The organism is Streptomyces sp. YGL11-2 (assembly GCF_050054615.1).
In the GTDB taxonomy this organism is placed as follows: domain Bacteria; phylum Actinomycetota; class Actinomycetes; order Streptomycetales; family Streptomycetaceae; genus Streptomyces.
The window spans coordinates 1-56914 of sequence record NZ_JBNHIN010000038.1; the positions used below are offsets into that span (position 1 = coordinate 1).

The 56914-nt window shown below is 73.6% G+C and carries 47 protein-coding genes and 1 pseudogene (1 of these 48 cut by a window edge); 17 read left to right on the plus strand and 31 right to left on the minus strand.

What is annotated here, in order from left to right; all coding sequences use genetic code 11:
• On the minus strand, positions 1 to 1343 hold a 1343-nt coding region (locus tag ACO1BR_RS31670), incomplete at its 3' end, for an AMP-binding protein (protein WP_426798532.1).
• A 41-nt stretch (positions 1344 to 1384) separates the two neighbouring features.
• Here ACO1BR_RS31670 and ACO1BR_RS31675 point away from each other — a divergent pair.
• Together ACO1BR_RS31675 and ACO1BR_RS31680 are read left to right on the plus strand one after the other, a co-directional pair.
• Positions 1385 to 2095: a TetR/AcrR family transcriptional regulator gene (locus tag ACO1BR_RS31675; RefSeq protein ID WP_426798533.1), complete on the plus strand. Its 711-nt coding sequence runs from the start codon at positions 1385 to 1387 to the stop codon at positions 2093 to 2095.
• 260 nt (positions 2096 to 2355) lie between these two features.
• A pseudogene (locus tag ACO1BR_RS31680) lies at positions 2356 to 3060 on the plus strand (PucR family transcriptional regulator); the annotation flags it as partial.
• Between the two features lie 142 nt (positions 3061 to 3202).
• On the opposite strand, the gene ACO1BR_RS31685 reads toward ACO1BR_RS31680, so the two are convergent.
• Positions 3203 to 3979 (minus strand): GIDE domain-containing protein, encoded by a 777-nt coding sequence (locus ACO1BR_RS31685; RefSeq protein WP_426798534.1) that lies wholly within the window; start codon positions 3977 to 3979, stop codon positions 3203 to 3205.
• 126 nt (positions 3980 to 4105) lie between these two features.
• On the opposite strand from ACO1BR_RS31685, the gene ACO1BR_RS31690 reads away from it, so the two are divergent.
• Positions 4106 to 4798: a LysE family translocator gene (locus tag ACO1BR_RS31690; protein ID WP_426798535.1), complete on the plus strand. Its 693-nt coding sequence runs from the start codon at positions 4106 to 4108 to the stop codon at positions 4796 to 4798.
• 129 nt (positions 4799 to 4927) lie between these two features.
• Here ACO1BR_RS31690 and ACO1BR_RS31695 read toward each other — a convergent pair whose 3' ends face one another.
• The 3 genes from ACO1BR_RS31695 to ACO1BR_RS31705 all read right to left on the minus strand — a co-directional run bounded on the left by ACO1BR_RS31695 (position 4928) and on the right by ACO1BR_RS31705 (position 9519).
• Positions 4928 to 6769: a phospholipase C gene (locus ACO1BR_RS31695; RefSeq protein ID WP_426798536.1), complete on the minus strand. Its 1842-nt coding sequence runs from the start codon at positions 6767 to 6769 to the stop codon at positions 4928 to 4930.
• Positions 6770 to 7002: 233 nt separating this feature from the next.
• Positions 7003 to 8250, minus strand: a complete 1248-nt coding sequence (gene efeB, locus ACO1BR_RS31700) for an iron uptake transporter deferrochelatase/peroxidase subunit (protein WP_426798537.1) — start codon at positions 8248 to 8250, stop codon at positions 7003 to 7005.
• A 54-nt stretch (positions 8251 to 8304) separates the two neighbouring features.
• The gene (locus ACO1BR_RS31705; protein WP_426798538.1) at positions 8305 to 9519 is read right to left on the minus strand and encodes an EfeM/EfeO family lipoprotein; all 1215 of its coding nucleotides are present in this window, start codon (positions 9517 to 9519) and stop codon (positions 8305 to 8307) included.
• A gap of 277 nt (positions 9520 to 9796) precedes the next feature.
• Between ACO1BR_RS31705 and ACO1BR_RS31710 the strand changes: the two genes are divergently transcribed.
• The gene (locus ACO1BR_RS31710; RefSeq protein WP_426798539.1) at positions 9797 to 10633 is read left to right on the plus strand and encodes a hypothetical protein; all 837 of its coding nucleotides are present in this window, start codon (positions 9797 to 9799) and stop codon (positions 10631 to 10633) included.
• A 45-nt stretch (positions 10634 to 10678) separates the two neighbouring features.
• Here ACO1BR_RS31710 and ACO1BR_RS31715 read toward each other — a convergent pair whose 3' ends face one another.
• From ACO1BR_RS31715 to ACO1BR_RS31735, 5 genes are all read right to left on the minus strand, one after another.
• Positions 10679 to 11464 (minus strand): class I SAM-dependent methyltransferase, encoded by a 786-nt coding sequence (locus ACO1BR_RS31715; protein ID WP_426798540.1) that lies wholly within the window; start codon positions 11462 to 11464, stop codon positions 10679 to 10681.
• Positions 11465 to 11596: 132 nt separating this feature from the next.
• Positions 11597 to 12814, minus strand: a complete 1218-nt coding sequence (locus ACO1BR_RS31720) for an aminotransferase class V-fold PLP-dependent enzyme (protein WP_426798541.1) — start codon at positions 12812 to 12814, stop codon at positions 11597 to 11599.
• A gap of 5 nt (positions 12815 to 12819) precedes the next feature.
• Entirely contained in the window at positions 12820 to 14169 is a 1350-nt protein-coding gene (locus ACO1BR_RS31725; RefSeq protein ID WP_426798542.1) for a pyridoxal-phosphate dependent enzyme, read from the minus strand.
• A complete protein-coding gene (locus ACO1BR_RS31730; protein WP_426798543.1) occupies positions 14166 to 15683 on the minus strand; it encodes a Y4yA family PLP-dependent enzyme in 1518 nt (505 codons plus the stop codon). Before ACO1BR_RS31730 ends, ACO1BR_RS31725 begins: the two co-directional genes overlap by 4 nt.
• 137 nt (positions 15684 to 15820) lie before the next feature.
• Positions 15821 to 16996, minus strand: a complete 1176-nt coding sequence (locus tag ACO1BR_RS31735) for an alpha-hydroxy-acid oxidizing protein (RefSeq protein WP_426798544.1) — start codon at positions 16994 to 16996, stop codon at positions 15821 to 15823.
• A gap of 366 nt (positions 16997 to 17362) precedes the next feature.
• Between ACO1BR_RS31735 and ACO1BR_RS31740 the strand changes: the two genes are divergently transcribed.
• The 4 genes from ACO1BR_RS31740 (at position 17363) to ACO1BR_RS31755 (ending at position 21426) form a co-directional block, all read left to right on the plus strand.
• Complete coding sequence (locus tag ACO1BR_RS31740) at positions 17363 to 18661, plus strand: VWA domain-containing protein (RefSeq protein WP_426798545.1); 1299 nt, start codon at positions 17363 to 17365, stop codon at positions 18659 to 18661.
• Positions 18661 to 19500, plus strand: coding sequence for a hypothetical protein (locus ACO1BR_RS31745; RefSeq protein WP_426798546.1), 840 nt, complete (start codon positions 18661 to 18663; stop codon positions 19498 to 19500). Before ACO1BR_RS31740 ends, ACO1BR_RS31745 begins: the two co-directional genes overlap by 1 nt.
• A gap of 188 nt (positions 19501 to 19688) precedes the next feature.
• On the plus strand, positions 19689 to 20129 hold the full coding sequence (locus ACO1BR_RS31750) for a hypothetical protein (RefSeq protein ID WP_426798547.1): 441 nt from the start codon (positions 19689 to 19691) through the stop codon (positions 20127 to 20129).
• A 127-nt stretch (positions 20130 to 20256) separates the two neighbouring features.
• The gene (locus ACO1BR_RS31755) at positions 20257 to 21426 is read left to right on the plus strand and encodes a PP2C family protein-serine/threonine phosphatase (protein ID WP_426798548.1); all 1170 of its coding nucleotides are present in this window, start codon (positions 20257 to 20259) and stop codon (positions 21424 to 21426) included.
• A 225-nt stretch (positions 21427 to 21651) separates the two neighbouring features.
• On the opposite strand, the gene ACO1BR_RS31760 is transcribed toward ACO1BR_RS31755, so the two are convergent.
• The 3 genes from ACO1BR_RS31760 to ACO1BR_RS31770 all read right to left on the minus strand — a co-directional run bounded on the left by ACO1BR_RS31760 (position 21652) and on the right by ACO1BR_RS31770 (position 24876).
• Positions 21652 to 22902 (minus strand): PP2C family protein-serine/threonine phosphatase, encoded by a 1251-nt coding sequence (locus ACO1BR_RS31760; protein WP_426798549.1) that lies wholly within the window; start codon positions 22900 to 22902, stop codon positions 21652 to 21654.
• A 6-nt stretch (positions 22903 to 22908) separates the two neighbouring features.
• The gene (locus ACO1BR_RS31765; protein WP_426798550.1) at positions 22909 to 23094 is read right to left on the minus strand and encodes a hypothetical protein; all 186 of its coding nucleotides are present in this window, start codon (positions 23092 to 23094) and stop codon (positions 22909 to 22911) included.
• Positions 23095 to 23259: 165 nt separating this feature from the next.
• On the minus strand, positions 23260 to 24876 hold the full coding sequence (locus ACO1BR_RS31770) for a hypothetical protein (protein WP_426798551.1): 1617 nt from the start codon (positions 24874 to 24876) through the stop codon (positions 23260 to 23262).
• A gap of 287 nt (positions 24877 to 25163) precedes the next feature.
• Here ACO1BR_RS31770 and ACO1BR_RS31775 point away from each other — a divergent pair, with 287 nt between their 5' ends.
• Positions 25164 to 25457, plus strand: a complete 294-nt coding sequence (locus tag ACO1BR_RS31775; protein WP_236574017.1) for an ArsR/SmtB family transcription factor — start codon at positions 25164 to 25166, stop codon at positions 25455 to 25457.
• Positions 25441 to 28143, plus strand: coding sequence for a magnesium-translocating P-type ATPase (gene mgtA, locus ACO1BR_RS31780; RefSeq protein ID WP_426798552.1), 2703 nt, complete (start codon positions 25441 to 25443; stop codon positions 28141 to 28143). Before ACO1BR_RS31775 ends, mgtA begins: the two co-directional genes overlap by 17 nt.
• 112 nt (positions 28144 to 28255) lie before the next feature.
• Here the strand turns inward: mgtA and ACO1BR_RS31785 are convergent, their stop codons facing one another.
• On the minus strand, positions 28256 to 29626 hold the full coding sequence (locus ACO1BR_RS31785; protein WP_426798553.1) for a hypothetical protein: 1371 nt from the start codon (positions 29624 to 29626) through the stop codon (positions 28256 to 28258).
• Between the two features lie 97 nt (positions 29627 to 29723).
• Positions 29724 to 31244, minus strand: coding sequence for an LCP family protein (locus tag ACO1BR_RS31790; protein ID WP_426798554.1), 1521 nt, complete (start codon positions 31242 to 31244; stop codon positions 29724 to 29726).
• 143 nt (positions 31245 to 31387) lie between these two features.
• Between ACO1BR_RS31790 and tatA the strand changes: the two genes are divergently transcribed.
• Complete coding sequence (gene tatA / locus ACO1BR_RS31795) at positions 31388 to 31729, plus strand: Sec-independent protein translocase subunit TatA (protein ID WP_426798555.1); 342 nt, start codon at positions 31388 to 31390, stop codon at positions 31727 to 31729.
• Between the two features lie 36 nt (positions 31730 to 31765).
• On the opposite strand, the gene ACO1BR_RS31800 is transcribed toward tatA, so the two are convergent.
• Positions 31766 to 31996, minus strand: a complete 231-nt coding sequence (locus ACO1BR_RS31800; protein ID WP_189301750.1) for a hypothetical protein — start codon at positions 31994 to 31996, stop codon at positions 31766 to 31768.
• A 157-nt stretch (positions 31997 to 32153) separates the two neighbouring features.
• Between ACO1BR_RS31800 and ACO1BR_RS31805 the strand changes: the two genes are divergently transcribed.
• Positions 32154 to 32957, plus strand: coding sequence for a hypothetical protein (locus tag ACO1BR_RS31805; protein ID WP_426798556.1), 804 nt, complete (start codon positions 32154 to 32156; stop codon positions 32955 to 32957).
• A gap of 197 nt (positions 32958 to 33154) precedes the next feature.
• Here ACO1BR_RS31805 and ACO1BR_RS31810 read toward each other — a convergent pair whose 3' ends face one another.
• On the minus strand, positions 33155 to 33736 hold the full coding sequence (locus tag ACO1BR_RS31810; RefSeq protein ID WP_426798557.1) for a TerD family protein: 582 nt from the start codon (positions 33734 to 33736) through the stop codon (positions 33155 to 33157).
• Between the two features lie 103 nt (positions 33737 to 33839).
• Positions 33840 to 34106, minus strand: coding sequence for a GlsB/YeaQ/YmgE family stress response membrane protein (locus ACO1BR_RS31815; protein WP_426798558.1), 267 nt, complete (start codon positions 34104 to 34106; stop codon positions 33840 to 33842).
• A gap of 150 nt (positions 34107 to 34256) precedes the next feature.
• Between ACO1BR_RS31815 and ACO1BR_RS31820 the strand changes: the two genes are divergently transcribed.
• A complete protein-coding gene (locus ACO1BR_RS31820) occupies positions 34257 to 35303 on the plus strand; it encodes a zinc-dependent alcohol dehydrogenase family protein (protein ID WP_426798559.1) in 1047 nt (348 codons plus the stop codon).
• A gap of 74 nt (positions 35304 to 35377) precedes the next feature.
• Here the strand turns inward: ACO1BR_RS31820 and ACO1BR_RS31825 are convergent, their stop codons facing one another.
• Both ACO1BR_RS31825 and ACO1BR_RS31830 read right to left on the minus strand, forming a co-directional pair.
• The gene (locus ACO1BR_RS31825; protein WP_426798560.1) at positions 35378 to 35734 is read right to left on the minus strand and encodes an MmcQ/YjbR family DNA-binding protein; all 357 of its coding nucleotides are present in this window, start codon (positions 35732 to 35734) and stop codon (positions 35378 to 35380) included.
• A 97-nt stretch (positions 35735 to 35831) separates the two neighbouring features.
• A complete protein-coding gene (locus ACO1BR_RS31830) occupies positions 35832 to 37292 on the minus strand; it encodes an SDR family NAD(P)-dependent oxidoreductase (protein ID WP_426798561.1) in 1461 nt (486 codons plus the stop codon).
• A 332-nt stretch (positions 37293 to 37624) separates the two neighbouring features.
• Between ACO1BR_RS31830 and ACO1BR_RS31835 the strand changes: the two genes are divergently transcribed.
• From ACO1BR_RS31835 to ACO1BR_RS31850, 4 genes are read left to right on the plus strand one after another with little or no spacing between them, the layout of a single operon-like run.
• On the plus strand, positions 37625 to 38029 hold the full coding sequence (locus ACO1BR_RS31835) for a CU044_2847 family protein (RefSeq protein ID WP_426798562.1): 405 nt from the start codon (positions 37625 to 37627) through the stop codon (positions 38027 to 38029).
• The gene (locus tag ACO1BR_RS31840; protein ID WP_426798563.1) at positions 38005 to 40278 is read left to right on the plus strand and encodes a trypsin-like peptidase domain-containing protein; all 2274 of its coding nucleotides are present in this window, start codon (positions 38005 to 38007) and stop codon (positions 40276 to 40278) included. The genes ACO1BR_RS31835 and ACO1BR_RS31840 overlap by 25 nt, the downstream gene beginning before the upstream one ends.
• Complete coding sequence (locus ACO1BR_RS31845; protein ID WP_426798564.1) at positions 40275 to 41243, plus strand: AAA family ATPase; 969 nt, start codon at positions 40275 to 40277, stop codon at positions 41241 to 41243. Before ACO1BR_RS31840 ends, ACO1BR_RS31845 begins: the two co-directional genes overlap by 4 nt.
• Positions 41244 to 41246: 3 nt before the next feature.
• Complete coding sequence (locus tag ACO1BR_RS31850) at positions 41247 to 44783, plus strand: SAV_2336 N-terminal domain-related protein (RefSeq protein WP_426798565.1); 3537 nt, start codon at positions 41247 to 41249, stop codon at positions 44781 to 44783.
• Here the strand turns inward: ACO1BR_RS31850 and ACO1BR_RS31855 are convergent.
• The 11 genes in view from ACO1BR_RS31855 to ACO1BR_RS31905 are tightly spaced (at most 54 nt apart) and all read right to left on the minus strand, a layout consistent with a single transcriptional unit that may run on beyond the window.
• Positions 44698 to 46317, minus strand: a complete 1620-nt coding sequence (locus ACO1BR_RS31855; protein ID WP_426798566.1) for an AMP-binding protein — start codon at positions 46315 to 46317, stop codon at positions 44698 to 44700. The two genes, ACO1BR_RS31850 and ACO1BR_RS31855, sit on opposite strands and share 86 nt — an antisense overlap.
• Positions 46314 to 46952: a 4'-phosphopantetheinyl transferase family protein gene (locus ACO1BR_RS31860; RefSeq protein ID WP_426798567.1), complete on the minus strand. Its 639-nt coding sequence runs from the start codon at positions 46950 to 46952 to the stop codon at positions 46314 to 46316. The genes ACO1BR_RS31855 and ACO1BR_RS31860 overlap by 4 nt, the downstream gene beginning before the upstream one ends.
• The gene (locus ACO1BR_RS31865; protein WP_426798568.1) at positions 46949 to 48091 is read right to left on the minus strand and encodes an acyl-CoA dehydrogenase family protein; all 1143 of its coding nucleotides are present in this window, start codon (positions 48089 to 48091) and stop codon (positions 46949 to 46951) included. Before ACO1BR_RS31865 ends, ACO1BR_RS31860 begins: the two co-directional genes overlap by 4 nt.
• Positions 48084 to 49247 (minus strand): acyl-CoA dehydrogenase family protein, encoded by a 1164-nt coding sequence (locus ACO1BR_RS31870; RefSeq protein WP_426798569.1) that lies wholly within the window; start codon positions 49245 to 49247, stop codon positions 48084 to 48086. Before ACO1BR_RS31870 ends, ACO1BR_RS31865 begins: the two co-directional genes overlap by 8 nt.
• Complete coding sequence (locus ACO1BR_RS31875; RefSeq protein ID WP_426798570.1) at positions 49244 to 49498, minus strand: acyl carrier protein; 255 nt, start codon at positions 49496 to 49498, stop codon at positions 49244 to 49246. Before ACO1BR_RS31875 ends, ACO1BR_RS31870 begins: the two co-directional genes overlap by 4 nt.
• A gap of 26 nt (positions 49499 to 49524) precedes the next feature.
• Complete coding sequence (locus ACO1BR_RS31880) at positions 49525 to 50658, minus strand: hypothetical protein (protein ID WP_426798571.1); 1134 nt, start codon at positions 50656 to 50658, stop codon at positions 49525 to 49527.
• A 54-nt stretch (positions 50659 to 50712) separates the two neighbouring features.
• Positions 50713 to 51429, minus strand: a complete 717-nt coding sequence (locus tag ACO1BR_RS31885) for a maleylpyruvate isomerase family mycothiol-dependent enzyme (protein WP_426798572.1) — start codon at positions 51427 to 51429, stop codon at positions 50713 to 50715.
• Positions 51426 to 52724 carry a pyridoxal phosphate-dependent aminotransferase gene (locus ACO1BR_RS31890; RefSeq protein ID WP_426798573.1) on the minus strand — a complete coding sequence of 433 codons (1299 nt, stop codon included), beginning with the start codon at positions 52722 to 52724 and terminating at the stop codon, positions 51426 to 51428. Before ACO1BR_RS31890 ends, ACO1BR_RS31885 begins: the two co-directional genes overlap by 4 nt.
• The gene (locus tag ACO1BR_RS31895) at positions 52721 to 54067 is read right to left on the minus strand and encodes a KamA family radical SAM protein (RefSeq protein WP_426798574.1); all 1347 of its coding nucleotides are present in this window, start codon (positions 54065 to 54067) and stop codon (positions 52721 to 52723) included. Before ACO1BR_RS31895 ends, ACO1BR_RS31890 begins: the two co-directional genes overlap by 4 nt.
• Positions 54064 to 55743 (minus strand): carbamoyltransferase C-terminal domain-containing protein, encoded by a 1680-nt coding sequence (locus ACO1BR_RS31900; protein WP_426798575.1) that lies wholly within the window; start codon positions 55741 to 55743, stop codon positions 54064 to 54066. The genes ACO1BR_RS31895 and ACO1BR_RS31900 overlap by 4 nt, the downstream gene beginning before the upstream one ends.
• A gap of 47 nt (positions 55744 to 55790) precedes the next feature.
• On the minus strand, positions 55791 to 56914 hold the end of the coding sequence (locus ACO1BR_RS31905) for an ATP-grasp domain-containing protein (RefSeq protein ID WP_426798576.1). 1309 nt of this gene lie beyond the right edge of the window; 1124 of the gene's 2433 nt are visible here — the last part of the coding sequence; its start codon lies beyond the right edge, outside the window; the stop codon is at positions 55791 to 55793.

Here is a 56914-nt window from a genome sequence, read left to right on the forward strand (position 1 = left end):
CGCACCACGAAGGCGTGTACGGCCTCCCCGGTGCGCTCGCTCGGTGCGCCGACGACGGCCGCCTGCCGCACACCGGGGTGGCCGGTCAGGACGTGTTCGACGGGGGCGGCGTAGCAGTTGTGCCCGTCCACGATGATCATGTCCTTGGCGCGTCCCACCAGGTGCAGATAGCCGTCCTCGTCGAGGCGGCCGAGGTCCCCGGTGCGCAGCCAGCCGTCCCGCAGGACCTCGACCGTCTCCTCGGGCCGTCGCCAGTAGCCGGTCATCACCGAGGGCGACCGGACGCACACCTCGCCGATCCGGCCCGCCGGAAGCGGGCGGCCGTCGGCGGAGCGGATGTCCACGCGCACACCGGGCAGCGGCCGGCCCACCGAGGTCAGCAGTTCGTCGCGGTGCTCGTGCGGGTGGAGCAGGGCGATGCCGGGCGCCTCGGTGGAGGCGTAGGTCTGCTGGAGGACCGGGCCGAGGCGGTCGAGGGCCTGGCGCAGTCTGGCCGGTGCGGTCGGGGCGCTGCCGTAGCTGAGGAGGGCCAGGCGGGACAGGTCCGCGGTGGCGGTGGCGGGGTGGTCCAGCAGCCGGTAGAGCAGCGACGGGTACAGATACGTGGCCACCCGCCCTGGCTTCGCCAGCGAGGCGAGCACCGTGTCGGGGTGGAACTCGTCGTGCAGCTCGACGGTGACGCCGGCCATCAGCATGCCGGCCGCCATGTCGCCGGTGGCGTGGGCGGTGGGCGTGACCGCGAGCAGCCGCAGGTCTTCCGGGAGTTGGCGGTCCTCGAACCCCCAGGACCGGTACGACGCGAGCAGCCCGCCGTACGTGGTGGGGACGCCCTTGGGCAGACCGGTCGTGCCGCCGGTGTAGGTCAGCTTGGCGATGTCGCCGTCCCGCGCCCGCGCCGGCATCGGATCGGCGGGCTGCCCGGCGGCCGACGCCGCGAGCTCGTCGAGCGGCAGCACCTGCCGGATGCCCGCCGCGAGTTCGGGCACCGGGCCGCCCGCCGCGGGCCGGGCCGGGTCGAACACCACCGCTGCCGGCTCGGCGTCGCGCAGGATGTGCGCCAGGCCCTGGGTGGCCGGGCCGAGATGCACGGCGGTGAAGCGGAGGCCGAGCAGGAACGCGGCGAACCGTAGGGTCAGCGCCTCCGGTGGGTTTGCCGCCAGCAGCGCCAGCCCGTCGCCGCGCCGCAGGCCGAGCGCCTCCAGCGCGCGGGCGCGTTGGTGGACTTCCGCCACCAGATCCCGGAAACGCACCGTGCGGTCGCCGTGCACCAGCGCCGGACGGTCGCCGTGCGACCTCATCGCCGCCATCGCGCCGTCGAGGAACCCCAAAATCGCCTCGGCCATGCCCGCCGCCCTCATAAAACTACGTACGTTAGATTAATGTCATGGACAGTGTACGACCGCCGAAACGACGCAGGGGCAGGCCGCCCGCGAACACCTCGGTGATCAGCCGGGAGGCGGTGCTCGCCGCCGGCCTGCAGGTGCTGGAACGGGACGGACTCGACGCGCTCACCATGCGCAAGGTCGCCGACGAGCTGGGGGTGCAGGCGGCTTCGCTGTACTGGCACGTCCGGGACAAGGACGAGTTGCTCGACCTGCTCGCCGACGAGCTGCTGGCCGGTGCGGACCTGCGGTCGCTGGTCGACCCGACGGACTGGCGGGCCGGTGCCGCCGCGATCCTTCGCGAGATGCGCCGCCACCTGCTGGCCCGCCGGGACTCCGCCCGGCTGCTGGCCGGCCGCTTCTCCGCCGGGCCGAACCGGCTGCGCTCCATGGAGGCCGTCCTCGGCGTACTGCGGTCGGCCGGGCTGGGCCCGCACGACACCGCGTACGCCTGCTACTTCCTCATGGTCACCGTGATCGGATTCGTGGCCAACGAGCAGGCACCGCTGTCCGCCCAGGTCAGGAACGGCATGCCGCCCCGGGAGTTCCTGGACGGCCTCCGCGACCGGCTGGCCGGGCTGCCGGCGGAGGAGTACCCGCACACGGTCGCGCTGGCGGCCGAGGTCACCGGCCCCGACCTGGCCCGCCGCTTCGACTTCGCCGTGGACCGGATGCTGGACGGAATCGAGGCGCTCAGGGGAGAGCGCGACTGATCCGGGTCGACGCCGAGCCCGTACGGTGCGCCGGCGCCGACGAGCCGACGCCTCGGGATTCGGTGGAGGTGAAATGGCCGCGGAACGGGGCGGGTTGGCGATACCGCTGCCATCCGGCCCCTGCCCGGTGGGGGCCGGAGTCGAGGACCCGGCCGAACCGCTCGCCTGGACTCCCCACACCCCCCGTATGTTAAGAAAGCGTCAGGAAAACACACGAAGGGGTGAGAGACGGCGTGACGGGGTGAGAGCTGCCCGAGGAGTTGCTGGACGGGTATGCGGGAGTTCTCGCCGATGTCGCACAGACCGGGCGGCGGTTGAACCGCGACGAACTCCGGTCGCGGCGCACCGCGGGGGAACGGGCCGCCGAGGCGGGGCACAGCCTGCGGGTCCTGGTCAACGCGCACCTCGCGGTGACCCGGACCGCCTGGCCGCGGACCGCCTCCGCGTCAGCGGACAGCGTGCTGGCCGTGGTCGCCCAGGCCGTGGACGCACTGGCCGGCGGGTACGAGCGGGCGCAGCACCTCGCGGTACGCCGGGAGGAGGCCGCGCGGCGCGAGTTCGTCGACGATCTGCTCCACGGTGGCAGCGATCTGGGCCGGCTGGCCGAGCGGGCGGAGCGTTTCGGGCTGCGGCTCTCGCACGCCCATGCCGTGGCGGTGGCCGAGGGCCCCGAGGCGTACGCGGAGGCCGACCCGGTGGCGCGCCGGGTGCAGCTGGCGCTGGTGGGGCGCTTCGGGGACCGGCAGCTGCTGCTCACCACGAAGGACGGCCGGCTGATCTGCATCGCGCCCGGTGATCCGGCCGATGTGCTGGCGTACTTCGCCAGGGAGGCGCGTGCGGCGACGGACGGGGGCCGGGTGGCGGTGGGCCGAACGCACCGCGGTGCCGGCGGCATCGTCCAGTCGTACGAGGAGGCACGGAACGCTCTCCAACTAGCCGCGCGGATGGGCCTCGACGATCCGGTTACACCCTGCACACGGCGGTGATCGGCGCCCGGCTGCTGGACTGGCCGGCCAAGGAGTTGTGAGGAGTTCCGCGGCACGGGGAAGCAGGGGCGGCGGAGCGGAGGGGACACCGCCCCGACGTGCGGCGGTGTGTGTGCCGGTGTCAGCGGAGCGCGGCGAGGACGAAGAAGGCGACCGCGGTGATCGCGGCGAGTCCGGCGCCGATGCCGTAGGCGAGGACCCTGTGGTTCTCGCCGCGGAGGAGTTCCTCCTCGGTCTTGACGGACATGACGAAGACGCCGCCCTCGGCGGGGGCGGCCATCGCGAGCAGGCCGCCGGCGTCGCCTGCCTCGCCGTGCACGTAGAAGCGGCTGCCGGGGCGGACGATCCACTCCTCGCGCTGGAAGCCGATGGTCCTGTCGCCGCCGCCGAACTTGAGGCGCAGCGGGCCGAGTTCGAGGCGGTTGCCGTTGTCGGTGTGCGGGTCGAAGCGGTCGAGGACCTTCTCCGCGCCGATGACGCTCTCGTTGCCGGGGCGGACGGCTATCGCGCCGGTGGCGTCGGCCACGAAGAACGCGGTGGAGCTGGTGTGTTCGGAGACGACCTCGGTGCGGGTCCGGCGCCTGCGGCCGCCATTGCCGTCGCGGTAGGTCTCCTCGTACTTGCGGGTGATCCGGTGCCGGTGCCAGACGCACTCCAGGTTCTCCAGTGGGGAGCGGAGTACGCCGTCGTCGTACGGCAGTGACTGGCCGACCACCTCGCAGCGGTAGCGGAAGTGCCCCTCCCCCGCTGCCTGGGCCGCCGCCTCGTGCAGGTCCCGGAGGTCCTGGACCGGCAGCGTCTCGGTGCTCTCCATCGCGCGGGCCCGGGTGTTCGCGAAGCGCGCCAGGTACGCGCAGCACGCCGCCACCACCAGGCAGGCCAAACCGATCCAGATCACGACAACACCATTCCGTCCGGTTGCTCCCCGACCGCGCGACCATACCCGGGCCGGTCCGCGGTAGGACAGCCACGGGCCGAGGTTCTCCTAGGGTCTGTCCGATGGGTCAGACCCTAGGCTCTTGGCATGCTCACTTCTCTCTTGTGGTTCGCCGGTGTCGCGGCGCTCATCAATGTCACACCCGGGTTGGACACCATGCTCGTCCTGCGGACCTCCGTGGCCCACGGCCGGACCGGCGGCCGGGCCGCGGCGTTCGGCATCCTCACCGGGTGCCTTGCCTGGGGCGCGGCGACCGCCGTCGGGCTGACGGCGCTGCTGACCGCCTCCCGGCTCGCCTTCGACACCCTGCGCGTGGGCGGCGCCGTCTACCTGGCGTGGCTGGGGGTTTCGGCCCTGTGGAGGTCCCGGCGGCGGTTCACCGGCCGGGCGGCGGTGGACGGCACGGAGCCTGCGGCCGACGGGGCGGTCGTGGCCGCGGAGGCGGAGGGCGGATCGGCCGACGGTGCGTCAGGGCGCGGACGGCGGGCCGCCTTCCGCGCCGGGGTCGCCACCAATCTGCTCAACCCGAAGGCGGGCATCTTCTACATGAGCCTGATCCCGCAGTTCATTCCGCACGGCGCGCCGGTCTTCGGCTCCACGCTGCTGCTCACCGCGGTCGACGTGGCCGAGCTGGCGCTGTGGTACTGGGTGGTGTCCACCGCCGCGTCGGCCCTCGGCGAGCGGGTCCGCCGGCCGTCCTTCCGGCGCCGGATGGAGCAGCTGAGCGGTGTGGCGTTCCTGGGGTTCGCCGCGAACCTGCTGCTGACGGAGCGGGCGTGAGGCACGGCCTCCCGAGGGGCCCGCGCGGCTCGGCCGACGGAGGGGGCACCGCGGCGTGAACGAACGAGCCCGGCCGGGCCACCGCGCGGGGCGGTGGTCCGGCCGGGCTGCGGGCCGGTGGGCCGGGCGTCAGGACGCGCCCTGCTCCTTGCGGCGCCGGAGGGCGAAGACCGTTCCGGTCGCGCCCGCCGCGAGCACCGCCGCCGCGATGCCGACGGGCACGACGGGGAAGCCGGACGCGTCACTGGCCGAAGCGGTGTCCTGCATCGCGGGGCCCGGGTCGATGGAGGTGTTCACGGGCGCCACGGGGCGGATCGGGCCGACCGACCTGACCGAGCCGTCGGCGTTGAGCAGCACCTGCTTGTTGTTGGGGTGCCGGAAGTCGAACATGCCGTTCAGCGAGCCGGCGCGGGCGTCGAACGAGGCGTCGCCGATGCGGCCGGTGTGCCAGTTGTCCTCGATGAACCTGATGATCGAGGTCTGCTCGGTGGCGGTGTGGTCGATCTTGTTGGTCTTGCTGTACGGCGAGATCACCAGCAGCGGCTGGCGGGTGCCGGGGCCGCAGCGGTCCGCGTAGCCGCCCGCGGCGGCGGGGCCGGACTGGCAGGCCGGGCTGTCGGTGGCCTTGCCGTTGGAGCCGGTGGAGGTGTCCTTGGAGCCGTTGCGGGGCTTGGCGTAGACGTGGTCGTACCAGCCGTCGGAGTCGTCGTAGGCGACGACCACGGCGGTGTCCTTCCACTGCGGCGACTGCTCGATGCGGTTGATCTGGTTGACGAGGAAGTGCTGCTCGTCGATCGGGTCGGAGTAGCCCGCGTGGCCGTCCTGGTAGGCGCCGGCCTTGAGGAAGCTGACGGCCGGCAGCTTGCCCGCGCGCAGCGCCGCGTCGAAGTCGCTCAGGTCGTAGTTGTGGTTGGCCTGACCGGCGTGGCCGATCTCGTCGACGCTCTTCGGCGGCAGGTGGTGCGGGTTCGCCGTCGACTTGTAGTACTGGAACGGCGAGTGGTGCGGGCTGTAGTCGACGACCGGCGCGCCCCCGACGTTGGCGTGGTGGGTGTCGCACTTGGCGTAGTGGCCCTGCTGACCGTCCCACGCGGTGCTCGGCCGGAAGCCGCCCTGGAACCAACCCCAGCTGACCTTACGGGAGTTGAGGATGTCGCCGATGTTGCGGCCCTGCATCGCGGCGAGCGCGTTCTTGCCGGTGTGGTCCTTGCCGGAGCAGTCGTCGTAGGCCGGGTCCGGGTCGTTGACCATCGTGCCGACGCCCTTGGCGTCGGGCGACTGGACCGCTTCCTTGTCGGGCTTGGCGGTCTGCTTGGGGTTCTCGGTGCCGGAGGCCGGGTCCGTGGAGATGATCCCATGGGTCTGGCCGGAGACGAGGTTGATGGCACCGGGGCTTGACGGACCGTAGACCGACCCGAAGGAGCGGTCGTTGAGGGAGTAGTGCTGGGCGTAGTTCCACAGCCCCGTGACGGTGTTGCCGTCGTAGTAGTCCATCACCAGTCCGGGCTCGCCGAAGAGGCCGCCGGAGCACTTGCCCGAGTCGGTGTTCTGGACGAACTGGTCGGCCTTGCCGCCGTTGTACGCGTACTGCTCGGGCCCGTAGTCGTGGTTCTGGTCGCAGGTCATGGCCTGCTTCGGGGCGAGCCGCTTGGGGGCGTACTGGTTGGGGTTGTGCTTGAGCAACCCGGCGGTGCGCAGGTTGTCGATGTCCCGGGGGGTCGTGGGGGACGGGGTGAACTTGGTCCCGTCGGTGTTCGCGGACTGCGGGTAGGTCGCGAAGTAGTGGTCGAACGAGATGTTCTCGTCGAAGAGGACCACCACGTGCTTGATCGGGGTGGCGGTTCCGGTGGAGCCGCCGTGCGGCTGACCGGCGGCCAGGACAGGGGCTCCCCCGCCCGCGGCGGCGAGGGCCACGGCGCCCGTGAGGGCTCCCAGGGTCCGTATCGCTGCTCTTCTTCCCCTACTGGTCATGCTGGTTCTTCCTCCGGGCGGATCGAGGTGGTCCGTACGTCCGGATGCTCTGCCGGACGGACGGCGCCGGGGCAGAGCCATGATGGCGCGAGAGTGAACACCGGGTCAGGTATCCCAGGCCAAACCTTGACCCTCTGTTGACCTTTGGCGTCATCGAGCGGCTCGTATCCCAGTAGTACGCGAGCGGGCCCCGGTCTGCCACGTGGAGTACGCCACGGTCCACCGGACAGGCCCTACGCCCCGAGGAGCGCCCGGCCGTACCAGTCGGCGGTGTCGCGGACGCCCGGCAGCGCGAAGAAGTAGCCGCCGCCGAACGGCTTTATGTAGTCCGTCAGCGGCTCGCCGGCCAGCCGGTGCTGGATCGTCTCGAACTGGCGGGCCAGGTCCTGCTGGTAGCAGCAGAAGAGCAGGCCCATGTCGAGGTTGCCGTTGCCGTCCATCCCTCGGTCGTAGTTGTGGGCGCGGCGCAGGATGCGCTGGTCGGCGGTGGCGGCGGTGCGCGGGTTGGCCACCCGGATGTGGCTGTCCAGGGGGATGACGTCGCCCTTGGGATCGCCGGGGTAGTTCGGCGTGTCGTGCTCGTGGTCGCCATCGAGCGGGGCGCCCGTCTCGCGGGCGCGGCCGAACATCCGCTCCTGTTCGGTCAGCGAGACCCGGTCCCAGAACTCGACCAGCATCCGGATCAGCCGGACGACCTGGTAGCTGCCGCCGGCCGTCCAGTCGGGCTCGCCCTGGCCCTTGCCGACCCACACCAGGCGGTCCATCTCGCGGGCCGATCCGGTGTCCGGGTTGGCGGTGCCGTCCTTGAAGCCGAGGAGGTTGCGGGGTGTGCCGGTGGGGCGGGGCGGGTTGGCGAAGCCGTCCAGGCGCCAGCGGACCTGCATGCCGCCGCGGGTGTGCCGGGCGATGTCGCGCAGCGCGTGCAGCACGGTGTCGGTGTCGTCCGCGCAGAGTTGGAGGCTGAGGTCGCCGTGGCACCAGTCGGCCTGGAGGTCGTCGTCGGGGAAGGCGGGCATCGCGGCCAGATGGCGGGGCGCGTGGCCGTGCAGCCCGAAGCGGTCGTCGAAGAGCGAGGCGCCGACGCCGACGGTGACGCAGAGCGCGCCGGAGGGCAGCCGGGGGCCGAGGATGCCGGAGTCGGCGGGCGGGCCGGTGATGCCGACGGGCGCCGGGATACCGCCGCCGGTCAGGAAGCGGGCCCGTTCGGTGACGGTCCGCAGCAGGTCGGCGAGCCCCTGGCGGTCGGCGGCGGTGACGTCGAAGGCGAGGAACGTGGTGACCCGGCGCGGCGGGGTGAGAATGGCGGCCTGGTACGCGCCGTGGAAGGGGGTGGCCGAGCCGGTCGCCAACTCCGGCCCCGGAACCGGGAGTTGCCCGCCGGTCTGCTGCAAGCCGGGGGCGGCGGCCGCGAGTCCGGCGCCGGCGAGCGCCGCGCCGCGCAGGAACCCCCGTCGGCCGAACCCGCTCAGGTCACCACTCACCGGTACCCACCGTTCATCTCTCCTCCTGCCCCGTTCTCCACCTGTGCCACTGCCTCAGACGGTCCTGCGCGGATCGCACAGGGTGGCCACCGACGCCAGCCGCTCCACCAGGTCCCCCAGCACCGCGTTGGCCTGCTCCCGGCGGCTGCGGTCCAGCTCGCCGAGCGGCGTCCACCGGCCGTCCGTGCGGAAGCCGTCCAGCAGCCGCTGGGTACGGTCCAACTCCCGGTCCAGTTGCGGGAGTTCGGGGAACCGTGTGGCGAGCAGCGGGCGCAGCCGGGCGAGTACCGCGCGGGTGCCGTCGAGGTTGGCGCGGGCGGTGGCGAGGTTGCTGCCGCTGCCGTAGTCGGTGCGGCCGGTCAGCTCGAACTGCACCGTGTTCTCCAGGATCTCGTGCGCCCGCAGGCCGAGCGCCGCCGGATCCATCCGGGCCTGGGCCCAGTCGTCCCGCAGGGCGGTGACCGCGTCGGCGAGCGCGCCGGCCGGGCCGCGCAGGGCGTCTGCGGACTCGCCGTGCCACAGGCCGTACTCGACGCGGTGGAAGCCGGTGAACTCCGGGTCGTGCACACCGCCCGCCAGGCCCGCGGTGGTCCCGTTGATCTTCTTGTCCGCGTCGCCGAACGCCCCGTAGGCCGCGCCCAGTCGCTCGTAGGTGAGGTGGGCGGGCAGCCAGGCGTCGCGGGCCGCGGCCAGATCGCCGCGGGTGACGGCGTCGCGGAGGGCGCCGGTCTGCCGGACGAGGTCGTCGAGCCCGCCGCCGACCCACTTCTGGTAGTCGATCGACGGCTCGATCAGGTCGTGTTGGGTGATCGGCGCCGCGGCCGGTCCGCCGCGGCCGCCGCCGGCGATCCGCACAGTGGGCCCGGTGACCGCGTCGGCGTCGTCCGGCAGGCACATGAAGGCGTACGAGCCCTGGCCGAGCCGGACCCGCAGCTGGCGGGTGGTCCCGGGGCCGATGCCCTCCACCTCGCCGTAGACGGCCCCGGTGCCGACGGCTTTCAGGTAGACCTCGGCCGCGTTGCTGGAGGTGTTGTGGAGGTCGAAGACCTGGGTTCCGGGGCGGGGGTGCCGCCAGCCGTGGCCGCAGCCGCTCGGGGAGACCTCGATGCTGGTGTGCACCAGCCCGTCGGCGGCGGTCTCCGCGCCCTCCTCGGCGCCGTCCGGGCCGCTGGTCAGCACCAGCGTGGCCACCACGCCACCCGCGAGCAGTACGCTTCCGGCACCCCAGATACGAGGCGACCGCAGCCGGGCAGGGCTGGGTCGTGGCACTCCGGTCCTCCTGGGTCGCGCAAGGGAAGGGATCTTGTCTCGCCGCACATGCTAGGCAGGCGCAACACTTCCGAACATCCTTCCGCCCCCTTAGATGCGAAGAATTTCCCCGGGGTTCATCGGTCGGTTGATCGATCATTCAGCCGGCCCGGCCTCGCTCTCCGGAGCGCATGCGCCTTCGCTCCCCAGGGGGTGCGCAGACCCCGCGCGCGATCGTCTACAGTCCTGTAGACGATCGCGGATCGCGAAACGGCGCACCGCGCCGGAAGGGCGGAACATGACGATGGGGCAGCCGAGCGGCACGACGGTGGCGGCGCCGGCCGGACACGAACGGCACCACGGAGCCGCGGGGCACGGGGCGGGCTGGAGCAAGGTACCCGAAGTCACGGCGCTGTTCTGGGTGGTGAAGATCCTCACCACCGGTATGGGTGAGACCGCCTCGGACTACCTGGGCCGGACGCTCGGTCCGATACCTGCCGGTGCACTCGGATTCACCGCTTTCGCCCTGATGCTGGCCGTGCAGTTCCGGACCCGGCGCTACCGGGCCGGGATCTACTGGTCCGCGATCGTCATGGTCAGCGTCTTCGGCACCATGGCCGCCGACGTCGTCCATGTCATCGCCGGCGTCCCCTACGCGGTCTCCACCGTCGCCTTCTCGGTCACGCTGGCCGTCATCCTGTTCGCCTGGTACCGCTCCGAGGGCACGCTGTCCATCCACAGCATCCGCACCCGCCGCCGCGAGACGTTCTACTGGGCGACCGTCCTCGCCACGTTCGCGCTGGGCACCGCGGTCGGCGACCTGCTGGCCGGCACCCTGAACCTGGGGTACCTCCCCGCCGGCATCGTCTTCGGCGTGCTCATCCTCGTGCCCGCACTGTCCGGCCGCTTCCTCGGGCTGAACGCGGTCGCCGCCTTCTGGGGCGCGTACATCCTGACCCGCCCGCTCGGCGCCTCCTTCGCCGACTGGATGGGCGTCTCGGCCCAGCGCGGCGGCCTCGACTGGGGCACCGGTCCGGTCACGCTGGCGCTCACGGTGCCCATCGTGGCGCTCGTCGGCTACCTGGCGGTCAGCCGCAAGGACACGCCGAAGGACGCACTCCCGGACGCCGGCTGACCAGCGCCCGTCCGGAAAGCCGGGGCCTGCCCGGAAAGACACCGCCTAGCGGATCGCCACCAGTACGTAGCTGTCGCCGAACTGCCAGACCGGCAGGACGTGCGCGAAGCCGGCCTGGAGGAGCAGGGCGGTGTGGTCGGAGACGGACAGGCCGTTGCCGGCACCGTGACCGTCCCCGGCACCGTGGCCGACGCCGGGGGCGCACTGCCGGCGGCGGCGTTCGGCGAGCGGTTCGGCCAGCTCCGGCTCGTCCGACACCGCCGTCCACCAGGCATCCCAGTCCTCGTTGGCGTACGCCTGCTGCCGCTCGGCGCGGCGGTGCCCGACCTGGGCGGTGAGCGCGGCGGCGACGGGGTCGCGCTGCGGCAGGTGGTCGCCGTTGATCAGCGCGCCGCCGGGCCGCAGCAGGGCGGCGAGCTGGGTGTACGTGCGCCGGAGGGTGGCTTCGGGGAGGTAGTGCAACGCGGTGGTGGACACCGCGGCGTCCAGCGCGCGGCCCAGCGCCAGGGCCTCGGTCCAGCCGTCCTCGCCGATGACGGTGTCCACGTAGCGCGCCGCGGCGGAGTGGTGGGTGCGGGCCAGTTCCAGCAGCAGCGGGTCCATGTCGACCGCCACCACCTCGGCGCGGGGCAGCCGTTCGGCGAGCCGGGCGGCGAGCGATCCGGGTCCGCAGCCCAAGTCGACGACCAACGGGCGATTCTGGCTATGCGTCACATGCTCGACCACATCGACGACGACCGTGAACCGCTCCTCGCGGTCGATGGCATAGCGCCGCTGCTGGCGCTCCCAGCGCTCCACCCACAGTTCCGCCGCCGCCATGCTCAGCCCCATCTGGTCGCGCCACCTCTGCCGTTCACGCCTGCGTTAACCGGTCCACCACGAGGCTACAGGTGGAAACGGTTTCCATTAGCCATAAGGGCCGCCATTCACCCCTGAGAGGCAGCCACCCCCGAGGGGCAGCCCTCACACCAGGGAGGTGAGGACGGTGAGCAACCGGTCGATTTCCTCCGGGGTGTTGTAGACATGCAGGCTCACCCGCACCGAACTCGACCGCTCCCCCGCCCTCCCCTGGCAGTGCCCGTCCGTCCGCACCATGAAGCCGTGACTGAAGAGGATGAAGCCCAGGTCGCGGGCGCCGATGTCGCGGTGCCGGAAGGTGACGATGCCACAGCGCTGCTGGACCGGCGAGTCGAGCGCCAGACTGCGCTGGCAGCCGAGGATCTCGTACGCGTCCAGCCGCCGCAGCCCGTCGGACAGCCGGGCCGCGAGGGCGACCGTCCAGCGCGCGATCCGGTCGGTGCCCGCGGCGCCCAACCAGTCGAGCGCCGCCGAAAGGCTGGCCACGCCCGTCGTGTTGGGGCTGCCGCGCCAACCGCCGGGGACGAACTCCGGACCGCGGGCCTGCCGGGCCCACAGGGCGCCGGAGCCGGGCAGCGCCAGGGCCTTGTGCCCGGAGAACACCACGAAGTCCACGTCGAGTTCGGCGACCGAGACCGGCAGATGGCCGATGCTCTGCGCGGCGTCGAGACAGATCGGCACGTCCGGCCCCACCACCCGCCGGATCAGGTGCACGTTCATGTTCCCGCCGTAGACGTGGTGCACATGCGTGGCGGCGACGAACCGGGTACGCGGCCCGGTCGACTCGGCCAGCGCCGCCGGGTCGTAGTCGCCCGACGACGTCTGGTACGGCATCTCCCGCACCCGAATCCGTACGCCCTGCCGGGCCAGCCGGTCCCGGGCCTCCAGCCACGGCGAGAGATTGGCCTCGTGGTCGGCGAACGGAACGACGATCTCGTCCCCGTCACGGAGCAGTTCGGGCAGCCAGTCCTGGGCGAGGACCCGCAGCCCTTCGGTCGTCCCGCCGGTGAAGTGGACCGCGGAGCGGGCCGGGTCCGGGTCGCCGAGAAAGGTCTTGATCCGGTCGCGGGTGCCGGCCACCAGGGTCGTGGCGGCATTGGCCCACGGGTAGGAACCGCGGCCCGCGTTGGCGTTGGCGTTGGTCAACTGATCCTGGACCGCGTCCAGTACGGCCTGCGGCTTCTGGGACGTGGCCGCGCTGTCCAGGTACGCCAGCTCCGGATTGCCGGTGATGATCGGGAACTGGGCACGCAGCGCGCGCTGCCACGGGCCTAGCTCCGCGAACAGCGCCGCACTGCGGTCACGCGCCGCGATGGGGGCCATACCGGTCACTCCCGCACCAGCGGAGCGCCGGCGTCCCGCCAGGCGATGACCCCGCCGCTGAGGCTGCGGACGTCGGGATGCCCCATGCGGGTCAGCAGCGCGGCATAACGGGCCGACTGCTCACCGACCGGGCAGACCAGCAGCACCGGCTGCTGCTTGCCGAACGGCAGCCCGCCCCGGACCAGTTCCTCGAAGAGCTCGTCCACGATGTTGATCGCCCCCTCGATGTGCAGCGCGGCGTACGCGAACGGGCTGCGCAGGTCCACCACCAGCGGGCGCTCCTGCACGATCCACTTCTGGGCGTCCTGGGTGTCGATGGCGCCCGCCGAGGCGATCTCGGCGGCGGTCAGATCGGCCACCGCGTTCCTGCGCGGCGGCTGGTGGAACAGGTCGGGGCGGCGCTGCCTGGTGTAACCGAGATAGCTCTCGATGCGGTCGCAGACGATGAAGACCGCCGACCTGCGCGCACCGCTCGCCGGCGCACTTTCCTGACCTACCGTCAACTCATCATCCCAAGCCTGGAGATGACGCACCGTTCCGTAGTAGGCCGCCCCGCCGGTGGGTCCCGCCAGGATGCCGCAGCGGCGGGCCAGCGTCAGCATCCCCTCGATGGCCTCGTCGGAACTGACCGACTCCATCGTGTCGTAGGTGTCCGGGTCGAACAGGCCGACCTCGTGGACCTCGTCGAGGGTGCGGATGCCGGGGATGAAGTCCGCCTTGCCGGCGACCAGGCCGACGACCCTGACGTGCGGATCGTGCTCCCGCAGCACCCTCGCCACCCCGGTCGACGAACCCGCGGTGCCGACACAGGCGACGAACCAGTCCGGTGCCCGCCCGTCCAGGTCCTTGACGATCTCCGGGCCGGTACCGGTCGTGTGCGCCTCGGTGTTGCGGGCGTTGAAGTACTGGTCGGTGTGCAGATAGCTGTGGCCGGGCCCGGACAGCTCCCGGTGGAAGAGGGTGAGGGGGTCCTCGGTGTTGGTCGGGTCCAGGCATTCGCTCTGCCCGGGAAGCTCCTCGATCTCGGCGCCCAGCAGCAGGAGCAGATCCTTGATCTCCGGTATCCGCATCCGGTTCGTCACGCTCTTGAAGGAGAGCCCGTGCATGCCCGCGATCACGGCCAGCGCCTTCGCGGTGTTGCCGCTGGAGAGCTCCACTACCTGGCTGCCGTGCGCGACGGCGTCGGCCAGCCCGGCGCGGGCCATGTGCCACGCGGCGCGGTCCTTGACCGAGCCGAAGGGGTTGAGCAGTTCCAGCTTGGCGTACAGGTCGATATGGCGCAGCCCGTGTACGGCCGGATCGATACGCACCAGCGGGGTGTTCCCGATGGCCTCGGTGATGCTGTCGTACCTCATCGCTCTCCCCCTGGACGTGTGATCGGCCAGTACTGCTCGTCGAGGCACCAGTGCCAGGAGCCCTCCTCCTGCCAGGCGGCGACCTTGCGCGCGACGGGCTGGTGCTGCGCGCCGCTGGTCTGGAAATCCATGCAGTAGCCCGCGGTGTTGGCGAAGCCCAGCAGTTCGCCGGGCCGGGGCAGCCGCGGCAGGAAGACCATCCGGCGGGTGATCAGATCGGCCTCCAGGCAGAGGCTGCCCGCCAGATAGACGCCCACCGGCTCACCGCCGCAGGTGGCTTGGGCCCCGTCCCGGGCGAGGAGGACGGGGTCCATCAGCACCCCGTGCTCCTCCAGCCCCGCGTCATCGGCCTTCATCCCCAGCCGGACCAGGTGCTCGCCGCCGTCCGTACGGCGCACCTCCAGCACCCGGGCCAGCACCAGCCCGCACTGGTCCACCAGGGCGCGCCCCGGCTCCGTGTACAGGTCGTAGAGGTTCTCCAGCAGCAGGGTGGCCAGCGGCCGGCCGCCGAAGGAGGGCGCGGGCAGCGACAGCAGCTCGTCGAGGTAGCGGTCGCCGGCGACCCGGCGGTGGGCCGGGTAGAGGGCGAGCGAGCCGCGCAGGGTGCCCGCGTCGTTGCGCAGCCCGTAGCCGTGTCCGCGCCAGGTGAGGGCGGGCCGCCGGCCCAGTACGGCGGCGGTCAGCGCGGAGGTGTAGCGCTCCCACTGCGCGCCGTGGGCAAGGTAGTTGACGCCGAAGCCGCCGCCGATGTCCACCACCCAGGGCCGCAGTCCGCGGCCGCGGCAGGCGTCCATGGCCCGGATGCAGCCTTCCAGGGCGCGGGCCTTCTCGTCCAGGCTGGTGGTGTCCAGGTGGTAGCCGACACCGATCAGCTCGATCGCGTCGGCGTGCCGCTCGACCGCCTTCAGCAGATGCTCCAGCTCCCCCGCCGGGGAGCCGAAGCGGCTGGGCCGGCTGAGCACCCGGACGCCGGGGCCGTCGAAGGCGGAGAGCCGTAACAGCACGCGTATTCGAGCGAGTTCACGCTCCCTCACCAGGGTGGCGAGCGCCTCCAGTTCACCGTACGAGTCGACGTTGACGGTGACGCCGGTGCAGGCGGCGAGCCACAGGAACTCCGGGTTCTTGGGGCCGGTCGCCATGATGCGGTCCGGGGTGAAACCGGCCCCCAGCACATGCTGCAACTCGCCCAGCGAGGCGACGTCGACGGCCGCGTCCGCAGCCGCGAGCCGCCGTACCAGTGCGCTGGAGCGGTTCGCCTTGTGCGCGAAGAACACCTGGCCGCCGAGATGACGGGTGCCGTACGCGGCGCGGAACCGCCGGGCGTTCTCGGCGATCTGGTCCGGCAGTACCACGTTGAGCGGCGAGCCCAGCGCATCGACGAGGGTGTGCAGCAGCTGCCCCGATCTCAGCAGCGACGCCAGACGCTCCTCCAGACGAGGCTCCAGAGACAGCGGCTCCGGTGACGATGGCACAGCAGCCGCCAAGTGACCCCCCTGGAAACGGACATGACGCATCCCGCTCGGTTCGCGTTAACCACTTCCCGCTCCCGGCGGCCTTTACGCCCGAGTGCACCCGCCCGCCGGGGCCTGGTGCCCGGGGCCGGTCCGGCGGGTCGGGTTCGGACCGGCCCCGGCCCGGCGGGCGGTGCGGGTCAGATGCGTACCAGAGTGTCCGGGCGGAGGTCGGCGAGCGTCGGGTAGCCGTCCACCGCCATCAGGAGATCGGCCTCGGCCAGCAGCGAGCGCAGGACGTGGACGATGCCGTCCGTGCCGCCGAGGGCCGCACCGTAGGCGTACGGGCGGCCTACGGCGACCGCGGTCGCGCCGAGGGCGAGCGCCTTGACGACGTCGGTGCCGGTGCGGACACCGGAGTCGAACAGCACCGGCAGGCCGTCGGCGGCGGCCACCACACCGGGCAGCGCGTCGAGGGCGGGCAGGCCGCCGTTGGCCTGGCGGCCGCCGTGGTTGGAGCAGTAGATGCCGTCCACCCCGCCGTCCCTGGCGCGGCGTACGTCCTCGGGGTGGCAGATGCCCTTGAGGAGCAGCGGCAGGTCCGTCAGGGAGCGCAGCCAGGGGAGGTCGTCCCACGTCAGCGGGTTGCTGAAGACGCCGGAGTAGAGGGCGACGGCGGCGCCGGGGTCCTCCTCGGGCGGCTTGGGCAGCCGGGCGCGGAAGACCGGGTCCGAGGTGTAGTTGGCCAGGCAGTGGCCGCGCAGCTGGGGGAAGTTGGCGGTGGCCAGATCGCGCGGGCGCCAGCCGAGGGTCCAGGTGTCCAGGGTGACGACGATGCCCTTGAACCCGGCGGCCTCGGCGCGCCGGACCAGGTTCTCGGCCAGCTCCCGGTCGCTGGGGGTGTAGAGCTGGAAGAAGCCGGGGGTGCCGCCGTACTCGGCTGCGACCTGCTCCATGGGGTCGGCGGACATGGTCGAGGCGATCATCGGTACGCCGGTACGGGCCGCGGCCCGCGCGGTGGCCAGATCGCCGTGCCCGTCCTGGGTGCACAGCCCGATCACCCCGATGGGAGCCATCAGCAGCGGCGACGGCAGGGTCATCCCGAACAGCTCGACGCTCAGGTCGCGTTGGGCGGCGCCGACCATCATCCGCGGCATCAGCCCCCAGCGCCCGAAGGCGCTGACGTTGGCGCGCTGGGTGCTTTCGTCCCCGGCGCCGCCGTACACGTACGACCAGACGGACGGTGGCAGGGCGGACTCGGCGCGCGCCTCCAGCTCGGCGAAGGTCATCGGCAGCCGCGGCAGTTCACCGTGCAGCAGGCCGTTGGCGTGGATCTCGTTCTGGTAGTCGCCGAAATGCGGGTTCGTGGGCGCCATCTTCTCCGTCTCCCTGGTGTCGCGGGGCTGCTGTTCTGTTCTCTTCTGTTCTTTTCGGGATGCGTCGGTCGCTTCTTCGGCTCTCTTCGGTGTTCCGGCGGCTTCCCGCGCGTTCCGGTGCGCTCTTGCCGCTTCCTGCGACGTTCCTATCGCCTTCCGCGGCGGCATGCCGCCGAAGGCACGCAAGCGGCCCGGTCCCCGTCGAGGTGGGGCCGCGGATGAGCCACGTACGTGTCCGGGATCCGAGGGGACAGCAGTTCGTCGCCGGGGCCGGGAAGTTGCGTACGCCGGCCCCTCCTATGGGAGGTTCGCGACCTCCGTCAGGGTCGTTTTGGACTCGGGGCGTTTTCTCCATACGATCCGGCGATGATCACCAGAACGATCACCAAACGGATCACCAGGCGAAGGCTGGCGGCCGGGGTGTGCGGGCTGCTGGCCGCCCTGACGGTCGGGCTGTCGCCCACCCCGGCCGCCGCCGGCGAACCCGCGCAGCAGTCCGCCCCCAAGGTCGAGCTGACCCTCGACGTCAGCGGCTCGATGCGGACCCGGGACATCGACGGGCAGAGCCGGATGTCCGCGGCGAAGCAGGCGTTCAACGACGTGCTGGACGCCGTCCCCGAGGGCGTCCAGCTCGGCATACGCACCCTGGGCGCCAACTACCCGGGCGAGGACCGGCAGGTCGGCTGCAAGGACACCCGCCAGCTCTACCCGGTCGGCCCGATCAACCGCACCGAGGCCAAGACCGCGGTCGCCACGCTCGTCCCCACCGGCTGGACGCCGATCGGCCCCGCCCTCCAGGCCGCGGCCAAGGACCTCCAGGGCGGTGACGGGCAGCGCAGGATCGTCCTCATCACCGACGGCGAGGACACCTGCGCCCCGTTGGACCCGTGCCAGGTGGCGCGCGACATCGCCGCCCAGGGCATCCACCTCACCGTCGACACGCTCGGGCTGCTGCCGGACGCCAAGACCCGCAGCCAGCTGAGCTGTATCGCCGAGGCCACCGGCGGCACCTACACCTCGGTGCAGCACCGCGGCCAACTCCGCGACCGGGTGCACCAGTTGGTCAACCGTACGGCGCATCCCGTGCGGACACCGGTCGCCACCCAGGGCGCCCAGCAGTGCACCGGCGCCCCGCAGCTCAAGCCCGGTCTCTACGGCGACCGCGAGAAGTTCGCCGAGCACCGCTGGTACCGGGTCGACGTCAAGCCCGGCCAGGAGCTGCGCGCGTCGGTGAGCGTCGCGGCGGACCGCGCTGTCAACAACGACTACGGGGTGCTGCTGCGGGCCTCCACGGTGCACGGACGCGAGATCGTCCGCGGCTCCGAGGCCGGTGACGGCCGTACCGACGCCATCTCGACCGGGCTGCGCTACGCCAAGCCCCCGGCCGGCTCCTCGGACGACGCCGCCAAGAACGCGGCGGAGACCGTCTGCCTCCAGGTCAGCAACTCCTTCTCGGCGCCCGCCTCGGTCAAGACCGACCCGGGTATGCCGGTCGAGCTGGCCGTGGATGTGGTGGACGGGCCGCACAACGCCTCCGACGCGGCCTCCTTCGGCCTCGGCCGGGGCTGGTGGCTGCTGGGCGCACTGGTCCTCACCGGACTGGTGGGCGGCCTGCTGTGGGGCTGGATCTCCCGTTGGCGCGTCACCGTGTGGAGGACCAACTGATGCGTAGCGTACGTCGATTGACGACGACCGTCGCCGCGGTGCTGATGGCGTGCGCCGGGCTCGCCGGTGCGGCGGGCACCGCCGCCGCCGACAGCCCGAGCCCGAGCGCCAGTGCCTCCGCCGGGGAGGACAGCGCCCCCACCGAGGCCGGTACCTCCTTCCGTACCGCGACCCCGATCAGGATGGACCAGCGGGCCACCGCCGGCGCCTCCACCGGCGACTACCTCTACTGGGTGCTGCCGATCGACGCCGGAGCGCGCGCCACGGTCAAGGCGAAGGTGACGCTGCCGCCGTCGTCCGCCCGGCACGGCGCGGCGACCTGGCAGCTGGACGTGTACGACGGGCTGCGCCGCCGGCAGGCGTGCCGGTACGGGGCGCAGACCAAGGCGGCGGCCAAGGACGCCGCGTCGGTCGAGCTGTCCTGCTCGCTGCGGACCGTGCGCGGCTGGGCGGAGCAGTGGGCGAACGACCCGCTGCCGGGGAGCTACTACATCCGGCTGACCGTCGTCGACCTCCCCCAGGAGGACCTGGGGCAGCCGGTGCACGCCGAGGTCGAGGCGTCCGCCTCCGACGCGGGCGGCGCGCAGGCGGTGGACGGCAAGCTGTCCGCTCCCCTGGTGCCGGGCGCGGTCGCGCCGACCCCGAAGCCCAGTGGGAGCGCGGCGGCTCAGCAGCCTGCGGCGTCCGATGCGCCGGACGGCGGCTGGTCGTCGGGCTGGTGGTCGGACCGCTGGGTGTGGACCGCCGTCGGCGGCGTCCTCGCGGCGCTCGCGGGCATCGGCGGCTACCGGCTGACCCGGGGCTCCGGCCGGCCGTCGTACCTGCCGCCGGGGGCCTGACCGGGCCCGCGGATCCGACGGGGCGGTCGCGGCATTGGTCCGCGGCCGCCCCGATCAGGAAACCGGCTCATCTCGCAACCGGGCGGCGGCAATTGCCATCAGGACAAGCGAGGGGCGCACGAGCCGGACACCGCACGACGTACGCCCAGGTACCCGACCGAACACGACACCAGCAGAGGACGTCACCCGTGAAGCCAGCCGTTCTGAACCGCCGGGCCGCCGGTACCGCCGTCGCCACCCTGATGCTCGCCGCGGGCACCGTCGGCGCCCTGGCGTCCCCGGCCGCCGCCAAGGCCAATTCCATGACCGTCGGCAAGGTCGCCCTGGACACCCGGCACGCGGTGATCACAGCCGCCCTCGCCTACTCCTGCGACCCCGGCTCCGACGTGCACCTGGCGACCACCGCGACGCGCCTGCACCCGGCCAAGGGGCACCGGCCGGCCGTGGCCACCGCGACCCTGGCCAACAAGAAGCTGGTCTGCGACGCGCGGCAGCACCGGGTGCGGCTGACCCTGCACCCCAAGCCCGGCTCCTCGTTCCACAAGGGAAACAAGGTCCAGGTCGTGGCGAGCGTCGTCACCCCGCACGGTGCCCACTACGCCGACGCGAAGAAGACCGTCACCCTCTGACCCGGGAAGCCGCGTCGCGCCCCGGCCCGGGGTGCGACGCGGCAGCCCGGGCCTGTCCGGCCGGCCTCTCCGGGCGGTCGGCCAGGCCCTGCGGGCGCCGCAGCCGCGCCGGGTGTAAAGAGGAGATATGCGCGTCCGGCAGGGTCGTCCCCGTCCCGGCAGGTCCTGGCAGCTGAGCCACGGGTTGGTCGTCATCCCGCTCGCGCTGATCGTCGCGGTCACCGTGCTGGACATCAGCACCCCCACGAGCATCCACCTGGGCCCGTTCCTGGTGGCCGCGCCCGCGATCACCGCGTCCTTCGCGGGGGCCCGCCTGACCGGCGTCATCGGAGCCCTGGCGGTGGCCGCCCAGATCCTCATCGGCCAGCTGCACGGCGGGTTGACGACCGCGAACCACCAGGCGCAGGTCGCCGCCCTCCTCATCCTGTCGGTACTGGTGACGATCTTCCGCTATGTGCGCGACCGGCATGCGCGACAGCTCGTCCAGGTACGGTCGGTGGCCGCGGCGGCACAGCAGGTGCTGCTGTGGCCGCTGCCGCGCCGGATCGGCCGGCTGCGGATCGAGTGCGCGTACATCTCGGCGGAGGAGGAGGCCGAGATCGGCGGTGATCTGTACGCGGCGGCGCCGGTGCCGGGTGGGGTCCGGCTGGTCATCGGGGACGTGCGCGGCAAGGGCCTGGCGGCCATCGGCGAGGCGTCCGTGCTGGTCGGCGCCTTCCGCGGGTCGGCCTACCGGCACCTCCCCCTCGCGGGCATGATGGCGCACCTGGGCAACTCGGTGTACTGGAACCTGGCCCACGCCCCCGAGGAGGACCCGGAGTCGTTCGTCACCGCGCTGATGCTGGACGTGCCCGACAGCGGCCCGTTCCTGCGGATGGTGAACTGCGGACACCCTCCGCCGCTGCTGCTGCGCGACGACAAGGTCCTGCCGCTGGAGGTCGCCGATCCGGCGATCCCACTGGGCCTGAACACCCCCTCGCCGAGCGAGTACGAGGTCGAGACCTTCCCCTTCGAGTCGGACGATGTGCTGCTGCTCTACACGGACGGGGTGATGGAGACCCGCAACCGCGACGGCGTCTTCTACCCGCTGACCGACCGGCTGGCCTCCTGGAACGACCGCGACCCGGCCTCACTCGTGCGGCGTCTCCACGACGATCTGCTCCGGTACGCGGACGGGAACCTGGGCGATGACGCGGCGATGATCGCCATCACCCGGCCCCCGGACACCGAGGAACCGGACGCGGGGCAACCGGCCCCGGGGCAACCGGACTCGGAACAGCCCGCGGCGGGGACGTAGCGGTACGGCGGTACCGGAGGATGGGGACCCGGCCACGCCGCGCACCGACCTTCACGAGGAGACCGGCGGTCGGCAGGCGCATCGTCCGGGTCCATCCGCCCGACGACGCCACCGGCACCCCGCGCATCCACCGGCTCTTCCCGCTCGAACGGGGCGCCGGCTGCCCCCGCCCTCGCCCCGTACCGGCAACTCGCCACCGTCGCCCTTGAGTTGGGCCGATCCGCATCACCCCGCTGCGGACTCACCGTTGCGCGGCGACACGACGTCCGCCCGGGCGGGCTGCCGGGAGCCGCCGCCGGGGCCCGGGTGGGGGCGGATGCGGGCGGCGAGGACCGCGACATCGTCCTCGGCGTGCCGCCCGTCGAGGCGGAGCAGCACCTCGTCGAGCACGTCCTCCACCCCGGCGCCGGCGGGCAGGCGCATCCCGGCGATCCGGGCCAGGGAGGCGTCGATGTCCTCGCCCCGCCGTTCGACGAGGCCGTCGGTGAACATCACCAGGGTGTCGGCGGGGGTGAGGGCGCGGGTGACCAGCTCGTAGCCGCCGACGCCGGTGCCCAGCGGCGGGCCGACCGGGACGCGGAGCAGTTCGGCGGTGCCGGCGCCGGTGAACACGACCGGCGGGAGATGGCCCGCGGCGGCGAACGCGGCGATACCGCGGGCCGGGTCCACCCGGGCCAGCAGACAGGTCGCCGGGCGTCGGCCGTCGTCCTCGGCCACCGCGAGGTCGAGCTGGCGCAGGACCCGGTGCGGCGGCAAATCGGCCGAGGCGACGTAGCGGAGGGCGGAGCGGTAGGCGTTCATGTCGACGGCCGCGTCGAGCCCGTGCCCCATGACGTCGCCGACGGCCAGCAGGGTGCGCCCGAAGTGGAGCCGTACGGACTCGAACCAGTCGCCGCCGACCAGGGCGCTGGTGCCGGACGGCAGATAGCGGGTGGCCAGCTCCAAGTTGGGGTGCGGGCGGCCGGGTTCGGCGAGCAGCGCGCGTTGCAGGTCCATCGAGGTGCGCCGGGTGGCGGCGTGACGCCGGGCGTGCGCGAGATGGGCGGCTGCCAGGTGGGCCGCGTGGCGGAGGGTGGCGCTCTCGTCCTCGGTGAAGCCGCCGTCGGCGCGGGCGGCGAGCAGCACGCCGTAGAGGTGGCCGTGGGCGAGGAGCGGCACCGACAGGGGCACCGGTGCGGCGGCGAACCCGGGTTCCAGCAGCGGGGCGGAGCCCGCCTCGGCCGCCCGGTGCAGCACTGCCGGGGAGGGTGGCCCGCCGGGGGTTCCGGGTGCGCCGGTGGCCGCGTCCTCGGGGAGGAGGTCCACCGCGGCGGCGTCGCACAGCCGCCGGCAGACGAACCGGGCGAGTTCGGCGCAGGTGGTCTGCTCGTCCAGGGTGGTGCCGATCCGCTCGGCGGCCTCCTCGACCGCGTGCCACCGCGCCCGCAGCCCCGCACCGGGCTCCGTCGGCGGGCGGTAGTTGTCAGCCAAGAGCACCCGCGCTCAGCGGTTCGCCGCGTGGGCGGCGGCCACCACGGCTCGGTCGTCGCCGGATATTCCCCTCGCCCCTCCGGCGCTCTCGCGCCGGTCGGTGATGTCAGGGCGGCCGGCGGGAGAGACCGGGAGGCATTCCGTCACGGCCTCGGTGATTCCGAGGAGGACGGCCTCGCCGATGCTGATCGTGCTCATGGTCCACTTCCGGAACGGTGCGATGACGGCGCTGAAGACTGTGAAGAGGGGGTGTGGCGATGCACCCCCGATCAAACACGGTGCGGAAGTTTCCGGTCCGCACATCCGAACGGAGATCCGGTGAATTCTGCGCTCGCCGGAATTCCCCCGGGATATCCGCGGGATTTACCGGACGGCCGTTTTCCGAGCCTTCGGGACCGGCGCGAGATAGGCACGGTATCCCCGGAATCGGGTGGAGTCGGGCAGCGGCGCGGGGTGCCAGGAACGGGCGTAGGCCGGGGGCGCGGTGCGCGGCGGGACGAGCAGGGCCACCGGGCGGCGGTTGGCCTCGGCGCGCAGTCCGTCAGGGGTGATGCTGGCGTCGGGGCCGCCGATCTGCCGGGAGGCACAGCCCGTGTAGTACGCGATCTGTACGGCGTTCTCGCCGGAGAGCGTGCAGGGCGGGCGCAACCCGAGGCCGTGCAGGGCGGTGGCGACGGCCGTGAAGTCCTGGTGCATATGGCGGTTGCGGGCGGTGTTGCCGGTCAGCACGGCGCCCTGGACGGCCAGATGCCCCAGAAGGGCCACGGCGAAGAGGACCGTGGCGAACGGGCGGAGCCGGTCCCCACCCGCGATCAGCCGCCACACGCAGTCGGCCACGGGGAGGGCCAGCAGGGCGTAGCCCGGCAGCAGGAAGCGGGGCGCGGCGTAGTCGATGAGGAAGAGATACGGCGCGGCCATCACCAGCGCGACCGCGCCGGGCAGCAGGGCGGTGGCCGGGCGCCTGGCCCGTACGGCGGCCAGGATGCCCCCGAGGACCAGGACGGGCAGGGCGAACCACCACACCGCCGTGACGGGGTGGCTCCAGGGCACGTCGCAGGGACGGCACAGCCCGACCCCGTCCAGACTGCGGATCTGGTCCTCCACGGCGACGTTCCAGCCGATGCCGCCCTGGATCTCGGCGGCCCGGTGCAGCCGGGCGATCAGGCCGCCGTAGCTGGTGTACGCCTCGACGACCCAGTCCGCGCCGCCCAGCACCAGCCCGCCCACCAGCAGCAGGACGAGCCCCGGGCGCCGCCACCGGGGCACCGCCAGCGCCGCGGCGGCCAGTGCGAGCACCAGCCAGACGGCGTCCGGCGGGCGCATCAGCGCCACCACCGCGACGGCGAGCGGAAGCATGACTCGCGCCCACCGGTCCGTGCGGTCCCGTACGGCGCGCAGGAAGCAGCCGACGGCGGCCAGCGTGGCGTACGCGCTCCAGGGGTTGGGCATGGCCTGGGGCGCGTAGTAGAGGGTGATCCAGAGAGTGGCGAAGAGGGCGCCACCGAGGGCCAGGACGCGAGTGGGCAGCAGCCGGCGCCAGATCCACAGCGCGCCCAGGAGGCCGGCGCCGGAGAGCAGCGCGAGGACGATCCGCAGGACGGTGGTGGAGGAGGTCAGCTCGGTCACCGGCGCGATCAGGTAGGTGATGCCGCGGGCCCGCGGTGCGCTGAAGAAGGCGGGTGGCGCGTGCCGGCTGACCTGGCTCGCGTAGACCGTCTCGTCCCAGCCCAGCCCGGATCCGGGTGCCACCAGGGCCACCTGGAGGAGGACGAACAGCGCGCTGACCGCGACGAGCCAGGGCAGCGTGCGCGGGGCGGAGACGTCGGCGGGCAGCGGGCGGAGCCCGTGGACCTGGACCGGAGCCCGGCGCAGCGCCCGACCGTCCCTGAGGGCCCGGCTCCATTCCGTGGTCCGGCCCCCGTAGGTGGCCCGGCCCCCGGCAAGGGGCCGGGGCGCTTCCATGGTCCCGTTCTCTTCCATCGTGAGACCTCGCGAGATCGAGTGGCTGATGCGACCGTGATGCACCCGTGGTGAAGCATTCGCCATCATGGGGGCAGCCGCGGCGCCCGGCACTCCGCACTCGCCTGTTCGGCACTGGAAGCTTCGGCCTGTCAGGGCATACGGCCCGCCGCCTACACTGGGCGTTCCGGGGACAAGGGGACGCCCTGGAAGGACGGAGAGCGGCAGTGGTGACCAGCTTCGACGGCAAGGCCGCCAAGGCCGCCAAGCCCGACCCGTCCGCCGAGGTACTGGCCGCGGCGGCGGCGATGTTCGGACTGCTGGCCTCTCCCCCGCGCCTGCACATCGTCTGGGCACTGGCCCAGGGCGAGAGCGACGTCAGCGGACTCGCCGAGCGGGTGGGCGGCGCCCTGCCGGCGGTGAGCCAGCACCTGTCCAAGCTGAAACTGGCCGGACTGGTGCGCTCACGCCGCGAGGGCCGGCGGGTGGTCTACCTCGTCGACGACCCCGACGTGGTGGCGGTGATGCGGACGCTGGTCGTCCAACTGGCCGCCCGTTCCGAGGTCGAGGCGCCGTTCCGCCTGCGTGAGCTCGGTGCCTGAGATCACCGCGGCACCCGGGACCGGCCCGACGCCCCCGGACACGGAAGACACCCGCGCGGGCGGGGAGCCCCACAGCGCCCCGGCGGGGGCAGGGGCGCTGGCGGCGTTGACGTCGTTGACGTCGTTGCAGCTGATGCGGCGGCTGGGCAGCGGGCCGCGCGGGCTGACCGACGCCCAAGCCGAGGAGCGGCTGGCCCGGCTCGGCGAGAACACCATGCCGTCCTGGAAGCCGGTGTCCTGGCCGCGGCGTTTCCTGGGCAGTCTGCGGGATCCGTTCACCACGGTGCTGCTGTGCCTGGGGCTGGTGTCGGCGGCCGTCGCCTCCTGGGGCACCGCCTGCGTGATCCTGACGCTGGTGGCCGTCAGCTGCGCGCTGCGGTCCGGCGGCGAGCACCATGCCAGCCGGTCGATGGCGGCGCTGCGGGAGCTGGTCGCCACCACGGCGACGGTGCAGCGCCGGGCGGACGACGACGCTCCGCCGCGGGTGCGGGAGATCCCCGTCGACCAGTTGGTCATCGGCGATGTGGTGCGGCTGGGCCCGGGAGACCTGGTACCGGCGGATGTGCGGCTGCTGCGGGCCAGCGGGCTGACCGTTCATCAGGCGGCGCTGACCGGTGAGTCCGCGCCGGTGCCGAAGCGGGCGGTGGACGCGCCGCTCGACGGGGACGGCGGGCCGGCCGAACCGCCGCACATGTGCTTCCAGGGCAGCAGCGTGGCGTCCGGGAGCGGGACGGCGCTGGTGGTGGCCACGGGTGCGGACACCCGGTTCGCCGCGGCGTACGGCGGGCGGGCCCGGCGGCGCGGGGAGACCGCGTTCGACCGCTCGGTGCACGGCATCGCGTGGACGCTGATCCGCTTCATGCTGCTGACGCCGCCGCTGGTGCTGATGGCGAACGCCGCGCTGCGCGGACGCGGCCTGGAGACGCTGCCGTTCGCGGTGGCCGTCGCGGTCGGTCTGACGCCGGAGATGCTGCCGGTGATCGTCACCACCGCGCTGGCCCGGGGGGCCGCCGCGCTGGCCCGGACGAGCGGGGTGATCGTCAAACGGCTGCCGGCGCTGCACGACCTCGGGGCGATCGACGTGCTGTGCCTGGACAAGACGGGCACCCTGACCCAGGACCGGCCGGTCGTCGTACGGGCCGTCGACGCACGCGGCGTCGGCGATCCCGAGGTGCTGCGCTGGGCGGCGGTGAACAGCTTCTGGACGATCGAGCTGGCCGAGCTGCCGGTGCCGGACGCGCTGGACGAGGCGGTCCTGGAGGCGTCCGACGCGAGCGGGGCGGATCCGCTGGAGTACGACGGGATCGCGGCGCTGCCGTTCGATCCGGTCGGGCGGCTGGCCGCGGCGGTGGTCCGCAGCCCCGGGCGGCACGGCAGCCACACTCTCGTCGCCAAGGGCGCGGTGGAGGATGTGGTCGCCCGCTGCGGGCGACTGAACCTCGACGGGCAGGACGCCGAGATGGACGAGGCGGCTCGCGAGCGGCTGCTGCGGTTCGCCGCGGCGGAGGCGGAGGGCGGTCTGCGGCTGCTGGCCGTGGCGCGCTGCGAGCGCCGTCCCCGGCTCGGCGCGTACACGGACGCCGACGTCCGGGGGCTGACCTTCCTCGGCTTCGTCGAGCTGAGCGATGCGCTCGCGCCGTCCGCGGCCGACGCGCTGGAGGTGCTCGCCGAGCGCGGGGTGGCGGTGAAGGTGCTCACCGGCGACCACCCGGGCACCGCGGCGCGGGCCTGCCGGGATCTGGGGCTGGAGCCGGGCGAGGTGCTCACCGCGGACCGGCTCGCCGGGTGCAGCGGGCCGGCGCTGGCCGCGGCGGTCGAGCGGGCGACGGTCGTGGCGCGGTGCACGGCCCAGGACAAGGCCCGGATCGTCACCGTGCTGCGGGAGAGCGGGCACACCACGGGGTTCCTCGGGGACGGGGTCAACGACCTGCCCGCACTGCACGCCGCGGATGTCGGGATCTGTCCGCGCGGGGCGGTGCCGGTCGCGCGCGAGGGCGCGGATGTGGTGCTGGGCGAGAAGGATCTGACCGCCATCGAGCGGGCGATCACCACCGGCCGGCACGCGAGCAGCAATATCGCCGCCTATCTGCGGATAACGCTGTCGTCCAACCTCGGCAACGTGATCGCGATGCTGGCGGCGGGTCTGCTGCTGCCCTTTCTGCCGATGCTCCCGGCCCAGGTCCTGGTGCAGAACCTCTGCTTCGACGCGGCGCAGCTCTCGCTCGCCTTCGACCGGCCGGGCCCCGGCTCGGCGCGCCGGCCCGCCGTGCTGCGCCCGAGGGTATTCCTCCGCTTCATCACCGCCTTCGGCCTGATCAACGCCGCCGCCGACCTGGCGACCTTCGCGGTGCTGGCGTTCTCGGCCCGCGCGACGTCGGGGACCGACACCCCCACGATGTTCCACGCAGGGTGGTTCACCGAGAACCTGCTGACCCAGGGGATGGTGATGCTGCTGCTGCGGACGGGCCGCCGGGCCGCCGAGGGCCGGGCCACCGGGCCGGTCCATCTCGCCGTCACGGCCCTCGCGGTCGTCGGTCTGCTGCTGCCGGTCTCCCCGCTGGCTCCGCTGCTGGCCATGTCGGCCCCGCCGCCGCTGTACTACCTGCTGCTCTCGATCGTCCTCGCGCTCTACGGGGCGGCGCTGACGATCGCGCGGATGCGGTACGCGCGCCGGGAGAACGGTTGACGGACCGCGGAAACGGCCGACGGACCGCGAGAACGGCCGAGGGCCTGCCCGGAACGGAATCCGGGCAGGCCCTGGTGCGTCGGCGGGTCAGCCGTGGTTCACCGCGGCCGGCTCACCAGTCGCCGCCGCCACCGTCGAAGCCACCTCCGTCGAAGCCGCCGCCGTCGCCCCAACCGCCGCCGAAGTCCGCCGGGTTGAAGTTGGCTCCGGAGTCGGTCCCGCCCTCCGTGCCGCCGAAGAACGACGGGGAGTCGGCATAGGCGGACGGGGCGCTGATGAGGGAGCCGAGCACGGTTCCGGCGACCAGGGCGGGGAGCACGCCGCTGCCGAAGTAGCCGCCGGCCCACGGCGAGTAGGCGGGTCCGGCGTTCCAGTACGGCTGCTGCCCGTCGGCGGTCTGCACCGTACGGGACATCGGCTCCTGGCCGTCGGCCAGCCGCGTGGCATCGGCCGCGCAGGCCGGGACCGGGCGCGGCGCGCCGCCCGGCGGGGCCCACTGCACGTCGACGGTCGAGGGACCGTGCCGCGGGTCGAAGAAGCAGGGCTTGCGGTGTTCCGGCAGCGGGGCGCCGGTGCGCCGCGCGGCGAGCGTGGCCAGTGCGAACCGGCCGCGCTCCAGGGCATCGGTCACCGCCCGTACGTCCCCGGGGACGCGGGCCCCGGCCATCTTGGTCTTGGCGAGGTCGTAGGCGTCCAGGGCCGTGGTGTAGTCGGCGCGCATGTCGTCGGTGGCGCCGGGCTCGGAGGGGTTGAAGTCGAGGTGCTCCAGGGCCTCGCCGAAGGCGGTGATGTCCTCGTCGACCACCACGCGCAGTTGCTCCAGCTCGGCCTGCTCGCGCCGCTTCCGGTTCCGGCGGTACAGGGCGTAGCCGCCTCCGGCGCCCGCGACGACCGCACCGGCGGCGATCAGCCCGGTGGTGGAACCGCCGGATCCGCCGCTCGCGTCGTCGCCCCATGAGGAGGGTGCGGTCCCGTGCGCCTGGGCGATGGCCTGGTTGGCGAAGTCGGTGACCGCGCCCTTGGCGTCGTCGCGGCTGTGGGAATCCCTGACGGCCTGCCGGAGGTTCTGCACCGCGTTGGCGGGCAGCACCGTCCGGTCGGCCCCGGCGTTGAAGCCGACGCCGGCGAGGTGGACGGCGTAGACGCCGGTCACGCCGACCCTGGTCCGCAGGTCCTTCAGCAGCGTCTTCTTGGGAAATTCGGCGGTGTCGGGCAGCACGGCGACGAATACCGGCTTGTCGGCGTCGCGTATTTTCTTCGCGAGGGCGTCCCGGTCCGCGTCCGGCAGCTGGTCCTTCACCCGCGGGTCGACATATACCGGGCTCTTTCTGAGTGCCTCGGCCACGGTGTCCAGGCCACTGCCCGCGGCGTACGCCGGCCGCGGCAGCACGGCCACCGTGGCGAGCAGCACGAGGGCCGCCAGCAGGACGCCGGACAGGACTCCGGTCAGAGGGCCGGACGAGGGCCGGCGGAGGGCTGACATAGGGCTGATCTCCTCAGGATGCTCGGGATGTGTACGGGATACGTAGGGGCGAAACAGGGTGAACGGGACTCCTGCGACTGTCCATTATGGGTGGTCGTCAGCCGTAGGAGAGATCGGAGCAGGGGTTGTCGTCGGCGGACCGGGCCCTGCCGCCCACCTGCGAGGGCTCTCCTCCGGAGGGGGACGCAGCGGGGGCGGGTCGGGTTGCGTAGGACCGGCCGAGGGTGACGTTGACGCCCGGGGCGGCGGCCTGCCGGAGCACCGCGTCGGGGAAGAGCCGGGCGACGGCGACGGCGTGGTCCTGCCGGCCGGGGCCGTAGCTGATCACCGTGGTGGTGTGCCGCTGGGCGCCGGCGGTGGCGGTGCCGGTGACGGTGAAGCCGGCGGCCTTGAGCTCGTCGGCGGCGCGGGCGGCCAGCCCGGGGACGGTGGTGCCGTTGTAGACGGTGACGCGGATACCGGCCCCGGACACCGTGACGCCCGGCCCCGCGGTGGTGGCGTAGGCGGCCTTGCCGTCGTCGTCCTTGTGCGCGGACGTGCCGCTGGCGTCCTGGCCGTCCACGGTGCGGTCGGCGCGCATCGCCGACCAGAGGTTGTCCGCGTCCGGATGCACGATCGCCACCCGGGCGCCCTGATAGCGCCACGGCAGGGTGACGAACTTGGTGTTGTGCAGATCGACGTTCTTCATCGACATCGCGAAGGCGAGGAGCTTGTCCGCCGAGCCCAGCCCCGGGTCGACGGTCATCGACTCGGTGGCCGCGTTCGCCAGCGGCAGCAGCGCGGAGGGGTTCATGCCCTGCGACCTGACCTTCTTGATCAGGCCGGAGACGAACGCCTGCTGCCGCTTGATCCGCCCGATGTCCGAGCCGTCCCCGATGCCGTGCCGCAGGCGTACGTAGTCCAGCGCCTTCTGGCCGGAGACGGTCTGCGAGCCCTTGGCGAAGATGCGCTGCCCGCGCGATCCCCGGTTGGGGTTGAGGTCGCCCTCGTAGACGTCCTTGGGCAGGCACACGGGGACGCCGCCGACCGCGGTGGTCATCTTCGAGAAGCCCGCGAAGTCCACGACCACGGTGTGGTCGACACGCAGCCCGGTCAGCTTCTCCACGGTGTTCTGGGTGCAGGCCGGATTGCCCTTGGCGGTCTGGCCCACGGTGAACGCGGAGTTGAACATCGCCCCGGACTGCGGGGCGGTCCAGCTTCCGTCGGGCAGCCGGCACGGCGGGATCTCGACGAGGGTGTCGCGGGGGAACGACACGGCGCCCGCGTGCCGGCCGTCGCCGTAGACGTGCAGCAGGAAGGCGGTGTCCGAGCGCCCCACGTCGCCCGTCCCGCCGCCCAGCCTGGCGTTGCTGCCGGCGCGCGAGTCGGAGCCGATGACCAGGACGTTGCTGCCGCCGGCGCCCGCGGCGGGCCGGTCCCGGCTGAGGCCGTCCGCGCCGAAGGTGGTGATGTTCCCGTTGAGCTGGAGGTAGAGCCAGCCGGAACCCGCGACCGCGAGGAGTAGAACGGAGACCGTGAGCGCCGCCGCTGTCCGGACCCCGCTGGGCCGACGCCGCCGTCCCCCGACAAGCCCGTCCTCGCTTCCGCGTACGGCTTGTGCCTTGTGGCTGCGTGTCACGTGTGCACCCTCGTCCGTGCGATTTCGTGCAGGCAGAGGGGGAGCCCCTGCACAGGGTTATACAGTTGCGCAATGTAGCAAGTGAAATCCGGGGCCGGTCCCCGTCGGCCGCGACTGTGACAACGAGAGAAAGGCGGGCAGCGATGCTGCGCAACGGACTGGAACCCTGGCATCTGCTCGTGGTGGCAATCGTCGTGATTGTTCTCTTCGGCTCCAAGAAGCTGCCCGACACCGCCCGCGCACTGGGGAAGTCGCTGCGGATCCTCAAGAGCGAGGCGAAGGCGATGCGGGAGGACGACGGGACGCCGCCGACCGCCACCTACGAGGCGGGGCCCCAGGAGCGGACCGAGCCGCCGCGCACGATCCACGCGGCACCCGGCGCGCCCGGCAGCGTCAGCTCCGCGACCGCCCCCGGCAGCGCCGGCGCCGAGCGCCCCGCCGCCGCCCGCGCGGACCAGGAGGCCGGCCCCCGCCCCGCTTCCTGAGGCAGGGGCACGGAACTCCTCAGCGCGGACGGACCGTCAGGGGCTGACCCCGTCGAACCCGTACCGCAGCGGCTCGCTCTTCACCTTCAGGTCACGGCGGTAGATGTGCAGCGCCGCGATCTGCATGCCGTCCGGTGCGTTCTCCGCCTGGCAGGGGTGGTTGACCTGCAGCACGCTCGGCCGGCCGCTCAGTCGGAGCCGGACCCCGTCCGCGGGCCCACCGGAGAGTACGGCCGTTTCCCACCCTGCTGCGTCCATCTCATCCATGAGCAACACTTTAGGGATTGCGCAATCAGGGAACCATCAAGAAGTGCACCACGTTGGTCCGCACAGTGACCGGAATGCATCGCCGTCCGGTCGGCCCCGGCAGCGCACCGGGCCGAACCGCGCAACCTTGGCTCCCTCAACCCACCGGGGAATACACGTGCACGAGAACGACCGCTTACAGGCACAGGACGCACCCGAATTCGAGCGCACCCTGGACCGGGCCCTGAACTCCCCGGAGATCAGGGAGGCGTTGCAGCGGACGTCCAGGACACTCAACTCCGAGCAGCTGCGCAGCGAGGCGCTCGGGGCGCGCGCCGCGATCACCGCCGGGGCGGCCGCCGAGTACCGCGAGTTCGTCCGGCTGCGGGCCGCCACGACCCCGATCCGCCCCGTGGAGCCCAAGCCCGGCACCGGCGCGCAGGCCCGGAGCGGCGGACTGCTGCCCGCGCTCGGGGTGTTGGTGCCCGGCCTGGCCGCCACCGCGGCGGCGGTCTTCCTGCTGTTCGGCTTCGGTCTGCGGGCCGTCGCCTCGCCGTCCCCGCTCGCGGACGAGCTGATCGGGGCCGGCTGGACGTCCGCGGGTGTGGCGGGTGTGGCGACGTTGACCGGGCTCGGCTGGATGCTCGTGGCGGCGGCGCGCAACCGCGCGGCGGCCGATGCCCGGACGCCGGAGGACGCCGATCCGGAGACCGCGCAAGCGCACGCCACCTGGCAACTGGCCTTGCTGGAGCGGGGAATCATGCCGTTCCTGCTCGGCCGGCTGGACACCACCCTGAGCGGCGGCGGGAGCCGCACGGGACGCCCGGCCCTCCCGCGCCCCGCCGCAGCCGGTGTCTCCGGCGGCTCGGGCGAGGGGCGCCCCGTCCAGACCGACGGCCCCGGCTTCAGCTCCCCGGACTTCTCCGGCCCCGACTTCGGCAGCCCGGACTTCTCGGGGCCGAAGGCGCCCGGGGCGCAGTAACGAGCGCCGTCGAGGACCGCACCTCGACGGCGCCCCGCGCTCTCACGGCCACCCGCCGCAGCCACCGGGGCCACCGGGCTCCGGCCCGCAGCGTCACGAATGCGTCATGGCCCCCGTCGTCACGGATACGCCGTAGCGCGCGTCGTCACGAATGCGCCGTAGAGCCCATCGTCACGCATACCCGGTGGCTCGCCTCGTCACAAATGCGCGGCGATGGTGGGCATCAGATCCTGGAACGTCCGGCCATGCGCGGGCGTGCCCAGCGCCGCCATCTGCCAACCCCCGTCCGCCCGGAAGACCTTGGCCATGATCTGGGCGGTGTGCGCGCCGCCTCCGGAGAGGGTGTACCGCGCCAGCTCCTGGCCGTTGGTCTCGTCGACCAGGCGGCAGAAGGCGTTCTCCACTTCCTGGAAGGTCTGCCCCGTGAAGGAGTTGACGGTGAACACGATCTGGTCGACGTGCACCGGCACCCGCTGGAGATCGACCAGCACCGACTCGTCGTCATCCCCCTGGCCGCTGCCACCGACCAGATTGTCGCCGGTGTGCCGCACCGAGCCGTCGTCGCTGACCAGATGCTGGAAGAAGACCACGTCCATGGGCTGCTTGCCCGCGAAGAGCACCGCCGACGCGTCGAGGTCGATCTCCCGGGCCGTCAGGCGGGCGAGAAATCCCTTGCGGCGTGCGGCCTGCCAGCCCAGTCCCATCCGTACGACACTCAGCGCCCCGCCGTCGGACTTGCTGAGGCTGACTTTCTGGCCCTTGCTCATGTTCACGGTCATCTGATTCCCCAATTCCGGTCTGCTGGGGAAACGGACGCGCCGGCACGGCGGTTCCCGCAGCCGCGAAGAAAGATGCGCCTCTCCCGGTGCGGGGGGAATCGACTCAGTCCCGTGAATTCCCGAACAGCAGCCGGTAGATGATCAGCAGCACGAGCGCACCGGCGACGGCGGCGATCCAGGTGGCGGCGTCGAAGAAATGGTGGGCGATCGGCCGGTGCAGGAACTTCGCCGACAGCCAGCCGCCGACGAACGACCCGGCGATACCGATGAGCGTGGTCCCCACCAGCCCGCCCGGATCGCGCCCGGGGAGAAGGAACTTGGCTATCGCACCGGCCAGGAGTCCGAGCACGATCCAGCTGACGATGCCCACGGGACATCCTTTCGTCGGTCGTTGGCTACGGGCGAAAATCTACAGCACTGTAGAAATTCACTGCTCGGGATCAGGCCAGGGGCCGGCGGGGACGGCGGGCGGTGCCGGTCAGCGTTTGCCCGGTGTCCGGGCGGGCGCGACGCTGGAGGGGTGGCAGCCGTGGCGCGGGCGGAGACGCTGTGCGGCTGGGCCGTGGAGCGGCCCGGTCCGGCGGGCTCCGGACCGCTGACGGCGGTGCGCCGGCCCCTTCCGGAGCCGGGGCCCGGCGATCTCCTGGTGAGCGTGGAGGCATGCGGTGTCTGTCGTACGGATCTGCATCTCGCTGAGGGTGATCTGGCGCCGCACCGGCCGGCGACCGTGCCGGGACACGAGATCGTGGGCCGGGTGGTTGCCGCGGGCGAGGCGGTGACGGCGTTCCGGACCGGTGACCGGGTGGGCGGGGCGTGGCTGCGCGGCACCTGCGGGCGGTGCCGCTACTGCCGCGCGGGGGCGGAGAACCTCTGCCCCGAGTCGACCTATACGGGGTGGGATGCCGACGGCGGGTTCGCGGATGCGGCGCTGATACCGGCCGACTACGCGTATCCGCTGCCGGAGGCCGCAAGCGCCGAGAAGCTGGCGCCGCTGCTGTGCGCGGGGATCATCGGCTACCGGGCGCTGCGGCGCAGTGCGCTGCCGCCGGGCGGCAGGCTGGGGATCTACGGCTTCGGGGGCTCGGCACATCTGGCGGCGCAGGTCGCGCTGGCCGAGGGCGCGACCGTCCATGTGCTGACCCGGTCGGCGCGGGCGCGCGACCTGGCGCGCGAACTGGGGGCGGCGTCGGTCGGCGACGCGTACGACGCACCGCCCGAACCGCTGGACTCCGCGATCCTCTTCGCGCCGGTCGGGGATCTCGTACCGGTGGCGCTGGCGGCGCTCGACCGGTCGGGCACGCTCGCCGTCGCCGGGATCCACCTCACCGACATCCCCGCGCTCTCGTACCACCGCGAGCTGTTCTACGAGCGGAACCTGCGCAGTGTGACGGCGAACACCCGGCGCGATGGACGGGAGTTCCTGGAGGCGGCGGCGCGGATCGGGATCCGGGTCACCACGCGGCCGTATCCGCTGGGCCGCGCCCCGGAGGCGCTGGCGGATCTGGCCGGTGACCGTATCGAGGGGGCGGCGGTGCTGCTGCCGGACGAGCGGTTCCGACCGTCCTGACGAGCGGCGACGCGGTCCGCCACGAAGCGGCCGTGTGTTCCGCCGCGGAGCGGCGAAGGACCGCCGGCTCGCGGTCAGTCCCGGGTCGGGTATGCCTCGACCAGTGCGTCCGGGGCCGCCTGCTTCCAGGAGTCGACGAGGATGTCGCGGAGTTCGTCGATGTCCTCCAGGGCGGCCAGGCGGACCCGTACCCAGTTGGAGCCGGCCTCGTGGGGCGGTACCCAGAACTTCTCCGGCTCGGCCGCGATCAGCTCCTGGCGCTCGTGGCGGGGGCAGCGCACGGCGAAGGAGGTCTCGTCATCGGGGACGGTGATGAACATCTTCCCGGCGACCCGGAAGGTGGGCATGCCCCATGCCTGCTTCTCCGTGGTCTGCGGGAGGCCGAGGGCGATACGGCGGATGTCGTCGGAGTCCGGCTCGGTCGTGGTCACGTCACCAGATTACGGCGCACCGGCGAGCCGTGATCATCCGCGTCCGCGCTGCCCGGCGAGGACGCCGTCCGCCACCGCGGGGGACGGCGCCCGGTACTCACCAGGCCGCGGGGGCGTAGTCCTTCAGGAAGCAGCCGTACAGGTCCTCGCCCAGCTCACCCCGGACGATCGGGTCGTAGACCCGGGCCGCGCCGTCGACCAGGTCGAGCGGGGCGTGGAAGCCCTCCTCGGCCATGCGCATCTTGGCGGGGTGCGGGCGCTCGTCGGTGATCCAGCCGGTGTCGACGGCGGTCATCAGGATGCCGTCGGTCTCCAGCATCTCCTTGGCGCTGGTGCGGGTGAGCATGTTGAGCGCGGCCTTGGCCATGTTGGTGTGCGGATGCCCGGCACCCTTGTAGCCGCGGCTGAACTGGCCTTCCATCGCCGAGACGTTGACCACGTACTTGCGCCGGGCCGGGGACGCGGCCATCGCCGGCCGCAACTTGCCGACCAGGAGGAACGGGGCGGTCATGTTGCAGAGCTGGACTTCCAGCAGCTCGACCGGGTCGACCTCGTCGACCTTCTGGATCCAGCTGTTGCTCGCGTGCAGGTCGGGGACCAGCCCGCCGGCGTCGATCGCGGTGCCCGCCTCGATCCGTGCGGGCGAGGCGGAGCCGCTGGTCAGGGCGAGCGCGGTGAGGTTCTCGGCGGTCAGCTCCGGCCGCCCGTCGGCCCCGGCGCCGGGGAGCGCGGGGGCACCGCTGCCGAAGTGGCCGAGGACGAGCGAGGCGGGCAGCTCCCCGGCGGGCAGCGGCGCGGACTCCGCGGCGACCAGCCGGTCGTACGCCTCGGGTGAGCGGCGGACGGTCTGGGCGGCGTTGTTGATCAGGATGTCGAGCGGGCCCTCGGCGCTGACCGAGTCGGCCAGGGATATCACCTGGGCCGGGTCGCGCAGGTCGATGCCGACGATCTTGAGCCGGTGCAGCCACTCCGCGCTGTCCGGCATCGCCGTGAAGCGCCGGATCGCGTCGTTCGGGAAGCGGGTGGTGATCGTGGTGTGGGCGCCGTCCCGGAGGAGCCGGAGGGCGATGTACATGCCGATCTTGGCGCGTCCGCCGGTGAGCAGCGCACGCCGCCCGGTGAGGTCCGTACGGGCGTCGCGGCGGGCGCGGTTCTCCGTGGCGCAGGCCCGGCAGAGCTGGTGGTAGAAGGCGTCGACCTCGACGTACCGGGCCTTGCAGACGTAGCAGCAGCGGGGGCGTTCCAGGATTCCGGCGAGTTCCGAGGTCACCGAGCTGGTGAGCGCCACGCCCAGGGTCTCGTCGTCGATCCGGTCGGCGGCTCCGGTGGCCGTCGCCTCGGTCACCTGCTTGTCGTTGGCGGTCTTGGTCGCCCGGCGCTCCTGGCGCCGGCGCTGCTTCACCGTCCGGTAGATGCCCGCGGTGGCCCGCCGTATCGTGATCGCGTCGGGATGGTCGACCGGAATGGTGTCGAGTTCTTCGAGGACGCTCAGGCAGACCGCCATCCGCTCCGCGTCGATTCCCGCGCCATCGGCCCGGCTGTCATCGGTCACCGTCATCGCCGCTGCCGCTTTCCTGGGATCGTTCGTCCTCGTCAGGCCGGCTGTTCCAGCCCTTCGCACCGCCTGTTCGAGCTTCGGCGGAACTTTACGTAGCGGCGGGCGGCTGCGCCAAACCGGAGGCGGCGGGCCCGCCCGGCGGCCGGCCCGGCGCGTGCCGCCTGCCTCTCCTCCACCTGGCTGCCTGCCTGCCTGCCTGCCTGCCTGCCTGCCTGCCTGCCTGCCGCGATCATGACCGGTGGTAGCGAGTCGCTTACCGGGCCGCCCACAGGCTCGGCCTGTGATCCGGCCGTTCCGCTGTCGTGATCGCCGCTGATCGGCACAATGGGTGCGTGCCGAATCACTCTGAACTCACCCTCGCCGATGGAACATCCATCCGCCTGGAGCTCGCTCCGGTCGACGGCGCGCACCGGCCGCACCCGCAGCCCGACGCGGCCACGGACCGGGCCGGAGCCGCGGATCTGCCGGACGGGATGGGCCCGACCGTGCCGGTCGCCCGCGGCGGCGCGGCGGCAGCGGCCACGGCCGTCGCCGCGCTGCACACGACGCTGCGACCGCTGGGCCCGCTCCTCCAGGAGATCCATGACGCGGTCACCGCCTCCGAACGGCCCCCGCACGAGATGTCGGTGCAGTTCGGGGTGCAGGTCGGCCAGGACCTGAAGCTCGGCCTCGTGGGGGCCAACGGGCAGGCGAGTCTGACGATCACCGCGACGTGGCGGCCGCAGCGGGCGGAGTGATGGGCTGGTTCCGCGCCGTATCGGGCGACTGCGGAGCGGGCAGCGGCGATCCGGCGGATCCCCGCCACCGGGTGGTGTCCGTACTGGACCGCGCGGACGGCAGGTCGGCGGGCGCAGGTGTCGTCCTGGCCCCGGACCACCTGCTCACCTGCGCTCATGTCGTCAACGACGCGCTGGGGAAAGGGATCTTCGACGCGGGCCGGCCGGAGGACGCCGTGCTGCGGGTGCATGTGCAGGGCCCCTCCGGGCCCCGGGTCGGCGAGGCACGGGTGGTCCACTGGATACCGCCGCGACGGCTCGACGACGCCCAAGGGCCGCCGGGACAGGGCGAGTTGGAATGGGACGGTGATCTGGCGGTGCTCCGGGTCACCGCCCCGGCGGCGGAGTTACCGGACCCGGCGGACCCCGCGGGGCCGGCGGATCCGGACGGGCCACCGGGCCGCGGCAGCGCGCCGGAGCCGGGCGGCGCACCCGAGTTCCGTGCCATGCGCGCGGGGCAGTCCGTACGCGCCTGGCACGGGAGCGCGCTGAGCGGGACGTACGCGGAGGTGCGGGTGCGGTCCTGCGACGGCCGGGTGGGCTATATGGACGGGGCGCTGTCCGGGATGGCGATCGGTCCCGGGTACAGCGGCGGTCCGCTGTGGTCGGATGCGGACGGGGCGGTCGTGGGGCTGGTGGCAGCCTGTGTGCTGCCGCCCGTCGACCCGGTGTCGGGCCGGCCGCTGCCGTACGAGGCGCGGCACATCACTCGCCGCAGCTGGGGCATTCCCTGGCAGCGGATCGAGGAGGAGCTGCGGCGGGCCGGGGCCGGGGCGCTGTTGGAGGGGCCCGTACGGGACGACGACCCCGCCGAGGCGGTGCTCGCCGATCTGCTGGCGAACGTCTTCCCCACCCAGATGTTCCGGTCCGACTACGCCAGGGCGGTCGCCGAGCGCTGCGGTCTGGGGCATCCGTCTGACGGTTCCGCGCCGACGCCGGAGGAGTTCGCCCGGGTGCTGGTGACCGAGGAGCGGGCGCTGGCCGCGCTGACCGAGGTGCTGCGCTCCAGGGATCCGGCGACGGTCGCGGCGCTGCTGGCGACGGGGCGGATGTCCCCGGTGCCGCGGCTGCTGTCGCCGCGGGAGCACGAGCGGCTGCTGGCCCTCCTCGACGCGGTGCCCACCGCGGTCGCCGAGCAACTGCCCGAGGCCGTGCGGGCGGCGCTGCCCCTGGTTGCGGAACTCCCCTATGAGACAGCCCGGTTCGGGGAGCTGCTGGACCAGGTCGAGCAGCTGACCGGCGACAGCCGTTCCGGGCCGGACGAGCTGCGGGTTCCCGGGCTGCTGCGGGCGGTGGAGTTCGCCGCGGTGCTGTGTCCGGGCCCGGAGCGAGCCCGGCTGCGGCTGTGGGCGGACGGGGTGGCGACCCGGCTCGGGATTCCGGCGTCCGCGCTGCGGGAGCGGCGGGCGGACGCGGACGAGTGGGCGCTCGGGCGGCGCCGGCGCACCGCGCCGCCGCGGCTGCTGGTGCAGCTGGCGGGGGCGGGCGCGGATGCCTTCCGGCTGCGGATGTGGAGCGACGACGGTACGGGACCGCACCGGACGGCGACCGCCCCGGACCGCCCGTACAGCGCGGCGCAGACCGCGGAGGCGGTGCTCCAGGTGCTGGAGCGGCTCTGCCGGTCGGCTCCGGAGGGCAGCCGTCCGGTCGTCGAGGTGCTGGTCGATCGGGACAGCCTGGAACTTCCGGTGGACGAATGGGAGTTCGCGGATCCGGACGGGCTGATTCCGGGGGTGCTGGGCGCCGAGTACGCCCTGGTGGTGCACTGCCCGGAACTCCTGCGGCGCAACGAGCGTTTCCTCTCCGACTGGCGCCACCGCTGGGAGCAACTGGACTGCGCCGACCCGCTCGCCATCTCCGGTCCGTCGACCGGGGTGCGTGAGGTGTACGGCAGGCTGCTGGACCGCCGCGACGCCGCCCGGGTGTCGGTGGAGGTCCCGGAGCGGGTGCGGACAGAGGTCGTCCAGGTGTGTCTGGCGATGGGCGTACCGGTGGTGTTGTGGGACCGCGGCGCGGACCGGGACACTTCGCATGCCGTCCGGCAGGCGGCGGACGCGCCGGCCCGAGCCCTGCCCGAGCAGATCCGTTCCTACCGCGCCAAGACCCTGCACCAGCCGGCGGACCATCCCGGCAGGCCGGTGCTGGCCTGGGCCGACCCCGACCGCGCCCTGCCCGAACTCCAGCTCGCCGAACCGACGGAGACCGCATGAACCCCGAACCCACCGCCGACTGGCGGCTGTTCCAGGGCGACGGCACGCAGCGCCGGGTCACCCTGCCGCCGGCCCCGCCCTGGCGCCGGTTCGGCTCCCGGCGGACCGGCGAGGCCCCCGGGGCCGGGCCCGGCCCGCTGCCGTATCTGATCGCGCCGGAGCACGCCGACGTGGTCAACGCCGCGCTCCATCTGCGCCGGCCGCTGCTGGTCACCGGGCCGGCCGGGACCGGCAAGTCCTCGCTGGCGCGGGCGGTCGCGCACGAGCTGGACCTCGGCGAGGTGCTGCGCTGGCCGGTGAACAGCCGGGCCAGTGTGCAGGACGCGCTGTATCGCTACGACGCCATCGGCCGGCTGCGGGAGACCACGCTCAGCCGCGACCGGGGCGAGGCCGAGCCGTCCATCGGGAGCTTCGTCCGCCTCGGGGCGCTGGGCACCGCCCTCGTACCGGGCCCCCGCCCCCGCGTGCTGCTGGTCGACGAGTTGGACAAGGGCGATGTCGACCTGCCGAACGATCTGCTGACGGTGTTCGAGGAGGGCGTCTTCGAGATACCGGAGCTCGCCCGGCTGCCCGAGGCGCAGTCGGTGGTGGAGGTACTGGCGGCGGACTCCCACGACCTGGTGACGGTGGAGCGGGGCAAGGTGCTGTGCACCGAGTTCCCGGTCGTCGTGATCACCAGCAACGGGGAGCGGGACTTCCCGCCGGCCTTCCTGCGCCGCTGCGTCCGGCTCGATCTGCCCACGCCCGACGAGCGGCGGCTGCGTGCCATCGTGGCGGCGCATCTGGGCGACGACGCGCTGATCGGTGTGGAGGACATCCTGCGGGCGTTCCTCCAGCGCCGCGGGCCGGGCGAACTGGCCACCGACCAGCTGCTGAACGCGGTGTTCCTGCGGGCCGGGGGCGTCGACCTGGATGCGGAGGGGCTGTTGGACGCGGTGCTCCACCAACTCGGCGGGACCGTCTGAGAGATGGCGGCGGACGGGGGGACGCCGGGTGCCGGGGGCGGTGCGGCCGCCGCCGGTGCGGCGGGGCGGTCGGAGCGGATCGGGGAGGTGCTGGCGGTCCTCGCGGGCGCCGGCGTCGAGCTGGACCGGCATGCGCTGCTCGACGCGCTGTGGCTGGCCGGACGACTGCCCACCGGCCGGGACACCGCGCCGCTCGCCCGTGCCCTCGGTATCGCCGCGGCGCCCTCCCCGGTGACCGGCGCGGCGCCCCCGCCCCCGCCGCCGCCTCCGGACGCGGCGGACCGGGCGGCGGCCGGTCCGTCCGAGGTCCTTCCGCTGGACGACCTGGGCGGCGATCTGCATGCGGCTCCGGTGCCGGCCACCGCCCGCCGTACGGCGCGCGTGCGGTTCCCGCCGCCGCCGAGGAGCAGTGCCGCGATTCCGCTGCGGGTCCCGGAGAACAAGGCGCTGCTGGGCGAGTTGGGGATCGGCCGGGCGCTGCGCCCGCTGCGGCAGCGCCGGGCCACCACCCGCGTCCAGGAGTTCGACGAGGCGGCGACGGCCGCGGCGCTGGCCGAGAGCGGACTGCCGGATGTCGTGCTGCGCCCCGGGCAGGAGCGCTGGCTGGATCTCGCGCTGGTCGTCGACGACGGGATGTCGATGCTGCTGTGGCGGCGGCTGGCGGTCGAGTGGCGGATCATGATGCAGCGGATCGGCGCGTTCCGGATGGTCCGCGTCCACGGTCTGGACACCCGGAGCCCCGAGGCCCCGCTGCTGCGCGGCCGGCCGTTCGACCCGGACACCACCTCGCTGCCGCCCACCGTACTGGCCGACGCCTCGGGCCAGACGCTGATCCTGCTGCTCAGCGACGGTATGGGCGCCGCCTGGCGGGACGGCCGGATACACCGGCTGCTGCGGCGCTGGGCGGCCACCGGGCCGGTGGCCGTGCTGCACGCGCTGCCGCCGCGGCTGTGGGGCGGCTCGGGCATCCAGGCCGACCGCTGGCGGGTGACCACCCGCCGGCGTGGCGCCGCCGGCGGTTCGTGGCGCGTCAGCGACCCGGTGCTGCCCGCCGAGCTGGCGCCGTTCGACGGTCTGCCGGTGCCGGTGCTGGAGACCTCCGCGGGCCCGGTCGCGGCCTGGTCGCGGCTGCTCGCCTCAGCCGGCGGCACAGTCGACCTGCCGCTGCTGCACGGTCCGGCCGGCCGTACGGTCGTGCCGCCGGTCGGCGAAGGTGCGGACGGCGTACGGCGGTTCCGGGAGGCGGCCTCTCCGGAGGCGTACCGTCTCGCCGCCCATATCGCGGCGGTCGCGCCGGTGTCCGTGCCCGTGATGCGCCTGGTGCAGACCGCGGTCCCGTGGGCGGCGGACACCGCGCATCTGGCTGAGGTGTTCCTCGGCGGTCTGATGCAGCCGGTGGCGGCGCCGGTGGCCGGCCCGCTCCGCGACCAGCACCGGATCTTCGACTTCCCGGAGGCGGTCAAGTCCGCGCTGCTGGACGCCGTGTCCACCCCGGAACTCCTGCGCACCGGCCGCCACATCGGCCAGCGTCTGGAGCAACTGGCCGGCCGCTCCCCGGACTTCCCGGCCTGGCTCGCGCACCCGGACGGGATGGACCGGCTGCCGGCCGGGTCACGCGCCTTCTCCGCCGTGGAACGGCGGCTGATGTCCCGGCTCGGTGCCTCTCCCCAGGTCGTGCCGGCGGACGAGGAAGAGGCCGAGGCCGATGCGGAGTCGGCGGATCCGGACGGCTGGCGTCCGCTCACCGCCCGCGATCCGCGCCGCCTCGGCCCGTACACCCTCCACGGACGGCAGCCCGGCCCCCGTTCCGTCGTCTATCTGGGGCGCGACCGGGACGGCGGCGAGGCGGCGGTGCGGGTGATCCGACCGGGCATTCCGGCCGAGGAGGCGCAGGCGCTGCTCGGCACGGAGGTGACCGCGCTGACGCGGATGGCCGGGCAGTACGCCCCGCAGCTGCTCGGCGCGGAGCTGCACCCGGAGCAGCGCGCGGAGGCGTACCGCGAGCCGCCGTGGCTGGCCATGACGCTCTACCGCCCGTCCGGCGGATCCGAAGCCGGACCGCCGCCGCAGCTCAGCAGCCTGCTGCGGCCGGACTACGGCTCCCGGATGCGCCGCGACATCCTGCTGTCGATCGCGTACGGCTGGCATCTGGCCAGCGCCGTCAGCCTCTGCCATCTGAAGGGGATGGTGCTGCCCGAACTGACCCCGCACAGCGTCCGTGTCGTCGGCCGCTCCCTGATGCTGACGGGGCTGGGCCGGTGCGTGGTCGACGGCGCCTCCCGGGCCAGGGGGGCCGAGGCCGTGCCGACGATGGCCGACAACGTGCTGTCCCTGGGCCAGATCCTGCGCCGCCTCGGCGACAAGCACCGCGCGACGTGGGCGCCGGAGAGCGGGGACATGGCGCTGTGGCAGGGGGACACCTGGCGTCCGCTGCGGGAGATCGTGCTGGCGTGCGTGGCGGAGGAGGCGGGGGCGCGTCCGACGGCGAGTCAGGTTGCCGAGTGCTTCGCCCGGTACGTGCCGCTGGCGACGGAGCTGCGGGACGACGGGCCCGGTGCGTCCGGCGGGAGGCGGGCCGCGTCGGACGTGCGGGCCGGGGGGCCGCTCTCGTTCGCTGCCGGTCCGCGGATCCCGCTCGACGACGCCGCCGCGGAGCGCTCGGCACGGGAGCTGTCCGCGCGGCCGTCCGGCAGCCGGGCCCGCTTCTCGCTGCGCGGGGACGGCGGCGCGTCCGCCCGGAAGCGGGAACTGCTCCGGGCCCGGCTGGACTTCAGCTACCGGGCCACCGTCATCGGTACCGACAGCGGCGTCGGCCGGAGCACCGTCACCGTCGCGCTGGGCGCCGTGCTGGCCGCCGCCCGCGGTGGCGGGGTGATCGCGCTCGACGCGGGGCGGAAGGTCGGCGAACTGGCCGGCCGGCTGCACCTGGGCGGCCGTGACGGCGTGCGCCAGGACCTGATGCGCGCACTGCCCACCATCAGCAGCTACCGGGACGTGCTGGGACACACGGTGGCGGGCCCGTCAGGGTTGCGCGCGCTCGCCCACACGGCCGGCCGCGCCACCCCGGCGCCACGGTACGACGAGGAATACCGCCGGATGATGGAGCTGCTGGGCCGCCATTTCTCGGTCGTCCTGGCGGACTGGGCCTACCTGCGCACCAAGGACGTCACGGACGTCACGCTCGCGATGACCGACCGGCTGATCGTCGTGACCCGGATGACCGAGGAAGGCATCGCGCACACCGAGCATCTGCTGGCGCGGCTCACCCGTCGCGGATACGGGGCGCTCGCCGAGCGCGCCGCGCTGGTGGTGACCGCGCTCGTCGGCCCCGGCCGGGCGCTGCGCCGCGACGACATCGCCGCGCGGCTGCGCGACCATCGGGGCGGGCTGGTCTTCCTCCCCTACGACCACCGCCTCGACAGCATGCGGGAGATCGCCCTGAACCGGCTGCGGTTCAGGACCCATGAGGCGTTTGTCGATCTCGCGACGCTGCTGGCGGAGGACTTTCCGCGGCGCGGCGGCGGGTCACCGGCGGAGTGAGGACGTCCGCCAGCGCCGCCCGGTCCAGCTTCCCGTTGGCGTTGAGCGGGAGGGCGTCCAGCCCGGTGAGGGTGGCCGGGACCATGTAGGCGGGCAGGCGGGCGCGGAGGGCGGTGCGGAGGTCGTCCTCGGCGGCGCGGACGACGTGGGTGGTGTAGGCGGCGGCGAGTTCGGTGCCGGCGGGGGTGGCCCGCGGCAGCACGGCCGCGTCGAGGACCCCGGGGAGGGCGCGCAGTGCGGCCGTCACCTCGCCCAGCTCCACGCGGTAGCCGTGCACCTGTACCTGCTGGTCGTCGCGTCCGAGGTGGACCAGCGGCCGCTCGCCGGGCGGGCCGCCGGCGGCGGGGCCGACCCGGTCGCCGGTGCGGTACCAGTGCGCCTCGGTGAGCGGGGTGGCGGGGTCGTAGGGGGAGGTGTCGGGGGCGAGGAAGCGGCCGGCGTTGTCGGCCGGGTCGAGGTAGCCGGGGAAGCGCTGCGCTCCGCGCACGCACAACTCCCCGTGGTGGACGAGCACTTCGAGGTTCGGGTGCGGGGCTCCGATGGGCACGGTGCCGTTGGCGGGCTCCGGCCAGGCGGTGCGGTCCGCGGGGAGGCGGTAGGTCACGCAGGTGACGGTCAGTTCGGTCGGGCCGTAGGCGTTCCCCACCGTGCTGTGCGGGGCGGCCTGCCGCCAGGCGTCGGCCTGCGGGAGGGTGAGCGGTTCGCCGCAGAACACGCTGCTGCGGAGGGTGGGCAGGGCGGCCGGCCGGAGGGCGCGCAGGCGGTGGGCGAGGGAGATCGCCGAGGGGACGGAGTTCCAGTGGGTGATCGCCCGGCGGTTGATGAAGCGGACCGGGGACAGGAGTTCCCCGCGGGACGGTACGACGAGGGCGGCGCCGCTCCCCCAGGCGGTGAACATGTCGTGCACCGAGGGGTCGAAGGTCAGCTCGAAGGTCTGCGAGAAGCGGTCGCCGGGGCCCGCGGCGTGCCGCGGGACGACCTGGGCGAGGTAGGCGCAGATGTTGCGGTGCTGGATGGGGACGCCCTTGGGGATGCCGGTCGAGCCCGAGGTGAAGAGGAGGTAGGCCAGGTCGTGCGGGCGGACGGGGTCGATGGCCGGGAGCGGTTGCGGTGCCAGGGCGAGGAGTTCGGTGTCCGTGAGGGTGAGTGCCGGGGCGCCGAGCCGGTCGGTGGGTGCGGCGGTGGAGTCGGCGAGGACGGCGTCGAGTCCGGCCGCGGCGGCGATCGCGGCGTTGCGCTCGGGCGGGAAGGCGGGGCCGAGCGGGACGGCGGTGGCGCCCAGCCGCTGGATGGCGAGGTATCCCGCGTAGGCGACGGCGGTGCGGGCGGCCAGCAGCCCGATGCGGCGGGGCGGGGCACAGGCGCCGAGGTGCCGGTGGAGCCGGGCCGCCAACGCGCCGACAGCGGCGGCGAGTTCGTCGTAGGTGAGGGCGATCTCGCCGACTTCCAGAGCGGGTTGGGTGCCGTGGCGGGCGGCGGAGGCGGCGAACCAGTCGTAGAGGGTCTGCGGTGCGGCCAGGGGCGGCGTGCTCATGCGGGCGGTCCGGCTTTCTCGTGGTCGTCAGGATCGGTGAAGGCGCAGCTCAGCGGCAGGGAGGAGTGGTCGCGGAGGCTGATCCAGCGGTAGCCGCCCCAGCGTCCGGTGCGGGCGCCGGGCGGGATGCCGATGGTCCAGGGGCGGCCGGCGAGTCCGGCTCCGGCGGCCTTGACGCAGGCTTCCTGGGCGGTCCAGACCCAGGCCACCTCCTCGGCGGCGCGCGCCGGGGGCAGGGCGGCGAGCCGCGGGGCGTGCGCCGGCAGCAGCCGCCGGGTGAAGGCCGCGGTGACGGCGGGGGCGGGGCGCTGCACGTCCACGCCGAGGTCGCGGCCGAGGGCGAGCCCGGCGGCCGTCGCGCCCGGGGTATGGGAGATGCTGACGCCGATGCCGGGGTGGCCGCGCAGGGCGGGCTTGCCGCGCCGGCCCGGGGCGATCTCGGCGTCGGCCAGCTCCGGCCGGATCGCGGCCAGCAGCTGCCGCAACAGGCCGCGACCGGAGAGGAATTCGCGGATGCGCCATTCGGGCAGGGTCGCCGCCCGGCGCAGATCGTCGCGGTGCCGGCTGGGCTCGTGCCGTGTCCCGGTCACGGTGCTCACCCAGACCCGGTCCGCGACCTGGAGCGGGCCGGTCACGGGAGGGTGCCCGGCCGGGCCAGCGCGGCGAGGACGGACTCGGCGGCGTCCGCGACGGTGCCGAGGACGACCTCGGTCGCCCCTCCCCCGATGCCGAACAGTGCTGCCTGGGCACGGAGTTCCTGGATGCCGCCGGTGGTGAACCCGGCCGCGCCCCAGAGCCGGCCGCAGGTGTCGAGTACGTGGTGGACGGTGGCGCCGGCGGCGGCCTTGAGGGTGGCGGCGGCCGTGGCGTCGTAACGGAATGCCACCGCGTCCGACAGGTCCGCGACGAGCGCCCGCAGTTCGCTTGCCCGGACCAGGCAGGACGCGAAGCGCTGGCGGACCGCGTCCAGGTCCCACAGGGTGCCGTCGCCGTGGGCGCGCCGGGTGAGGTGGCGGTGGGTGTCCGCCAGCACCCGGCGGCAGAGGGCGACCGCCCACTGGGCGCCGGCGAGCCGTTCGGTGGCGATGTGGCGGGCGAAGAGCGGCAGCCCGAAGCCGGTCCGGCCCAATATGTGGTCGCGGCCGAGCCGGACGCCGTCGAACGCGAGGTGTCCGGTGCCCGCGTCGGCGAAAAGGGTCGAGTCGGCGGGGCGGACGGTGACGCCGGGGGTGCCGGCGGGAACCAGGACCCAGGTGAAGTGGGTGAAGTGGCGGCCGGGGCGGTGCCGGGCCAGGACGAGGAAGTGGGCGGCGGTGGTGGTGTTGGCGATCCAGTTCTTCTCGCCGGTGAGGGTCAGCCCGTCGTCGTCGAGCGTGACGCGGGTGCGCAGGGCGGTGAGGTCGGTGCCCGCGGTCACGTCGGTGGCGGCCAGGGCGACGGTGGCCCGGCCCGCGAGGGCGCGGTCCAGTGCGTGGTGGGCGCGGCGTTCCCGGCCGACCGCCAGGAGGGGTAGCGCGGTGGCGAGTTGGACGCTGACGGACAGTGTGGCGGCGAGCGAGAAGCGGGCGTCCACGGCGCCGAGGAGGTCGGCGAGGCCGTCGGGGTCCGGTCCGGTGCGGGGGTCGCCGCCGCGGTAGGCCCGGGTGAGCAGGCCCGCCCCGCCGAGGGCGCGCCAGACTTCGGCGCCGGTGGCGGTGGGCGGCAGGGCGGCGAGGGCGGCGCAGTCGGTGGCCGGGGGTCCGGGCAGGTCCTCCGGGTGGCGGGTGTCAGGCAAAGCCGACCCCCTGGTCGCGCAGCGCCAGCCGGCCGTCGGCGAGGTGGAGGCGGTCGTTGCTGTAGTTGAGGGCCGCGGAGCGCAGGTCCCGAAGGGCGCGTTCGAGGCGGGTGGGTGAGTCCTGGAGGTAGCCGTGGCGCAGGCCGAGGGCGGTGACCAGGTCGTCGACGGCGGCGTGGCACTCCTCGGCGGCGGTGATCTTGAGCGCGTTGAGCTGGAGCTGCCGCGCGGGGACGGAGAGGTCCTGGCCCGACTCCAGTGTCCGCAGGGTCTGTTGGAGGAGTGCGTGGACGGTGTCCAGCCGCTGCCGGGCCCGGGAGAGGCGGGTGAGGAGCAGTTCGGAGGAGAGGTCGAAGCGCTCCCGGCCGGCGGGGCTGCGCAGCAGCCGCAGGACGCGGGAGAGCGCACCGGCCGCCGTGCCGAGCCAGACCGCGGACCAGCCGGTATGGGCGAGCGGGCCGAAGACCTCGGCGGCGATGCGGTGGAACCTGCCCTGCTCGCCGACCACTTGATGGGCCGGGACGCGGCCGGTCAGCCGCAGGGCGACGCTGTGGCTGGCCCGCATGCCCATGGGCTGCCAGTCGCCGGAGGGGGTGATCTCGACCTGGTCGCGGTGGGCGTAGACGAGGGACACCTCGTCGGCCGTGGCGTCCTGGCCCGGGCCGCGCATGGTGATGAGGAAGCCGTCGGCGTGGGTGCCGCCGGTGACGATCGGGGCGAACCGGTCGAACTCCAGGGCGCCGTCGGTTTCGACGAGTGGGGAACGGGCGCTGAGCAGGTGCCCGCCCGTGCCGGTCTCGGTGGTGACGGAGGCGAGATAGAGTTCGCCGGCCGCGACCCTGGGCAGGAGTTCCTTGCGCAGCCGTGCGCCGCCGTGGTGGACCAGTGCCGCGGACTGCTGGCAGTGCATGGCGAAGATCATGCCGACGGACATGTCGCTGCGCCCCAGGGTCTGTGCCGCGGTCACCAACTCCCGTACGGAACCGCCGAGTCCGCCGTGTGCGGCGGGGACCAGCAGGCCGAGCAGGCCGGTCCGCCGCAGCGCCGCCAGGGTGTCCACGGGGAAGGCGGCGGCCCGGTCGGTGTCGGCCGCGTACCGCTCGGCGACCTCGGCGACCTCGGCCAGGCGGTCGGCCAGGGCGAGCGGGCCGCTCATGCGGAGACCTCGCCGGGGAGCTGGTCGGCGATCACGCGCCACAGGCTGCCGGCGGTGGCGAAGGTGGTGTCGTTGAGTTCGTCGTCCGGCAGGGAGATGCCGAAGGTGTCCTCGATGGCGAAGAGCAACTCGATGGCCTGCATGGAGTCGACGCCGAGCCGGCGCAGATCGGTTTCGGGGGTGAGGGCGGGCTCGCCGGGGCCGGCGTGCTTGAGGAAGGGGCGGAGGAGTGCGGTGAAGCGGGGGTCCATGGGGGTGCGTCTCCTGTTCGGGGGGCTCAGCGGGCGATACGGCAGAGGTCGTCGACCCGGCGGAGGTTCTCCGGGATCAGTTCGTCGGCGTCGAGCTCCCGGTCCAGCGCGCTCTCCAGCTGCTCGATGATCTCGACCAGCCGGAAGGAGCTGAAGGAGGGGAAGGAGTCGAACGGCGCGCCGGCGAGGAGTTCTGACGGGGCGACACCGAGCACCGCGCCGGCGACGGCGGCCACCTGCCGGCGCAGCTCGTCGTCGGGGGCGCGGGTGGCCGCCGGTTCCGGTACCACGCCGAAGACGGCGCGGTCGGCGGTGAGGACGGCGCGCAGCCGGTCGACGACGCCGGGCGGTTCGGCCCGGCCCCGGGAGACCCGGCGGTGGGCGAGGTAGGTCTGCTCGACGACCTTGTCCCAGGCGCGCAGGTGTTCCGCCTCCGGGCCGGGTCCGGGCCCGTCGACCCGGCCGGCGAACAGGGCGCGGTAGGTGGCGTGCAGCTTGCGCGTACGGGCCAGCAGCCAGGTCTCCACGGTGAGTTGTCCGATGGCGCGGGCGCGGTCCGGGCAGCGGTCGTAGGCGTCGAGGTAGGCGTCGACGGCCGTCCCGTCCAGGGCCGGCGTGGGCGGCAGCGCGGCGACCGGGGGCGGCTCCGCCGGGGCCAGCTCGACGACTTCGGCCGCCGCGATACCCGCGAGGTCCGACGCGGACAGCAGCCAGTGGCCGGGGGTGGCCGGCCCCCAGGCGGTCTCGTTGCGGTAGCCGTCGGTGATCCGCCAGCCTTCGGGGTCCGCGGCGAGCAGGAAGCTGTGCTCCATGTGCGCCTGGCCGTGATACGGCAGCCAGGGCAGATGGTAGGAGTCCGCGACGACGTAACGGGTGCCGCCGTCGGCGGTGAGGGTGTCGAGCAGTTCGGTGCGTGGCAGGCGGGCGCGCCGGATCACGCGGAGTCCCAGGAGGCCGGGCAGGGTGGCCAGTTGCTCGGTCAGCGGCGGGTCGACGGTCGGCAGGCCGTCGTCGGCGCGCCGCCAGGCGCGAAAGCCCAGGGACGAGCCGAGGCGCAGGTGGGCGCCCGGGCCGTGGTGGTGGTCGGCCAGTACCGCCAGGTTGACCTGGATGCAGTCCAGCAGACCGGTACGGACCGATCCGAGTTCGAGGTGCGCCATTCGGGAGTCGCTTTCTTCCGGTCGGGGGTGGCGGCGTTCGCGGGGGGGCGGGGGTCACAGCCAGGGCGGGAGTACGGGCAGTTGCCCGGTGGTCGAGCGGAGCCCGGTGCCGCCGGTCCGGCCGGCCAGCCAGCCGAGGGCGTCGGCGGGGGTGCCGGTGACGGCTGGGCCGCTGGTCCCGAACCGGGCCAGCACCGCTCCCCCGTGGTCGCGCAGGGTGAAGTCCGGTACCCCGTCGGCCTCGGCGTAGTAGCCCAGGACGTCGGCGAGGATGATCTCCCGGGCGGATACGGGGATGTCGGCGACCTCGTAACCGATGACGAGGTCGACATGGTGCAGTTCGAGTTCCCGGACCCGGATCGCCAACACCCGCTGTGGGGTGCAGAGTTCGCCGGTGAAGGGCCGGATGGTCGCCTGCCAGGCGGGCGCCGGCAGCGCTTCGGCGGTGCGCTGGAAGTGGGCCGCGGTGTCCCGGACGTCCGCGGCCAGGGCCGCCGCGGGGCGGTGTGCGCCCGCCTCGATCTCGGCGTCGCGGGTCGCCCGGTCCGGGTACTGCGGCGTGACGACTCCGGTACGGGCCCAGTCCAGCAGCCGTTCCAGGGCCGGGGCCTGCCGGGCGAGGTGACTGAGGACATGGCCGCGGGTCCAGCCGGGCAGCCGGGACGGCACCGGGATGTCGGCGTCGGTGAGGCCCTCGATGCCGGTGAGCAGCCGGTCCGCGGCAGCGGCGATCTCCCGGAAGGATTCCGGGGTGGGGGGTATTTCCTTCACGGTGCTTCCTCCGGTCGGCGGTGCGGGGCGGCGAGCCGGCCGAACCCGTCGGCGATACGGGCCAACTCGCCTGCGATATGGGGCAGTCGGGTGGGATCGTCGGCGCACAGCGCCTCCGCCTGCTGCCGCTCGTCGCCGTAGAGCAGGCTGGTGGCGGCCTTGAATCGGAGCGCCTGGGGGTCGTCGCCCAGGAGGTGGCCGGCGAGGACGACGATGCCGGAGTCGTCGAGCAGGGCCGCCGCGAGGGACGCCGAGTCGGTGATGCCGCGGGCGGCCAGCCGGTCGCGGAGCGGTGCGAAGTCCGGGTAGACGTAGAAGCCGCCGGTGGGCGGGCGGCAGCGGGCCCCGGCGTCGACGGCGATCCGGTGGACGGCCCGGGCCACCGCTCCGTGCAGCCGGGCGGCGGCCCGCACCCGCGCCACGATCTCCGGCGGCTCGGCGTAGGCGTACTCGGCGACCTGCTGCATCGGGCCGGCCAGAGTGGACCACAGCTCACTGGCGGCGGCGACCACCGCGTCCCGCAGCAGTTCCCCGGTGTCGCTCTCGGGGAACCGCGCCACGCCGATCCGCCAGCCGCCGAGTCCGAGGGACTTGGACAGCCCGCTGGTGACGACGGTGCGTTCGGGGGCGGCCTCGGCGGGACTGAGGAAGGGGGTGGCGTCCGGGTCGTGGACGATGTCGCGGTAGATCTCGTCGGCGACGATCAGCAGCTCCTCCTCCCGTGCCAGTGCGCCCAGTTCGCGGATCAGCGCGGGCGGGGCGAGGGTGCCGGTGGGGTTGTCGGGGAGGGTGAGGATCAGCAGGCGGGGGTCGCCGCCGGTGGCCCGGGCCCGGTGCAGGGCGGCGCGCAGCGCACCCGGCTCGGGGACGCCGCCGCAGTCGGCGGGGATCGGGACGCCGAAGGCCCGCTTGCCGGCGTAGGCCGCCTGGGGTGCGTAGGTGTTCCAGGCGGGTCGGGGCAGCAGCACATCGCCGGGGATGACGAGTTGCAGGGCCATCAGCAGCGGTTTGCTGCCGGGGGCGACCACGATCCGGTCGGCGGTGGTGGGCAGCCGGCGGCGGGTGAAGTAGCCGGCGACCGCGGTGCGTACGCCCTCGCCGCCGGCCACCGGCCCGTACGCGGCGCGGGTCGCGCCGGCGGCGAGCCGGTCGGCGAGCTGCGGCAGGACCGGCAACCGGGCCTCGCCGAAGGCGAGATGGACCAGGGAGTCGCCGCGGGCGCGGCGCTGGTCGACGAGCTGGTTGAGGGCGAGGTTCGGTGAGGGCGCGGGCGGCGCGGCGGTGCCGGCGGTCATCGCGGGTTCCCTTCGGTGGGCGCGGCGTCGCCGCGTACGGCTGCCGCGAGGTCGGCGGGCGTGGCGGGGTCCAGGTCCAGTTCGTCGAGCCAGGCGGCGGTGGCCGAGTAGCGGGCCCGGAACGGCCGGCCCACCAGTGCCGGCTGCCGCGCCTGGAGCATCCGCAGCTGGAAGAAGGCGCCTTCGGGGGTGTGCTCGACCCCGTCCACCGCCACCTTGCCGGGGGTCGCGGACATGACCGGGCCGCGGACCGTGCGGGCGAGTCCGGGCAGCGTGCGGTAGGCGTCGGCGAAGATCTCCACGGCCCTGGCCAGCGGCACCTTGAAGTAGTCGTACGGTCCGGTGTCCCGTTCCACGAACAGGTAGTACGGCACCGCGCCGGCGGCGAGTTCGGCCCGCCACAGCTCGCTCCACACCCGGGCGTCGTCGTTGACGTGGGCGATCAGCGGCGCCTGGCAGTAGACCACCGCACCGGTGGCGCGGATCCGGGCCAGGGCGCGCCGGGCGAGGTCGGTGGCGAGTTCGCGGGGGTGGCTGAAGTGGGCCATCACCGCCAGCTGCCGCCCGGAGGCCGCGATCCGCTCGAAGAGCCGCAGCACGTCGTCGGCGTCCGGGTCGGTGACGTAGCGCTGCGGCCAGTACGCCACGGACTTGGTGCCGATCCGGATCGTACGGACCGGGTCGAGGCGGAGCAGCGGCTCCAGGTGGCCGCGCAGCCGCTCGGTGGACATCACCATCGGGTCGCCGCCGGTGACCAGGACGTCGTGGACCTCGGGGTGCGCGCCGAGGTAGTCGATCAGTCCGCCCGGGTCGGGGACGGCGAAGCGCAGGTCGGCGTCGCCGATGAACTGGGCCCAGCGGAAGCAGTAGGTGCAGTAGGCGTGGCAGGTCTGGCCCTGGCCGGGGAAGTAGAGGACGGTCTCGCGGTATTTGTGCTGGAGGCCGGGGAGTTCGGCGCCGTCCCGGCTTGGGACGTTGAGCTGCTGCTGGCCGGAGGGGTGCGGGTTGAGCCGGCCGCGGATCTCCTGGACGGCCTCGCGCAGCAGCGGTGTGTCGGCGGGGTCGGCGGAGAGTTTGGCGAGCCGGTCCTCGTCGTCCCGGGACAGCATGCCGCGCTGCGGGAAGGTCAGTTGGAACATCGGGTCGCCGGGCACGTCGTCCCAGTCGATCAGCTCGTCCAGGACGTACTCGTTGACGCGGAAGGGCAGCACCAGCGACACCCGGCGGACGGTCTCCCGGATCTCCTCGGGCAGGCCGTGGCGGGCGGCGATGGTGTCGATGTGGCGGGGGCCGTAGGCGCGGAAGCGGGGCGGTGCGGCCGAAGCCGGCGGCTCGGCCGTCATCGGCGGGCACCCCCGGTCCCCTCGCTCTTGCGGTAGAGGTCGTCGCCGAGGACGAGGAAGTCCAGGTCCATGGCGCGGAAGGCGGTGAGCGCGTCGGCGGCGGTGTTGACGATGGGTTCGCCCTTGTCGTTGAAGGACGTGTTGAGCAGCACCGGTGGTGCGCCCTGCGCGCGGAGGGCGTCCAGGGCGGCGCCGACGGCCGGGGCCTCGTCGCCGTGCAGGACCTGCGGGCGGGTGGTGCCGTCGATGTGCACGACGCCGGGCGCGACCTGCCGGCCTAGCGCGGTGGCCCTGGCGGCGCCGAGCATGTAGCGGCTCAAGTGCTCCTGCTGCTCCCAGAGTTCGGCGCCGTAGTCGGGCCGGGTGACACCGGCGAAGGGGCGCCACTGCTCGCGGTTCTTGAGGGTGTTGACCCGTACGGTGACGTCGGCGGTGTCCGGTACGGCGATGATGGAGCGGCGGCACAGCGCGCGCGGGCCGACCTCGGCACGGCCCTGGGCGACCGCGCCGACCCGGCCGTCCAGGAGGAGGGCGGTGAGGTCGTCGGTGTCCAGGTCGGTGCGGACCAGGTCCGAGGTGTCGAGCGCGGCCTGCCGTCGGGCGGAGTCGGGGCCGTGGATGTCGGTGCCCAGGTAGGGGCTGAGCGGGGTGGTGTGCCGCCGGGGCGGGCGGACGGTCCAGGCGGCGCCGAGCGCGACCCCGGCGTCGTGCGGCACCGGCGGGACGTAGAGCGGCCCGGGCAGGGTGCCGTTGGTGCTGCAGTTGAGGGCGACGCCGCCGCTGAGGCAGAGCTCGTCGACGCCGGCCGCCTTGCGGGTGAGCGAGGCGAGGTGGCGGACGGTCTCCTCGATGACGCGCTGGGCGGTGTAGGCGACGAGGACGGCGTTCGGGTCGTCGGTGAGGCTGCCCTCCGGCGCGCTCGGTCCGTCGGCCCCGGCGATCCGGGAGTAGCGGTCCCGCCAGCGGCCGACGACGGTGTCGTACTGCTCCTTGATCTCGTCGGCGGTGGCGCTCCCCCGGTTCTCGATGAGCGGTTCGACGGCCGGCCGGAAGTCGTCGGCGGTGAGGTCGACGAGGGGTTCCACCTCGATGCCGGCGGCGCGCCCGTAGGCGGCCAGGCCCATGGTCTTGCCGGCGTTGAGGAAGGAGAAGCCGAGCCAGGTGGAGGCGGCGTCGTAGGCGTAGCCGAGGGAGGCGGTGCGCTGCCAGCTCCGTTCGCGGCGGGGTGCGGCGCCGTCCTCGTAGGTCCAGATCGTCGAGGACTCGTTCTCGCCGTGGCCGTCGACGACCAGGACGCCGGCCTTGGTGAACGGCGAGGCGTAGAAGGCGGAGGCGGCGTGCGCCTGGTGGTGGGGGACGCGGACGACCTCGGGGGTGCGGTCGCCGAAGTCCAGGCCGACGGCGTAGGCGAGGAAGTCGGCGTCGGTGGCGAAGCGGCGCGGGTAGAGCTGTTCGCTGTCCCAGCCGAGGGCGACCACGTCGACGTCGGCCGGGGAGATGCCGGCCTGGCGGAGGACGTAGCGGGCGGCGCCGAGGGGCTTGCGGTAGAGGGAGTGGCGGTGGCGGTTGCAGCGCTCCTCCTCGGAGAAGGCGATGATCTCGCCGTGTTCGTCGACGAGGCAGGCGGCGCTGTCATGCCAGCCGGTGGGCGGTGCGTTGACGCCAAGGATCCACATGACGCGTATCTCTCTTCGCAGGCGGGTGGTTGAGGGAGGGGCCCGGGTCACCGGAGGGGGGTGAGGGAGTACCGCACGGCGTGCCGGGCGCGGTCGAGGGCCGCCGTGCAGTCCTCGGGGGTCGCGCCGACGGCCAGGAGGGCGGCCAGGCGCGGGACGATGCCGTGCGGGGGCAGCCGGAGCACGGTGCCGGGGGCGGCGAGCGGCACGGCCTCGGCGATGCCGGGCTCGTCGGCGGCGGCGCGCACGTCGAGGGACCGCACGGTGCTGTCGTGTTCGGGGTAGAGGAAGCGGACCTCGGCGCAGCGGTCGCGGGTGGGGGTGAGGTCGGGGGTGCGGCCGAGGGCGAGGTCCGCGGCGGCGGCGACCGGGTCGACGCCGGTGGCGAGGGTGCCGAGGAGCGGGATGAAGTCGCCGCCGAGCCGGCCGTTGACCTCGACGATGCGCGGGCCGGTGGCGGTCAGCCGCAGTTCGGTGTGGGTGAGGCCGGTGCGGATGCCGAGGACGGCGTGCGCCTCGGCGACCACGGTCTGCGTCGCGTCGGCCCACGGCTCGTGCCGCCAGGGGGCGACGAGATGGCCGGTCTCCTCGAAGTACGGGGCGAATCCGAGGCGTTTGCGCGCCACGTTGACGATCCGTACCGCTCCGTCGGCGACCGCGCAGTCCACGCTGATCTCCGGTCCGGACAGGTATTCCTCCACGATCACCCCGTCGAGGGCGCCGAGTCCGGGGAAGGCGGCGGACACCGCCTGCGCGTAGGCGCGGGCGACGGCGCCGGGGTCGGCGGCGAGGGTGACGCCGATGCTGCCGGCCAGGGCACGCGGTTTGACCACGACCGGGAGCCCCAGCTCGCGGGCCGCTTCCTGGGCCTGCGCGCCGCTGTGCGCGTGGTGGAAGCGGGCGGAGGGCACGCCCGCGGCGGCCAGCAGCCGGCGGGTGGTGAGCTTGTCGCGGCAGCGGCGGACCGCCTCCCGGCTCATGTGCGGCAGGTGCAGCCGGCGGGCGACCTCCGCGGTGGTCTCCAACAGGGCCTCGTCCCAGGTCAGTACGGCTCCGGGGCCCGGGTGCGCGGTCAGCAGCGCGGCGGCGGCCCGGGTGGTGGCCGCGGGGTCGGCGGTGTCCGCGGCCCGGAACCGGTCGGCGACGTAGCGCCGCTGCCAGTCGATGTCCG

Bases quoted from the DNA above. Each gene is read 5' to 3' on its own strand.
- ACO1BR_RS31675 (WP_426798533.1), top strand. From the start codon at position 1,385: ATGGACAGTGTACGACCGCCGAAACGACGCAGGGGCAGGCCGCCCGCG.
- ACO1BR_RS31690 (WP_426798535.1), top strand. From the start codon at position 4,106: ATGCTCACTTCTCTCTTGTGGTTCGCCGGTGTCGCGGCGCTCATCAAT.
- ACO1BR_RS31695 (WP_426798536.1), bottom strand. From the start codon at position 6,769: ATGACCAGTAGGGGAAGAAGAGCAGCGATACGGACCCTGGGAGCCCTC.
- ACO1BR_RS31710 (WP_426798539.1), top strand. From the start codon at position 9,797: ATGACGATGGGGCAGCCGAGCGGCACGACGGTGGCGGCGCCGGCCGGA.
- ACO1BR_RS31715 (WP_426798540.1), bottom strand. From the start codon at position 11,464: ATGGGGCTGAGCATGGCGGCGGCGGAACTGTGGGTGGAGCGCTGGGAG.
- ACO1BR_RS31720 (WP_426798541.1), bottom strand. From the start codon at position 12,814: ATGGCCCCCATCGCGGCGCGTGACCGCAGTGCGGCGCTGTTCGCGGAG.
- ACO1BR_RS31725 (WP_426798542.1), bottom strand. From the start codon at position 14,169: ATGAGGTACGACAGCATCACCGAGGCCATCGGGAACACCCCGCTGGTG.
- ACO1BR_RS31730 (WP_426798543.1), bottom strand. From the start codon at position 15,683: ATGCGTCATGTCCGTTTCCAGGGGGGTCACTTGGCGGCTGCTGTGCCA.
- ACO1BR_RS31735 (WP_426798544.1), bottom strand. From the start codon at position 16,996: ATGGCGCCCACGAACCCGCATTTCGGCGACTACCAGAACGAGATCCAC.
- ACO1BR_RS31740 (WP_426798545.1), top strand. From the start codon at position 17,363: ATGATCACCAGAACGATCACCAAACGGATCACCAGGCGAAGGCTGGCG.
- ACO1BR_RS31745 (WP_426798546.1), top strand. From the start codon at position 18,661: ATGCGTAGCGTACGTCGATTGACGACGACCGTCGCCGCGGTGCTGATG.
- ACO1BR_RS31755 (WP_426798548.1), top strand. From the start codon at position 20,257: ATGCGCGTCCGGCAGGGTCGTCCCCGTCCCGGCAGGTCCTGGCAGCTG.
- ACO1BR_RS31765 (WP_426798550.1), bottom strand. From the start codon at position 23,094: ATGAGCACGATCAGCATCGGCGAGGCCGTCCTCCTCGGAATCACCGAG.
- ACO1BR_RS31770 (WP_426798551.1), bottom strand. From the start codon at position 24,876: ATGGAAGAGAACGGGACCATGGAAGCGCCCCGGCCCCTTGCCGGGGGC.
- ACO1BR_RS31775 (WP_236574017.1), top strand. From the start codon at position 25,164: ATGTTCGGACTGCTGGCCTCTCCCCCGCGCCTGCACATCGTCTGGGCA.
- ACO1BR_RS31785 (WP_426798553.1), bottom strand. From the start codon at position 29,626: ATGTCAGCCCTCCGCCGGCCCTCGTCCGGCCCTCTGACCGGAGTCCTG.
- tatA (WP_426798555.1), top strand. From the start codon at position 31,388: ATGCTGCGCAACGGACTGGAACCCTGGCATCTGCTCGTGGTGGCAATC.
- ACO1BR_RS31800 (WP_189301750.1), bottom strand. From the start codon at position 31,996: ATGGATGAGATGGACGCAGCAGGGTGGGAAACGGCCGTACTCTCCGGT.
- ACO1BR_RS31810 (WP_426798557.1), bottom strand. From the start codon at position 33,736: ATGACCGTGAACATGAGCAAGGGCCAGAAAGTCAGCCTCAGCAAGTCC.
- ACO1BR_RS31830 (WP_426798561.1), bottom strand. From the start codon at position 37,292: ATGACGGTGACCGATGACAGCCGGGCCGATGGCGCGGGAATCGACGCG.
- ACO1BR_RS31845 (WP_426798564.1), top strand. From the start codon at position 40,275: ATGAACCCCGAACCCACCGCCGACTGGCGGCTGTTCCAGGGCGACGGC.
- ACO1BR_RS31850 (WP_426798565.1), top strand. From the start codon at position 41,247: ATGGCGGCGGACGGGGGGACGCCGGGTGCCGGGGGCGGTGCGGCCGCC.
- ACO1BR_RS31855 (WP_426798566.1), bottom strand. From the start codon at position 46,317: ATGAGCACGCCGCCCCTGGCCGCACCGCAGACCCTCTACGACTGGTTC.
- ACO1BR_RS31870 (WP_426798569.1), bottom strand. From the start codon at position 49,247: ATGAGCGGCCCGCTCGCCCTGGCCGACCGCCTGGCCGAGGTCGCCGAG.
- ACO1BR_RS31875 (WP_426798570.1), bottom strand. From the start codon at position 49,498: ATGGACCCCCGCTTCACCGCACTCCTCCGCCCCTTCCTCAAGCACGCC.
- ACO1BR_RS31880 (WP_426798571.1), bottom strand. From the start codon at position 50,658: ATGGCGCACCTCGAACTCGGATCGGTCCGTACCGGTCTGCTGGACTGC.
- ACO1BR_RS31890 (WP_426798573.1), bottom strand. From the start codon at position 52,724: ATGACCGCCGGCACCGCCGCGCCGCCCGCGCCCTCACCGAACCTCGCC.
- ACO1BR_RS31895 (WP_426798574.1), bottom strand. From the start codon at position 54,067: ATGACGGCCGAGCCGCCGGCTTCGGCCGCACCGCCCCGCTTCCGCGCC.
- ACO1BR_RS31900 (WP_426798575.1), bottom strand. From the start codon at position 55,743: ATGTGGATCCTTGGCGTCAACGCACCGCCCACCGGCTGGCATGACAGC.